The sequence below is a fragment of the Microcoleus sp. S13C4 genome, from assembly GCF_036700865.1.
Taxonomy (GTDB): domain Bacteria; phylum Cyanobacteriota; class Cyanobacteriia; order Cyanobacteriales; family Microcoleaceae; genus Microcoleus.
Genome location: NZ_JAUBPS010000021.1, coordinates 1 through 57,671, shown reverse-complemented (window position 1 = coordinate 57,671; position 57,671 = coordinate 1). Strand labels below are relative to the sequence as shown.

The 57,671-nt window shown below is 46.5% G+C and carries 38 protein-coding genes and 1 tRNA gene (1 of these 39 running past the window's edge); 16 read left to right on the top strand and 23 right to left on the bottom strand.

Features of this window, described 5'->3' with window-relative positions; all coding sequences use genetic code 11:
- Nucleotides 1–223 carry the beginning of a precorrin-8X methylmutase gene (locus QT996_RS11550; protein WP_333046675.1) on the bottom strand. The gene continues 878 nt to the left of window position 1, outside the view, so only the first 223 of its 1,101 coding nucleotides appear in the window; its start codon is at nucleotides 221–223; its stop codon lies beyond the left edge, outside the window.
- Between the two features lie 161 nt (nucleotides 224–384).
- Here QT996_RS11550 and QT996_RS11545 point away from each other — a divergent pair, with 161 nt between their 5' ends.
- From QT996_RS11545 to QT996_RS11535, 3 genes are all read left to right on the top strand, one after another.
- Nucleotides 385–2,298: a heavy metal translocating P-type ATPase gene (locus tag QT996_RS11545; RefSeq protein ID WP_333046672.1), complete on the top strand. Its 1,914-nt coding sequence runs from the start codon at nucleotides 385–387 to the stop codon at nucleotides 2,296–2,298.
- Between the two features lie 298 nt (nucleotides 2,299–2,596).
- Nucleotides 2,597–4,663, top strand: a complete 2,067-nt coding sequence (locus QT996_RS11540) for an elongation factor G (protein WP_333046670.1) — start codon at nucleotides 2,597–2,599, stop codon at nucleotides 4,661–4,663.
- An 82-nt stretch (nucleotides 4,664–4,745) separates the two neighbouring features.
- Nucleotides 4,746–4,943, top strand: a complete 198-nt coding sequence (locus QT996_RS11535; RefSeq protein WP_333046668.1) for a hypothetical protein — start codon at nucleotides 4,746–4,748, stop codon at nucleotides 4,941–4,943.
- Here QT996_RS11535 and QT996_RS11530 read toward each other — a convergent pair.
- Nucleotides 4,940–6,034 carry a Get3/ArsA fold putative tail anchor-mediating ATPase NosAFP gene (locus QT996_RS11530; RefSeq protein ID WP_333046667.1) on the bottom strand — a complete coding sequence of 365 codons (1,095 nt, stop codon included), beginning with the start codon at nucleotides 6,032–6,034 and terminating at the stop codon, nucleotides 4,940–4,942. The genes QT996_RS11535 and QT996_RS11530 overlap by 4 nt on opposite strands.
- A gap of 238 nt (nucleotides 6,035–6,272) precedes the next feature.
- A complete protein-coding gene (gene petP / locus QT996_RS11525) occupies nucleotides 6,273–6,473 on the bottom strand; it encodes a cytochrome b6f subunit PetP (RefSeq protein WP_172186826.1) in 201 nt (66 codons plus the stop codon).
- Nucleotides 6,474–7,142: 669 nt separating this feature from the next.
- Between petP and QT996_RS11520 the strand changes: the two genes are divergently transcribed.
- Together QT996_RS11520 and QT996_RS11515 are read left to right on the top strand one after the other, a co-directional pair.
- Entirely contained in the window at nucleotides 7,143–8,249 is a 1,107-nt protein-coding gene (locus QT996_RS11520; RefSeq protein WP_333046665.1) for a FecR domain-containing protein, read from the top strand.
- Between the two features lie 237 nt (nucleotides 8,250–8,486).
- Nucleotides 8,487–10,298, top strand: a complete 1,812-nt coding sequence (locus tag QT996_RS11515; RefSeq protein WP_333046663.1) for an adenylate/guanylate cyclase domain-containing protein — start codon at nucleotides 8,487–8,489, stop codon at nucleotides 10,296–10,298.
- Nucleotides 10,299–10,467: 169 nt separating this feature from the next.
- On the opposite strand, the gene glsA is transcribed toward QT996_RS11515, so the two are convergent.
- Nucleotides 10,468–11,394: a glutaminase A gene (gene glsA, locus QT996_RS11510; protein WP_333046662.1), complete on the bottom strand. Its 927-nt coding sequence runs from the start codon at nucleotides 11,392–11,394 to the stop codon at nucleotides 10,468–10,470.
- A 449-nt stretch (nucleotides 11,395–11,843) separates the two neighbouring features.
- On the opposite strand from glsA, the gene QT996_RS11505 reads away from it, so the two are divergent.
- Entirely contained in the window at nucleotides 11,844–12,185 is a 342-nt protein-coding gene (locus tag QT996_RS11505) for a hypothetical protein (protein WP_333046661.1), read from the top strand.
- Here the strand turns inward: QT996_RS11505 and QT996_RS11500 are convergent.
- Nucleotides 12,182–13,261: a YdcF family protein gene (locus tag QT996_RS11500; protein ID WP_333046660.1), complete on the bottom strand. Its 1,080-nt coding sequence runs from the start codon at nucleotides 13,259–13,261 to the stop codon at nucleotides 12,182–12,184. The genes QT996_RS11505 and QT996_RS11500 overlap by 4 nt on opposite strands.
- 271 nt (nucleotides 13,262–13,532) lie before the next feature.
- Nucleotides 13,533–15,020 (bottom strand): polyphosphate:AMP phosphotransferase, encoded by a 1,488-nt coding sequence (gene pap / locus QT996_RS11495; protein ID WP_333046658.1) that lies wholly within the window; start codon nucleotides 15,018–15,020, stop codon nucleotides 13,533–13,535.
- A 708-nt stretch (nucleotides 15,021–15,728) separates the two neighbouring features.
- Here pap and QT996_RS11490 point away from each other — a divergent pair.
- A complete protein-coding gene (locus QT996_RS11490) occupies nucleotides 15,729–16,688 on the top strand; it encodes a GNAT family N-acetyltransferase (RefSeq protein WP_333046656.1) in 960 nt (319 codons plus the stop codon).
- A gap of 144 nt (nucleotides 16,689–16,832) precedes the next feature.
- On the opposite strand, the gene QT996_RS11485 is transcribed toward QT996_RS11490, so the two are convergent.
- The 6 genes from QT996_RS11485 to QT996_RS11460 all read right to left on the bottom strand — a co-directional run bounded on the left by QT996_RS11485 (nucleotide 16,833) and on the right by QT996_RS11460 (nucleotide 23,346).
- Nucleotides 16,833–17,732, bottom strand: a complete 900-nt coding sequence (locus QT996_RS11485; RefSeq protein ID WP_333046654.1) for an ABC transporter ATP-binding protein — start codon at nucleotides 17,730–17,732, stop codon at nucleotides 16,833–16,835.
- A gap of 119 nt (nucleotides 17,733–17,851) precedes the next feature.
- Entirely contained in the window at nucleotides 17,852–18,625 is a 774-nt protein-coding gene (locus QT996_RS11480; protein ID WP_333046652.1) for an ABC transporter permease, read from the bottom strand.
- 464 nt (nucleotides 18,626–19,089) lie between these two features.
- Nucleotides 19,090–20,133: a hypothetical protein gene (locus tag QT996_RS11475; protein WP_333046651.1), complete on the bottom strand. Its 1,044-nt coding sequence runs from the start codon at nucleotides 20,131–20,133 to the stop codon at nucleotides 19,090–19,092.
- A 503-nt stretch (nucleotides 20,134–20,636) separates the two neighbouring features.
- On the bottom strand, nucleotides 20,637–21,458 hold the full coding sequence (locus QT996_RS11470) for a hypothetical protein (protein ID WP_333046650.1): 822 nt from the start codon (nucleotides 21,456–21,458) through the stop codon (nucleotides 20,637–20,639).
- A 309-nt stretch (nucleotides 21,459–21,767) separates the two neighbouring features.
- Complete coding sequence (locus QT996_RS11465) at nucleotides 21,768–22,793, bottom strand: ABC transporter permease (RefSeq protein ID WP_333046649.1); 1,026 nt, start codon at nucleotides 22,791–22,793, stop codon at nucleotides 21,768–21,770.
- A gap of 208 nt (nucleotides 22,794–23,001) precedes the next feature.
- Nucleotides 23,002–23,346 (bottom strand): hypothetical protein, encoded by a 345-nt coding sequence (locus QT996_RS11460; RefSeq protein WP_333046648.1) that lies wholly within the window; start codon nucleotides 23,344–23,346, stop codon nucleotides 23,002–23,004.
- Nucleotides 23,347–23,991: 645 nt separating this feature from the next.
- On the opposite strand from QT996_RS11460, the gene QT996_RS11455 reads away from it, so the two are divergent.
- On the top strand, nucleotides 23,992–27,414 hold the full coding sequence (locus QT996_RS11455; protein WP_333046647.1) for a PAS domain S-box protein: 3,423 nt from the start codon (nucleotides 23,992–23,994) through the stop codon (nucleotides 27,412–27,414).
- 152 nt (nucleotides 27,415–27,566) lie between these two features.
- Here the strand turns inward: QT996_RS11455 and QT996_RS11450 are convergent, their stop codons facing one another.
- From QT996_RS11450 to QT996_RS11440, 3 genes are all read right to left on the bottom strand, one after another.
- Nucleotides 27,567–28,634, bottom strand: coding sequence for an ABC transporter permease (locus QT996_RS11450; protein ID WP_333046645.1), 1,068 nt, complete (start codon nucleotides 28,632–28,634; stop codon nucleotides 27,567–27,569).
- Nucleotides 28,635–28,797: 163 nt separating this feature from the next.
- The gene (locus tag QT996_RS11445; protein ID WP_333046644.1) at nucleotides 28,798–29,931 is read right to left on the bottom strand and encodes an AI-2E family transporter; all 1,134 of its coding nucleotides are present in this window, start codon (nucleotides 29,929–29,931) and stop codon (nucleotides 28,798–28,800) included.
- A gap of 759 nt (nucleotides 29,932–30,690) precedes the next feature.
- The gene (locus tag QT996_RS11440; protein ID WP_333046643.1) at nucleotides 30,691–34,425 is read right to left on the bottom strand and encodes a chemotaxis protein CheB; all 3,735 of its coding nucleotides are present in this window, start codon (nucleotides 34,423–34,425) and stop codon (nucleotides 30,691–30,693) included.
- An 808-nt stretch (nucleotides 34,426–35,233) separates the two neighbouring features.
- On the opposite strand from QT996_RS11440, the gene QT996_RS11435 reads away from it, so the two are divergent.
- Nucleotides 35,234–35,455 carry a hypothetical protein gene (locus QT996_RS11435; RefSeq protein WP_333046642.1) on the top strand — a complete coding sequence of 74 codons (222 nt, stop codon included), beginning with the start codon at nucleotides 35,234–35,236 and terminating at the stop codon, nucleotides 35,453–35,455.
- On the opposite strand, the gene QT996_RS11430 is transcribed toward QT996_RS11435, so the two are convergent.
- Complete coding sequence (locus tag QT996_RS11430; protein WP_333046641.1) at nucleotides 35,452–35,625, bottom strand: hypothetical protein; 174 nt, start codon at nucleotides 35,623–35,625, stop codon at nucleotides 35,452–35,454. The two genes, QT996_RS11435 and QT996_RS11430, sit on opposite strands and share 4 nt — an antisense overlap.
- A gap of 108 nt (nucleotides 35,626–35,733) precedes the next feature.
- On the opposite strand from QT996_RS11430, the gene QT996_RS11425 reads away from it, so the two are divergent.
- From QT996_RS11425 to dpdE, 4 genes are all read left to right on the top strand, one after another.
- Nucleotides 35,734–35,805: transfer RNA gene (locus QT996_RS11425), tRNA-Gly, on the top strand.
- Between the two features lie 36 nt (nucleotides 35,806–35,841).
- Entirely contained in the window at nucleotides 35,842–36,807 is a 966-nt protein-coding gene (gene trhO, locus QT996_RS11420) for an oxygen-dependent tRNA uridine(34) hydroxylase TrhO (RefSeq protein ID WP_445304560.1), read from the top strand.
- A gap of 48 nt (nucleotides 36,808–36,855) precedes the next feature.
- The gene (locus QT996_RS11415; protein WP_333046640.1) at nucleotides 36,856–37,584 is read left to right on the top strand and encodes a glutathione S-transferase; all 729 of its coding nucleotides are present in this window, start codon (nucleotides 36,856–36,858) and stop codon (nucleotides 37,582–37,584) included.
- A 195-nt stretch (nucleotides 37,585–37,779) separates the two neighbouring features.
- On the top strand, nucleotides 37,780–41,115 hold the full coding sequence (gene dpdE, locus QT996_RS11410; RefSeq protein WP_333046638.1) for a protein DpdE: 3,336 nt from the start codon (nucleotides 37,780–37,782) through the stop codon (nucleotides 41,113–41,115).
- A 133-nt stretch (nucleotides 41,116–41,248) separates the two neighbouring features.
- Here the strand turns inward: dpdE and QT996_RS11405 are convergent, their stop codons facing one another.
- From QT996_RS11405 to gatB, 7 genes are all read right to left on the bottom strand, one after another.
- On the bottom strand, nucleotides 41,249–41,521 hold the full coding sequence (locus QT996_RS11405; RefSeq protein ID WP_333046637.1) for a type II toxin-antitoxin system RelE/ParE family toxin: 273 nt from the start codon (nucleotides 41,519–41,521) through the stop codon (nucleotides 41,249–41,251).
- Nucleotides 41,518–41,721: a hypothetical protein gene (locus QT996_RS11400; RefSeq protein ID WP_333046636.1), complete on the bottom strand. Its 204-nt coding sequence runs from the start codon at nucleotides 41,719–41,721 to the stop codon at nucleotides 41,518–41,520. The genes QT996_RS11405 and QT996_RS11400 overlap by 4 nt, the downstream gene beginning before the upstream one ends.
- Nucleotides 41,722–41,896: 175 nt before the next feature.
- The gene (locus tag QT996_RS11395; RefSeq protein ID WP_333046634.1) at nucleotides 41,897–43,132 is read right to left on the bottom strand and encodes a pentapeptide repeat-containing protein; all 1,236 of its coding nucleotides are present in this window, start codon (nucleotides 43,130–43,132) and stop codon (nucleotides 41,897–41,899) included.
- A gap of 107 nt (nucleotides 43,133–43,239) precedes the next feature.
- Complete coding sequence (locus QT996_RS11390; protein WP_333046633.1) at nucleotides 43,240–43,878, bottom strand: Uma2 family endonuclease; 639 nt, start codon at nucleotides 43,876–43,878, stop codon at nucleotides 43,240–43,242.
- Nucleotides 43,879–43,984: 106 nt separating this feature from the next.
- On the bottom strand, nucleotides 43,985–44,572 hold the full coding sequence (locus QT996_RS11385; protein WP_333046632.1) for a Uma2 family endonuclease: 588 nt from the start codon (nucleotides 44,570–44,572) through the stop codon (nucleotides 43,985–43,987).
- A 43-nt stretch (nucleotides 44,573–44,615) separates the two neighbouring features.
- Nucleotides 44,616–45,782 (bottom strand): pentapeptide repeat-containing protein, encoded by a 1,167-nt coding sequence (locus tag QT996_RS11380; RefSeq protein WP_333046631.1) that lies wholly within the window; start codon nucleotides 45,780–45,782, stop codon nucleotides 44,616–44,618.
- Between the two features lie 361 nt (nucleotides 45,783–46,143).
- On the bottom strand, nucleotides 46,144–47,646 hold the full coding sequence (gene gatB / locus QT996_RS11375; protein WP_333046630.1) for an Asp-tRNA(Asn)/Glu-tRNA(Gln) amidotransferase subunit GatB: 1,503 nt from the start codon (nucleotides 47,644–47,646) through the stop codon (nucleotides 46,144–46,146).
- Nucleotides 47,647–48,188: 542 nt separating this feature from the next.
- Here gatB and QT996_RS11370 point away from each other — a divergent pair.
- The 3 genes from QT996_RS11370 (at nucleotide 48,189) to QT996_RS11360 (ending at nucleotide 57,178) form a co-directional block, all read left to right on the top strand.
- The gene (locus QT996_RS11370) at nucleotides 48,189–51,461 is read left to right on the top strand and encodes a PAS domain S-box protein (RefSeq protein ID WP_333046629.1); all 3,273 of its coding nucleotides are present in this window, start codon (nucleotides 48,189–48,191) and stop codon (nucleotides 51,459–51,461) included.
- 374 nt (nucleotides 51,462–51,835) lie between these two features.
- Entirely contained in the window at nucleotides 51,836–55,045 is a 3,210-nt protein-coding gene (locus QT996_RS11365; RefSeq protein ID WP_333046628.1) for an EAL domain-containing protein, read from the top strand.
- Between the two features lie 543 nt (nucleotides 55,046–55,588).
- Nucleotides 55,589–57,178 carry a glycoside hydrolase family 57 protein gene (locus QT996_RS11360; RefSeq protein WP_333046626.1) on the top strand — a complete coding sequence of 530 codons (1,590 nt, stop codon included), beginning with the start codon at nucleotides 55,589–55,591 and terminating at the stop codon, nucleotides 57,176–57,178.
- The last annotated feature ends 493 nt before the right edge of the window (nucleotides 57,179–57,671 follow it).

Here is a 57,671-nt window from a genome sequence, read left to right as displayed (position 1 = left end):
TTTCTAAGAGTTTGCGGATGTGAGACAGTTGAAAGCCTTGCTGCTTGAGTGCGACTATTCTTTGCAGCCTTTGCACATCGCTGCGGGTGTACAGTCTGTAGTTAGAGGTCGATCGCACCGCCGGAGATAGCAGCCCCAAAGCGTGATAATGTCGCACCATCCGAGGGGTAATTGTGCCTTTTACCGCTTCTGTAAGTTGTTTGATTGTCAGGTATTCTTGCATTGGATTTTTTAACCGCAGATATGGGCGGATAAACGCGGATGGACGCAGATGGGTATGGAGGGTTATTGAGTTTTGTAATTTTGTTTGGTTTTACTCTTGACATTGACATTAATGTCAATGTTTAGGCTACAGGAGTCTTTCTACCAAATCAAGCTTTACAAATGACTTCTAATTTTTTGTCACTTTCTCGCATCTCCCACGTAGCAGAAGAACATCCAGATGCTGTGACTGCCGCCCTGTGCGGAATTCTAGTAATCTTGGGTTCGCTAGCCCTGCAATTCGGCTGGCTGGGTGTAGCCGTGTTAATATTACCCGCAGCTTATGTTATCGGCGGCTATTCCAGCACCCGCGAAGGCTTAACTACGCTTTTTCAAGAACGCGAATTAGATGTAGATTTGTTAATGATTGTCGCTGCTTTGGGCGCGGCCGGTTTGGGGCTGTGGCGGCAAGAATATCATTTAATTGTTGACGGTGCGGTGCTGATTTTAATCTTTGCAATTAGCGGCGCGCTTGAAGGTTATGCTATGCAGCGGACTGAACGCAGCATCCGCAGTTTGATGAGTTTGACTGCGGATACTGCTAGGGTGGTAATGTACGGCGGGGAACGGTTCGTTGCGATCGACAAATTGGAAATTGGCGATTACATTTTAGTCAAGCCCGGAGAAATCATCCCCACAGATGCGATAATTCTTGAAGGCTACAGTGCGATCGATCAAGCCTCGATTACCGGCGAGTCGATGCCCGTGGAGAAAACCAGGGGCGATGAAGTCTATGCAGGTACAATTAACGGTGTCGGCGCGCTGAAACTCGAAGTTCATAAAACTCCAGAAAGCAGCTTGATTCAGCGAGTGATTCGGCTAGTCCAAGAAGCGCAAACAGCAGCGCCGCCTTCTCAAATGTTTGTAGAAAAATTCGAGCGCGGTTATGCCAAATTAATTGTCGGTTTAGGCTTGCTGCTGGCAACTTTGCCGCCCTTTCTTTTGGGCTGGAATTGGGAAGAGACAATCTATCGGGCGCTGATTTTCTTAGTAGTCGCGTCCCCCTGCGCGCTAATGGCATCGATTATGCCGGCGCTGCTTTCGGGAATTGCTAACGGGGCGAGACAGGGGATTTTGTTTAAAAGTGGCGCGCAATTAGAGATGATTGGTAAAGTCAGGGCGATCGCCTTTGACAAAACCGGAACTCTCACCACGGGAAAACCTGAAGTTATCCAAATTGTACCAGCAGCCGGATATACTGAAACAGAAGTTCTGCAATTTGCAGCAGCCCTAGAAGCTCATTCCGAACACGCGATCGCCTCTTCAATTGTCAGCGCCGCCCAGCAGCAACAGTTACAATTGTCAACCGCTACCGACGTACAAGCAAAAATAGGTCAAGGAATTGTTGGCAAAGTCAACAATCAAATCATTGCCATTGGTAAAGCCGAATTTGTCGAATCAACCTCCGAATTGACTCAAATCAGCCAGCAGTTGCAAGCCGAAGGTAAAACCGTTGTTTGGGTAGCAAAGAACGATCGGCTTTTAGGAATCATTGCAGTAGCAGATACCATCCGCCCCGAAGCAGCAGCAACGGTAAAACGCTTGAAAAAATTAGGCGTAGAACATATAATTATGCTAACCGGCGACAACGAGCAAACAGCTCAACACATCGCCCGTCAATTAGGCATCAAAGAAGTGTACGCCGAACTTTTGCCAGAAAACAAAGTGCAGGCAATTAAACAACTGCAAACCCAGTATCAAACTGTAGCAATGGTGGGAGACGGCATCAACGACGCCCCCGCCCTCGCTCAAGCTTCCGTGGGCATTGCGATGGGAATTTCCGGCAGCGATGTTGCTTTAGAAACTGCTGATATCGTATTAATGGCAGATAAGTTAGAGCAACTAGCTAAAGCAATTAGTTTGGGCCGCCGCGCTCAAAAAGTTGTCAAACAAAACATTGTTTTTGCACTCAGTTGCATTATACTGTTACTGGCTGCCAATTTCCTGGGAAACATCACCATGCCTTTAGGCGTAATCGGTCATGAAGGGTCTACAGTAATAGTCACATTAAGCGGTTTGCGACTGCTCAGAAATTAGACCAATCGAGACAGAGGAAGAGTGATATCAAATCCGCTCTTCATCGGAATTATTAGTCTCTCTCTTCTCTTCCTCTGCGTTCTCTGCGTTCTCTGCGGTTAAAAATTCCCAATATTAAGAAAAACTACAATTTGTGTTTTGTTACTAAAAACACGCTAGGGTCAAAAGTATTAAATCATACCAAAACCTGAAGTTGCTCGAAAATGCAATAAAAATTAACCTAGAAAAAGTCTAGAAAATGGTATAGAACTGATTGCACCAAGAGCAATGGAAAACAAGTTTTCTGTTGGAGGCTATTATGAACGAAAAAGTCATTGGGGCCACGCGGAACGTTGCAATTGTTGGCCCTTATTTAAGCGGTAAAACCGCACTGCTCGAAAGTTTGCTGTCGGTGACAGGGACAATTACCCGCAAAGGAAATGTCAAAGATGGCAACACAATAGGTGATAGTTCCCCGGAAGCGCGCGATCGCCAAATGAGCGTAGAAGTAAACGCCGCCACCGCTGAATATGAAGGCGTCCGCTTCACATTTCTCGACTGTCCGGGCTCGGTAGAATTTGCCCAAGAAACTTACAATGCGCTGATTGGTGTGGATGCGGCGATAATTGTTTGCGAACCCCTTGCCGATCGCACTTTAACCCTCGCACCCCTGTTTAAATTCCTCGATGATTGGGAAATTCCCCACTTAGTTTTCATCAACAAGATCGATCGAGCTTACACAGACGAAACTACTTGCGGCACCAACTTCACCGAGGTGATCGACGCGCTCAAATCCGTTTCCAGTAGACCGATCGTACCTCACCAATATCCGATCGGCAAAAACGAACAAATCATCGGTTTTATCGACTTAGTAACCGAACAAGCTTACCACTACCATCCGGGCGCCGCCGCAGATCCCGTCCCGCTTCCAGAACACCTCAAAGCACAAGAAAGCGCAGCGCGGCAGCAAATGCTCGAAGAATTGGCGAATTTTGACGACCATTTACTCGAAGAATTGCTCGAAGAAATCAATCCCGACGCCGAAGAAATTACCCGCGATTTAAAGATGGAATTAGGCGCAGATTTAATTGTGCCAGTATTCATCGGCATCGCCGAACAAGATTTCGGCGTGCGGCCTCTGCTGGAAGCTTTGCTGAGGGAAGCGCCGACACCGGAAACTACAGCCGATCGCCGCGGCATTATACTAAGTGAAAACAAAGTTCTGGCTCAAATCCTCAAAACCTATTACACGCCACAGGGAGGCAAACTATCGTTAGTGAGAATGTGGCGGGGGACGCTGGCAGACGGAGCAATTTTGAACGGCGTTCGAGTTAACGGTTTGTACCGCTTGACCGGCCAGCAAACGCAAAGTTTGCAGTCTGTCAGCGCGGGGGAAATTGTGGCTGTGGGAAGGCTAGAAGGCTTGAAAACAGGCGATACGCTGGCGCTAGACCGATCGGAAGAATTGCCAAAAGCCGAAATCATCCCGCCTGTCTACGCACTGGCGATCGTCCCAGAAAAGCGCAACGATGAAGTTAAGCTGAGCTCCGCTTTAGCTAAATTGCTAGAAGAAGACCCATCTTTAGTCTGGGAACAGCACGGCGACACTCACGAAATTATACTTTGGGGTCAAGGCGAAATCCACCTGAAAGTAGCCTTAGACAGGTTGCGCCGCAAGTATAACTTGCCGATGGTAACTCACTTACCGCAAGTGCCGTACAAAGAAACCATCCGCAAACCAGCATCTTCCATCCACGGGCGCTACAAACACCAAAGCGGCGGACACGGACAGTTTGGCGACGTGTACCTCGACATTCAACCGCAGCCACGAGGAGAAGGCTTCAATTTCACCGACAAAATAGTCGGCGGCGTCGTCCCAAAACAGTACATTCCCGGCGTGGAAGTGGGAGTGCGCGAATATTTGGATCGCGGCCCGCTGGGTTTCCCGGTGGTAGACGTAGCGGTGACGCTGACTAACGGTTCCTACCATTCTGTGGACAGTTCCGAACAAGCTTTCAAGCAAGCGGCGCGTTTGGCGATGCAGGAGGGAATGGCGAAGTGCGAACCGGCATTGCTGGAGCCGATCGCCAAAGTTGAAATTTGCGCTCCGAACGAGTGTACATCAAAGGTGTTGCAGTTGGTCAGCGGACACCGCGGCCAAATTCTCGGCTACGAAGGTAAAAAAGGCTGGAAGGGATGGGATGCAGTTTCTGCTTATTTGCCGATCGCAGAAATGCAGAATTTGATCGTAGAATTGCGATCGCAGACAATGGGAGTCGGATTTTTTAATTGGGAGTTCGATCGATTGCAAGAAGTGCCGGAACCTTTAGCTAAGCGGGTTTTGCTAACCACTGGCGGCAATGGAAACGGCAACGGTAAAAGTTAAGCTATAGCGGCGGGTTTCACCAACCATCTTGACAATAATGCAAAGGATAAATAAACCCGCCCCCGCCCCACGGCCAATCTGAATGTACATTTCGATTGTTCGTTGGGTGGAGGCGGGTTTTCTAGTTTGTTTTTTTCCGGCGATTATGGTTTGGGAAACCAGTCCCTACGATCGCACAAATTATACGATCGCGAATCAACGAGACATGATATTAGAGAACTCGATAATTCATCCGTGTATCCGTGTCAAATTCCGTGTCGTGCCTTCTTCCTTACCCTAAAAAGAAATAATCAAGTAACCATTCAGGAACTTAGCACCAGTAACAGACTTTCCAGTTAGCGCCGGAGGCAGCAAAATATTGCGCCGCTGATCGCCTGCTTCGATCGTCACTTCCGGCCCCGATTGAATCAATTTAATTTCTTTCTTGTCAAACCCAGGCAAAAACAAACTAACTTGACGCTGTGCAATGTTGATGTTAATAGGTTGAGGAGCTTTTGCCGCCTGAGAAAAATCGGGCAAAGCATCAATTAGCGGCTGCCAATTATTGTCACTGTGCGCCGGAACCGAAACAGCCGTCAAAGGCTCAAAATCGGCAGTAATAGCTTCTGTAACCGATGCTTGATTAACAATGACACCGCCCACAGTCAAACCAACTTGTTGAGAACTTCCCCAAAGATAGCGGGCAGTTGCGATCGCACTTGCATCCCCAGTCGTCACCAAAAAAGCCGCCGTGCGGTTCGGATCTGCCAGCGCTTCCTTACCCTTATCCAAAAGATTATCGACTTGCTTAGTAGATTGAAAAGCATTGTCTCCCGACAAATCCACCGTCAACACCGTACTGACAACCGGTTGAATAAAAGGTGAAAGCGCTTTCCCCAAATCCGAATCTACCAAAGCTTGACGGAACCTGCGGATATACCAACTCAGAATTTCCGGCATTCCCAGCATCCGCAGCGTATCCATGCCACCATTGCCGTCATAAACGATCACATCGTATTGTTTGCTGTCCTCGTATTCCCGAAGTTCGTTCAACGCCAGCGCGCTGTCCATTCCCGGCAACACTCCTAATTCTTGACCGTAAATCTGCTTGAAAAACGGAGTGCGGACATATTGAGCTTCTAGTTGTTTAACTTCGTCCCACCTGCGTTCTAGCAGCGGCGCGCTTTGCACCTGAACTGCTTTGAGGTTGGGGGCGATTTCCTGGGGGTTGAGAGTCAGGGGAGTCCCTAGCAGGATACCCAATGCAGGGCCCGGATCTTGGCCGAGCAGCAGAACTCGCTTGCCTTGAGCCGCGTATTTTTTAGCTGTTGCGATCGCGATCGTGCTGCGGCCAGTGCCGCCTTTGCCCAAAAATGTCAAAATCAAAGCCATTTTCTGTTCTCACTGCCAAAGCTTACTCTTTAACATTTAAGCGCAACCTTCAGCCAGAGTGGGGAGGGGGGAGAGTGGAGGAAGAGGAGAGTCGGTGAGTGGGAGAGTGGGAGAGGGGAAGAATTGGGAAAATTTCTCCTCTTCCTTCTTCCATCGGACTGACATCCGTTACATCCGTTACATCCGTTACATCCGTTACAGAATCCGTTGCCGAACTTCCTTCTTCCTTCTACATCTGTTAAACGGGTTCTAGCTCATCTTCAAAGAACCAAGTCGCAAAACCGTCAAACTTGACAACCACGCCTACTCCGCTACCGTCAACCATTCTGAATCCGTCAACAGTGCCTACTGGATTCTCCTTTATCTTGCCCACGATATTTGCAGGTATCCGATCTCTGAGACGGCGCACCTTAACTCTCTGACCTACTTCTATTGCCACTGAAATTGTTCTCCTGCTCTATATAACCTATATACAACCGTCCATTTTACAGTTTGGCGTCTACTTCGGAACAGTAACACCAGCAGGCGATCGCTCCCTATGATTTTCCATCGAAATTTCTACCAACTTTTCCTAAAAAAAGTTATTCTAGCCGGAGTTGGTTGATCGTCTACCCTGATTCGCTTGGGTTTGCTTCATAAGGTTTCACCGTCGCCAGATCCACTGGCAGAGGCTGTTCACCACTTAGATAATTATTTTTTATTGCTTCGCAAAAAGAAGTTTTTTATTAATTTCCACAACTACAGGATTTCTCCTCAATTAGTCATCCTTCAGGCAGAAGCCAAAAGGCCTTCAAAAGCAGTAATTAATTTTATCTTTGCTATATATAAATCTGCCCTCTCTGACGTTGATAGCGGCGAAATTTCATGCTGCAAAGGACTTTGAGTCTGGTTGGCCAAATTTCCCGAAGGTCAGATTTTAGTAAAGTGCCATGTTGTAACAGTTTACTAAAATCTGACAATAAAAAGAAGGTTTAATGCTAAGCTCCCATGCTGAAAAAGTTAATTTTTGCTGATTTTTTACGGCATAAAAAATGGAACGATTTCCGGATGTATGCCGTCTGATAGAGGAAATGAAGTGGAGGAACTTCAATATGACAAAAGTGAAATTATGAATAAAATTTTTACGTGCGGGCGATCGACCAAAATTCCGCTCCTAAGTTTGTCCTTGGCTATGCTGGCGAGTCTGTCGCCCTTTCGTGGGACGATCGCCAGTCCGCCCTCTCCATCCCCCAAACAGCCGTCGAACGCTACTAAAATTGTCTTGGTCGATAGACTCCCAGCATTGCCTACCGGCTCAAAATCTCCAACAAATCCGGCAACAGTGGCGGCAAATCCATCCCCAGCACACACGATAAACGCCCAGGGAACAGCGGTCGGGCGATCGCTCGAAATAGAAGAAATTCGCGGTACAGTCAGCTTTAAAGGGCGACCAGCGGTCGTGGGCGATCGGCTTCTCGCCCCCGGAGACGAAATCATCACCGGCCCCGATTCCACAGCCCGTTTAGGCATCGACAACAACACCGGCATCGTTGAAGTTGCCGAAAAAACCGCAGTCAGAATATCCACTTTGTCAAACAGTGCAGGCGGCGAAAAAGACACAGCCATTTTTGTCAGCAGGGGACGAGTCAGGTTGTCGATCGGCAAAACTGCTGCGGCAACTCCCGCAGCAAACACCTCAACAATTATCCCGTCGAACCAAATAGTCGCCCTCAATACCTTCAGCGGACTCGGCAAATCCAGTCAAATTGCCCAACAAAAAAAATCTGCCAAAACCGCCCCAGTCCGGGTTGAAACCCCAGAAGGCGTTGCCGGAGTCCGGGGAACCTCCTTTGGCGTCAGCGTCGGTGGCGGTAAAACCGCAGTCGAAACTATTGAAGGTGCAGTCGTAGTATCCGACAGCGCCGACTCCGAAGTAGTTGTCAACAGCGGCAACTCCACGACAATTTTCCCTCAAACCTCGCCCGTGGCGCCCTCAGCGAGCCCTCGCCTAGCTCAACTCAAAGTCCGCAGTTTGTTGAGAGTCAGTGGCAATATCTATCGCCTCAGCGCTCAAATTAACCCGATCGACACAGTTTATGTCAACAACGAAGAGATTAAGAGCGATCGAAATGGCAACTTCAAAATCCAAGGAATTTTACCTCCAAGCCGCCGCCTCCAAATCGTAGTGCGAGGGCCGTCAGTCACAGAACGGCATTACAGCTTCGCAGTTCGCTAAACAACCTATCGTCGCGAGTAATGTACGCGGGAAGTCTCTGAGGACGTGAGTTAGATCATAAGTCCTATCAGGGTTGATTATTTTGTGTAGGTGCGAAGCATTTCGCGGTGACTCTCGGTAGTCAAAATAAAGAAATTTTGCGCCAACCCTTCGCCCTTACGGTATTGTAAAACTTCATGACTCCCACTCCTCTCGAAGTTCGGACTCGAATGTCAATTATTGCGGCAAATTAATTGCATGAAGTTCAAAGAATGGATTGATCATCTCAAACACACTCAACTGATAGGCTTCCGGCAACATATAAGCACAAATCCTCCCTGGATGACAGGGGTAGTAGTAGGTATGATGTCTGTATTTATGCTGCAAGTGGGAATGTGGAAACCCCTGGAATATTTGGGATACAAAACGCTATTTCAAATTAGAGAATCGGGTATATTACCAAATCCCGGATGGGATGAGAGAATTGCGGTAATTGCGATCGAACCGCATTCCTTGCAGGAATACGGCCAATTTCCTTGGCCCCGCAACCGCTATACCGAACTGCTAGAAGCACTGAAAAAATCTCCCCCTACAGCAGTTGGTTTTGACATTCTTTTCCTCGATCCGAGTCCGAAAGATGATATTTTAGCCGCTGCCATCGCCGCCAACGGCAAAGTTGTACTCGCTGGAACCACCAAAGAAGAACCCGTAGCATCTTTAAAAGCAGCCGCAGGTGTCGGCCACATCGGGCAAGAAGCCGATAGCGACGGTATTACCCGCGAGTCAAAAATCTTTCTCAACGGGATTCCTAATTTCGGTTTAGCAATGACTCACAGGTACAATGCTGCTAATCCCCAAGATCCAGTATTGCTTCCACAGTCAAAAAATAAGCAGGAAAAAAAAGTTTGGATTAACTGGCCGGGGAAAACAGAAAATCTACCTACCTATGCTTTTGTTGATGTCGTAGAAGGTAGAATTCCCGCAGATGCTCTGACTAATAAGTTAGTTTTAGTGGGCATAGTTGCTACGGGTTTCGACCCGATATCTTCACCTCTAAACAAGACTACGGCTGGGGTTTATTTATATGCAGCGTTGGTTGACAATTTGCTCAATCAACGCTTGCTGCAGCGGCTGCCGGTACTGGTGGAAATTTTGTTATTGTTGGGGATTGGCCCGCTTACCGCTTTGGTTCTGGGCAAGCGAGGTGTTAAAGAGAGAATTGCGATCGCTCTCGGTTTGCCTGTTGTTTGGATTGCGGCTGCTGCTTTGCTATTTGGCTTCTTTTTTTGGTGGGTTCCGATTGCCGCACCTATCGGCACTCTCATTTTATCTAGCACGGCTTTGCAACTGCGGGAACAGTACGAAAAGCAGCAGTTGATGAGGTTATTTGAAAAGCACGTCGCTCCGGAGACAGCTCAGCTTATTTGGGAACGCAAAGCTGAGATATTTGAACAGGGAGAACTCGAACCTCAAGAACTTACAGCAACGGTGCTGTTTATGGATATTCGTAGTTTTACTTCGATTTCAGAAAAAATGCGGCCGCGGGATTTGCTCACCTGGTTGAACAATTATTTGGAAGCGATGACCAACTGTATTATGGATCACGGCGGCGTTGTAGATAAATACATCGGTGATGCAATTATGGCAGTTTTTGGGGTGCCTTTTTGCCATAGCGAATATCGACAAATTCAACAAGATGCTTTGAATGCAGTTGCCGCTTGTATTGCGATGCACGAACGGCTGCACCAACTTAATCAGCAGCTTAGAATTGAACGCAAACCTTTAATTAAGTTTGGCATCGGTTTGCATACCGGACAGTTAGTTGCTGGCAGCGTGGGCGGTTCCCGGCGTTTGAATTATTCTGTGATCGGCGATGCAGTCAACGTTGCTGCTAGATTGGAGGCGATGAATAAGGAAATTGTTTCTGACAGTCCTTTTAATTTGTTGGTAACGGCGAGGACTTTTGCTTATGTGCGCGATCGCTACGAAGGCCAAAAAGTAGGCTCGATTCAATTGCGAGGCAAAAAAGAACTGACTGTGGTTTATGCTATTTTGGGCGAAAAGCATTAGTTATTAGGCATTGGGTATTGGGCATTGGGCATTGGTTCAGGACTTACGTATCAAAACCCAAAAAACCGGGTTTTTGGCAATTTATGCCAGCATTCACGAAATATTCTGGCAACAAACCCCGGTGGTTGAGCGAAGTCGAAACCCTGACCACCCGTGCGTAATTCCTAATCTAATCAAACACGCTTAGCCGCAGAGTTTTAGCTATTTGTTCTAACAGAAATAAGCCACCGATAGAATTTCCCTCTTTATCCAGGGGCGGACTGTAAAAGCCGATCGCACCTTGACCCGGAATTACCGAAAGCATTGCCCCGCTAACTCCCGACTTAGCCGGCAGTCCCACCCGCAGCGCAAAGCGGGCGGATGCTTCATACAAACCGCAAGTTGCCATCAGTGCTTTGACAGTACGGCAGTTTTCCCCGATTTGTCGATCGCCACTATTTACCAAAACCATACCCAGCTTAGCTAAATCCTCCACATTTCCCGACAAACAGCAAACGCGATTGTAGGTTTCTAAACCAATTTCCGACTTTTGAACATAACCCGATTCTACCATTTTCAAGGCGAGATTCCAATTATTTTGATTCGGATTTGTCTTCACGGAATCGAGCATTAACTCGTCAACAAATAACTGACTGTTTGCCTGTTGATTCAGCCATAAGAGCAAGTTTTGACAGCGCGACACAGCATTTTGACCGGGCATCAAAGACGCTAGGGCGATCGCCCCGCTATTAATCATCGGATTTCTCGGCTTCCCTTGGTCTATTTCGAGTTGAGTTAAGGAATGGAAAGGCAGTTCCGAAGGCTCGCAGCCAACGCAGTCAAATACCGCTTTTTCGCCCAATTCGCACAGCAAATAAAGCAGGACGAAGGGCTTGATTACACTCATCAGCGGGAATGTTTGAGCAATACTACCCCAACTCAAAATTTGACCGTCAATTGCCCGAATTTGCACGGCAAACCTTTGTCGGTCTGCTTGTGCAAGGAGAGGTATGTAGGTAGGAATTTGACCGAATTTACTGCGATTTATTGCCTCTTTTGCCCAAACTTGCAGTTGTTCCGGTTGCAGGCAAGATAGTTTGCTGGTGGATATTTTCACGCTCGATTATTTAGATTATTTAAAGTTTTAGATTGGCATTCCTGGGGCGATGTTGAGCCGGAAACCCGGTTTATTAACCGAATTGCATCACTTGAACCCGCTGCGGGAAGAAACTGGGTTTCTTCGGGGAGATAAACCAAGCTCGAACTTCAGGCTATTGACGTTTCGGCCCGCCGGGAGCAAATAAATTTTTCATAAAAAACCTGTACTTTGCATAAAAATCTCCCCTTCACCCCGATATATAAGTAGCAGCTTCAAGGCAACGCTGCTAGCCCAAACAAACAAGCACTAGCTTGAAATGCCTTCAGGTTCTTATGTTTAAGCCCCAGCAAGGGGCGGGGTGCATATTTAAGTTAATTCTTTCAGAGTTCGCAAAATCCTGTCCGGAAAACCCCCGAACCTTTAAGAATGTACTATCCAACCGGATCTACCAAAACCAGGATAAAAAAATGGCAGATGAAGCGAAAGCAGAAGCACCAAAACCCGCTCCCATGATTTTTAAGGGTGTGTGCAAGGACGGAGTTCTCAAAGGCAAAGAAATTGAAGGCAAACTAGATATCAAAGTTAACGTCGAATCTGTCACAACCCCAGAAGCACCGCCCAAAAAATCCGAGTGGGAGCCAGTTATCTTTTGGGTATTGTTTGCATTCATGGCAAACTTGATTGTCGGCGACCCCGCCGGAATGCGAAAATACAGCTCCCCACAAAGGTCTTCTTCTCATCAGATGTTAAACCAATCTGGGGAGCAGTCGCTGTTGCCTAAGAAAAACACCAGCAACTTGCCACTTTAGGTCCTGGGAGCCTGCCAGCCGCGCAAATAGTAATAGAAAGACCCGAAATATTCATCGAATACTCGCGTCGTAGTTACCAAAGCTTCTGCACTAGGCAAAAAATCTCCCGCGTCTAAGCGGAGTCTACTGGATCTCCCTCCAGAAGTGGGTTGAAAAGTGTAGAAGTCGGTAGCCCTAGGAATCACCTGGATTCCCATATTCGCAAAAGCGAGGCTGGCACGGCGCATCTGAATCGCAGATGTTACCAGGATTACTTTGCGCGCGGCGCCACGGCTGTCGAGTATCTTTCTCACCTCTTCAGCGCTGGTGCGTATGTTGCTGCCGTTATCGTCGAGAACGATACTGCTGCGCGGCACGCCCATGTTGTTTGCCAGCAAAGTCTCGATATCCTTAGCTTCGCCAACATAACCCTCCAACTCGGGTCTGGGGCCAGCGGTAACGATGACCATCGGTGCGAGTTGTTTTCTGTACAAAACGGCAGCATAGGGCAGGCGATTGCCTGTATCTGTCAGTTGAATCGCTACTCGGTTGGGAATGTGAGGTTGAGTGGTTCCCTTGCCCAGGAGGACGATCGCCGCTGCGGTTTCGTCGCAGCAAACTGTACGGACGGCTGCGGCGGCGTCCCGTTCTGCTTGCTCGGCGAACCAGTAAGCGACAACTGGCATACTCGAAAGGATCAAAACTAGCAGCGCTGCCAGGATCATTCTCGGCGCCGGGTTGCGGATGCCCCCGTTCGTGATCAGCGCCGATGCAATCACCAGCAGCGTGATGGAAAAACCCAGCGGCTTAAAGAAGAAGGCTATGAGCCCGAAAATCGCTGCTCCGACCGGGGTGTCTGGTGCAAAAAAAGCTAGGATCAAAAGGCTGATCAGCAGCAAAACGCGCAGCCGATCTAATAATGGATTGTCTTTACCTCCTGATTGATCCCACCACGATTTGATCAGTGAGAACAGGAGGAATAGAAATAGAATGCGAGCTAACAGTTCTGGCATCTTGCAATATTCTGTGTCTTCATAAATTAGTACAGAAGTTTTGGAAACGAGCGCTAATTTAACTGCGGTAGGAAATACGGGCATCGGTGGGTTTTTAACTTTCGCGAATAACGCAGTCCGATCGCATTTATCCTAATGCTCGCTTCCTGTCAGCTATCAACCATTGGGTGCAGGGTGAAACCCGCTACTTCCAGTCACAGATTGCTGACAGTTAATTGGTAATTGATAACTGGTAATGGTTGATTGATAATTGGTAATGAATCGAGGACGCCGCAGGTGAAATTGGCAATTCAACTCTGCTTTCTGCTGCCTGCTTTTTTTCCCCATTACCTGTTACCCATTCACCAATCCCAATTTATCGGCGCTTCAGTTGATTCCGAATTGCCTGCGTTACCGTTTGAATTACTTTAACACGAGCATAATACTTGTTATCGGCCGCAATTAGCGTCCAGGGAGCAGCCGGCGTGCTGGTGCGCTGAATCATTTGATTCACCGCTACTTCATAATAATTCCACTTTTCCCGATTCCGCCAATCTTCGTCGGTGAGTTTGTATTGTTTAAATGAATTGTTTTGCCGCTCTGTAAACCGCTTTAGTTGCTCGTCAGGACTGATGTGCAGCCAGAATTTAACTAAGACACAACCGAAACTGGTGAGTTGCTCCTCAAATTCATTGATTTCCTGATAAGCTCGGCGCCATTCGGGTTCGGTGGCAAATCCTTCGACTCGCTCGACCAGCACTCTACCATACCAACTGCGATCGCAAATGCTGATTTTACCTGCAGTTGGCAGCCGCTGCCAGAACCGCCACAGGTAGTGGTGCGCTTTTTCTTCATTTGTCGGGGCCGCAAAGGCATTAACAGTGTAACTGCGGGGGTCTAATATGTCCGTCAAGCGTTTGATTGCTCCTCCTTTACCGGCGGCGTCCCAACCTTCAAACAGCACTAACACGGGGATTTCCTCTTCGTAGATGCTTTGTTGCAGTTTGCCAAAACGGGTTTGTTCTTCGCGAAGTTGCTGTTTGTATTCGTCGGGCGACAGCGATTGAGTTAAATCTACTTGGGCGAGCAAGTCTGGTTCAGTAGGTTGTAAGTGTTCTTGATGCGGCACTTCCACGGGTGCAGATTGCGTCGGCAGTCTGTCTAAGGCTTCTGTAATTGTCGCTGCCATTTGCGTTAAAACTTTGACTCTCGCCCACCGCTGACAGTCGCCTTCTACTAGCGTCCAAGGTGCGGAGCCCGTGCCGGTTTGGGCTACCATTTCTTCTGCCAAAGTTGTGTATTCTTCGTATTTTTTGGCTTGTTTCCAGTCTTCGGGCCGCACTCGCCAAGCTTGTAAGGCGTCGTCTTCTAGTTTTTTGAGCCGATGCTTGAGTTCTTTTTTGCTGAGGTGAATCCAAAATTTGGCAATTGCGGCGCCGTCATCTACCATCTGCCGCTCGAAGGCGTTGATTTGCCTGATGGCTGTCGGTACTTCTGCGTCGGAGAGTCGATCGAACAACCGATCTTCTAAAACATGAGTGTACCAACTGTGGTAGAAAAAACCAATTTTGCCGCGGGCGGGGAGTTTCTGCCAAAACCGCCATAGGAAAGGATAGCCCATTTCTGCATCTGACGGTGGCCAAATCGGGTGTACCGCAAACCCGCGCGGGTCCATGTACCCCACCATTTTTTTGACCAGCGCGCCTTTGCCGGCGGCGGCCCAACCTTCGAGTACGATGATTACGGGCAGTTTTTTTTCCCAGCAAGCCTGTTGGAGCGATCGCAACTGTTTCATTAAAACTTCTATCTTTGCCTCGTAGGTTTCTTTATCGAGGGAGATATCTAAATCGAGGTTGTCGAGCATATTTACCTCATATAAATCTGAGAAAACTGTTTAACGTTAGTTTAACGTTTGGATAAAATTAAATCCTCAAGTCCGGGAAAAACGTTATAAAAATTACAGTTACGGCTGGTTAAAAGCCGGAGCGCTCCTGCAATCAAATGCCCGCCTCGTTAATACTAGCAAGATTCCCTCAATTTCAAACTTGCCAAAAAAAACGGCTCAGGTTATAGTTGAAATAGGTAACTTTTAAATAAGTTCAACTTCTCCCCTCCCCCGATCGGGCGAGTTAACAGGAGGAGGCAAAAATCCCTGAAAAAGGATTTAGTGTAAAAGAGAGCAAAAGTAAAAATCAACTACCCGATGGGGGTGACAACTTCTTTACTTAGCTGTAGAAACTTTATTCAAACAATAGTTACTTAAGCACCAAGCTTGGTAACGAAAGAGAGCGCGACTCATCGACATCCAGCCATAAACTCACATACAAAACTCGCCCAAAAGGGCAAACCAATTTTTATGATTGCGCTATAAGATAAAACCTGAAAGCCTGGGTGATATAAACAGGTTTCTGAGTTTTATCGACACCACAATAAATCTGCATTACATCCGCGTTTATCCGCGTTCATCTGCGGTTAATCATCAAAAACTCGGATTTTTGTTAGAAATTTACTGTACTTGTTTGCCAATACCAATTAAGAGGAACAGTCCGAAGTTACGGATTGCAAGTTTTCTATGAATATCTTAACAACACGCTCGTACAAGGGCGAAACTGACTGGTGCGCGATCGCAAATTTGATCGATGCTTGCGAAGCAGTGGATAGACTCGGCGAAGAAGTCTCCGCAACTGAACTCAAACTAATACTTGATGCTCCCAAACTCGACCAAGCCCGCGACGTGCAGTTGTGGGAAGATGGTAATTACAAAGTAATCGGTTTGTCACTCCTAGATATGCCAGATTCGCCAGAGGAAATAGACGCTTGTCTGTGGTTTTACGTGCATCCAAATGTCCGTAGCGAAGGTTTAGAAAAAGACATAATTAAGTGGGGAGAAAAGCGGCTGCGCGAAGTGGGGAAAGAACGGAATTTGCCCGCGAAATTGCGTACCTACAGCCGGGAGGATAAAACAGATGAAATCCTGCTGTTAGAAAAACAGGGCTTTGAGGTCGATCGCTATTTTCTCACAATGGCCCGATCCCTCGCCGAACCCATACCAACACCGGAATTTCCGGCAGATTTTGCGCTGACCCACGTATCAGGAGAACAAGACATCCAACCTTGGGTAGAGATGTTCAACCAGTCATTTATCGATCACTGGAATCACCACGATTTAACTGCGGAAACCGTGCGCTACTGGATGCAAGACGCCAATTATCAGCCGGAATTAGACTTGATTGCTGTTTCGGGCGATCGCAAATTTGCTGCTTTCTGCGACTGTCAAATCAAACCCCAAAAAAACGCCCGCAGCGGCACAAAAGACGGCTGGATTGAATTGTTGGGTACGCGGCGCGACTTTCGGAAAATGGGTTTAGGCAAAGCGATGCTGCTGGCGGGTTTGCATAAGTTGAAAGCAGCGGGTGCAAATACTGCTAAACTCAGCGTTGATGCTGACAGTTTGACGGGGGCGACAAAGCTTTACAAATCAGTGGGTTTCCGCCCGATGGAAACTTGGATCGAGTGGGCAAAAGCCGTGTAATATCAAATCTGGTTAGATATCACATCTTGCACCATTAGCAATAAGTTTTTCAAGAATAGGCAAAATGCCTGTTCCACAATAAACTTAATGTTTTGTGGAACAGGCATCTTGCCTGTTCGCAAGAAGCGAGACCGTCGCACTGTGTCATTGTTCGCTTTGTTTGGTTACTTCGACATAAATATGTTCTAATCGCACCGGATACCGAGCGATTGAGTCAATAGAAATCCCGTCGAACAGCAAAATAATCTCTTTTAATTCTAAACGTTCCGGCAGCCAAAAAGCTAAATCGCTACCGTAGCGGCGGGGGATAAAACTGTATTGTTTAGCGCGGGCGATAACTTCAGCTTCTTCGTCGGTTTTTACCACGATAATTTCTTGAGCCGGAATCAGTTTTTGCAACTCCTCCAAGCTGCCCTCAGCGACAATACGGCCATTTTTCAGAATCCCGATTTTCTGACAAAGACGCTCAGCTTCATCCAACAAGTGAGTTGTCAGCAGAATTGTAATTCCTTCCGATTGCAAGCGCTGAATTAACTCCCAAATTTCATAGCGGGCCTCAATATCTAAACCCGTTGTCGGTTCGTCTAAAATTACTAATTTAGGTTGGTGTACCAATGCTACAGCAATATTCAATCGGCGCTGCATTCCTCCGCTTAAAGTTTCTACGGGACTTTTGGCTCTATCTGTCAAATTGACTGCTTTTAAACATTGCTCTACTTGATAGCGTCTCTGCTTCCGCTCTAAGCCGTAAATTTGAGCAAAAAAATTGAGGTTTTCTTCGCAAGTCAAGCTTTTATAAAGCAAATTTTCTTGGGGCGCTACCCCTATTAACAATTTAGTAGCTTCGGAAACAGGTTCGCCATTAATAGAAACTTTGCCGCTGTCGGCATTTAGCAAATTACATAAAATATTGATAGTTGTAGTTTTGCCAGCCCCATTTGGTCCCAGCAAACCGTAAATTTCTCCCGAGTGAATGTGCAGTGTTAAATCTCGAAGCACTGAACGTTCGCCGTAAGACTTATTTAGCTTTTCTATTTGCAGCACTGCTTTAATTCTCCGTATAATTTTATATATTTACGGTTGTTTCTGAACTATTAAACCGCAGAGAGCGCGGAGTCTCCAGAAGAGAGAAATATGAATAATTACGACATAATGAGATAGTTTTAAAGTCTTCTTTCTACTCTCAACATCCGCCGATAAGACAGCCATCCGGCTACTATCATTAAAACAGCAAAGATGCACAAAAATCCGAAGTGTTCTGCAATATCAGCCAAATCTTTGCCGTCAGCCCACACGCCCATCAGCGCTTCGTTCATGTGATAAATTGGATTGTACTGGGCGAGATCCAGCAGACTTTTGGGAAACAGCGAAGTCGGCAAAAATGCGCCTCCTAAAATCAACAAAGGAACGCCGAAAGCAGCTACTAGGGAGTTGACATCTTCAGTGCGCCTCGCAAACTGGGTGCCGAGAATAAAGCCTACACCTACATAAGATACAATACTGAGTAAAATAATCGCACATCCTAACAGGATTGAGCCTTGAAATTGTGCTCCTAAACAAGAGGCGATCGTGTATACTAAAATTACCTGACCGATGCCGATGCAACTGTGGGCCAGGAAAATCCCTAAAAAGTAGGAGGTGCCGCTCAGCGGGGAAATAAACAACCGTTTGAGGGTATGCTGTTCTCGCTCTGCTACTACTGTTGCTACGCTGCCGCCGAGACAGCTAAAAAATAAAGCCGCTCCTACTAAGCTTGCAGGGGCGGCAGTTTCAAAAGCTTTTGCTGTTGTCAGTTGCGCGCGTTCTGCTAAAATTAAGGCGTTAATAATCAAGATAGAAATCGGAAATATCGCCCAAAAAATTAAACTGCGTCTTCGTCTTCCCAATTCTATTAAAATTCGCTGCGCTACAGCGAGGGTTTCGTACCAGTATTTCATCTTAAGTTTGTTAGCATTGTTGTTGTCTGGAATCAAAAATTAAAGTTAATAGTTTATGATACAGTCATGAAATAAGCTTGTCAAATAACTGTTTACAATGTACACCCTTGAATTAACTTTAACAAAGGGGTGAAAAACCAAATAAGGCAACGGAGGAAACGGGTAAAATCAACCGGATTGGATGATGAAATTACCCTCGCCAGCAACCGAGGACATGGCGCCGTGCCCATGGGTGACAACTTAACGTCAAAGCCAATCACAGACTGCTGTTTGAGTATTCAAGGTTAGATCCCCCCTAGCCCCCCTTAAGAAGGGGGGGACAAGAGTCTTGTCAAAGTCCCCCTTCTTAAGGGGGATTTAGGGGGATCTAGACTTAGCTACAAGCGAGACTTATCAATGGTTTAAGTCTTAAGTTGTCACCAATGGGCAATACCGTTTCCCTACCCCAAAATAATCAATAATTCTTACTTAATCGTAAAGTTCTTACCTCTGTAGCATCCTTGAAAAGAAGTTAAACTGGTGCGGTTTATCTGTTCCAATTTAGTCACGAGGGAAGAAGTATTGCTACTTTCAGGGGTAGCACTCCACTTGTAGATAAAGTCGCCGAGATAGTCTCCGGTTTCTTCGTAGCTATGCTCTTCAATTGGAATTCCCGAAACTCCTGAAACAGTTTGGTTTTGGTATCCGTTAACGATGATTTTTTCGATAACTGCGCCCGGTTCTACAGTGACATTCCAGTTAACCGGTTCGTAGGCTGAAAGTGCGAGAATTATTGGCTTGTTTCGGCGTTCTACTTTGACTTCGATCGCACTTTTAGATAAATCTCGGTTCTTGTGATCCGCATTGGCTTCATAAACGCCTATTACGTGAAGTTCTTTATTTCCGCTTGAAGAACCGACATGAGCTGAAAAATCATCGGAACCGCCAAACCCGCAGTTAGCGGCAGAACTAATTGGGGAAATAAAAGTGGTTTTTTCGGCTAGTTTCTGCTGCACCGCCGGCACTACCCAGACTCCAGTTCCAATTCCCAAAGCACCTATCAAAGCGGCCGCGACACCGAAAGGAATGGCATTGGTTAAATGGCGAAAAGGGGGCTTTGCTGTTAGTTGAGATAGCGTTTGCTGCCAAGCTTCGCCCGTTTGTCGATCGGCATTGCCACCATCGAGACACGCCAATAAACCTAAACTTTCCGGTTGTTCGAGCAGACTTTGAACAGTTTTCCCTTCCCCGACGTAGAGATTTCTCGTTTCAGTGTCTAAAAGCAGCCAGTAGCGATCGCCCTCGCCGAGGTTGTACTCTTGTAGCGCAGGATCGACTAAATCGTGCTGCAAAAACACCAGCCAAGCCATATTATTGCCAGTGCCGACTGTTTTGCCGTCGCTGGAAATAAGTTGGTCGATGTCTGGCTCCCAGCGCCAAGCTACCCAGCGACTATCTCCTCGATAGCCCAGGGATTTTTCTAGTTGTGGATGAGCGGTTATTTCTAAGCGTTGAACTAAGTTTGACACTAGATGTCCTCCTCAAGTGCGATCGGGTCTAGAGCAATTTTGTTTAAATTTAAAACAAATATTTTGCTCATGAAGAGCCTCCGAATAATCGGGTTAATTTTGTCTCGCTAATGTTATCAGTCGGTACTTTCTCAACCACACTGGCTTAACAAAAATATGCCTGTTTAATGGTTTAGCTTGAGAACTTGGAGCTTGCGAGCACCCGTCTGGTAATAACTTTAACCTTTGCTGATAACTAATCCTGTTACGGATTAAAGCTAGCTATCTATCACTGCTTCTACCTGGTTGTCCAGTTGTGAAACAATGATTGGCTCCTAGCCTCTACAAGTTCTTAGCTTAACTTTTATTTCGCTACTCTGCTACAAAATATGCCGATCGTACCTGACATCAATATTACCCAGGCAAATAAATATCCCGGCTTTCTCGTGGGTGAACTATCCCTGAAAAAGAGAAGGTTTGAGAGAAACCCGGTTTCTGTGATGAAATTTCTGACACTTCGCCTATTACTGGCGGGGGCCATCAATCGCATCTCTAGTCGGTGCAACACCTCCAGGGCCAAAGGAACTCGGCGGCACTCTCGGAAGATTGAGATTGGGATTGGGAACTAAATCGCCGTTGCTGTCGCCAGCAGTTCCACCCGTGGGAGACGCACTATTATTGGGAGTGGTATAAGGCGCACTTCCCGGATTGAGATTATTCTGATTGGTATTCGGCGAAGTTCCCGGATTGGCATTATTGGGAGTAATATAGGGCGAACTTCCCGGATTGAGATTATTGGGGTTGGTACTCGGTGAACTTCCCGGATTCTGATTATTCTGATTGGTATTGGGCGAAGTTCCGGGATTCTGATTATTCTGATTGGTATTGGGCGAAGTTCCGGGATTCTGATTGGTATTGGGCGAAGTTCCGGGATTCTGATTATTCTGATTGGTATTGGGCGAAGTTCCCGGATTCTGATTATTCTGATTGTTGGGATTTGCCGTGCCTGTTGGAGTAGTTATCGGCGTGCCGGAAGCATCTCTGGTGATGGCGTTGGGGTTCGGGGGAGCAGGCGGAGCACCTCCATTGGTGTTATTTCCAGGAGCATTGGCGGGGTTGCCCGCAACCGGAGCAGTGTTTTTGGGAGCAGCATTGCTGCCACACAAGCTGACTAAATCAAAAGTTGTGCCGCCTCGAGTTTCGATGAAGCAAACCGGCACATTTACTTCGGGGTTGGAGGCTCTGGGAAAATCGGCTGTTCCCGGCATGGGACGGCTAAAGGCAGCTTCCGCCATCAGTGGGGTCAAGGCCGCCGATAGAGCGGCGATTGTTCGCAATAATCTCATCAGCGTTTCCTCAAAGGTTGAAGTTCATTTTCTCCAGTATTGCCTATAAATTGGCAAGTGTCCTCACTCTAAAAGCCGATCGATCTTTTTGACAACTGCTTCTACAGGGCCACCGCTGGCTAAAACATCTCACGCAGACAGAAAGGACAGGTAGAAAAAGCCGATAAGCTAATCCGCCTTTAAATTGCATGGTCAAATAAATTTTCACTTTTGTGAGGTGGGCATCCTGCCAGCCCTCAAAATACAATTTAAATGCAGAACAGCTTAGTGATACATTCGCACCTCCTTTTCCCTTCTTCCTTAATATTTTTAGTACCGAATTCGCGGGTCAATGTAAGCGTTCAAAATATCAATTACAATGCTGGCAATTACGACTATTCCTGCAAAAAATACCACAATACCTTGAACAGTTGGATAATCCCGCAAGCTAATCGCTTCGTAAAGGCGATTTGCCAACCCCGGCCAAGAAAAAGTAACCTCTGTTAAAATAGCACCGCCCAACAGTGCAGCAAAAGTCAATCCTAATACAGTAATTACTGGAATCAGCGCATTTTTCAGAGCGTGAGCCCATAAAATCTGGAATTCGGGAATGCCTCTAGCTCTAGCTGCTTCGACATAATCGGCTTGCAAAGTTTGCTTGAGATTCACTCTGACAATGCGCTCGAAAATGCCGCTCAAAAGAATCCCCAACGTCAAACTCGGAAGTGCCAAATAATGCAAAGATGTGAGAAACTGACCAGGGTTAGCGCTCAGGAGACTGTCAATCGTGTATAGTCCTGTGTAGCCTTGGGGGGCGGGAAATGTGACGGGAAAGCGAGTTCCCAAAGGAAACCATCCCAACTGCACTGCGAAAATCAACTGCAAAACCATGCCGGCCCAAAAAGCGGGCAGCGAGTAAGTGATAATGCCAAACAAACGGCCTGCAGCATCGAAAATAGTGTTGGGGCGAGATGCTGCCAGGGAACCGATACTGATGCCGACAATTAAAGCTATGGCCATGCTACAAACTGCTAATTCCACTGTAGCGGGGAAATAATCTCCGATAATTTGCCACACGGTTTGTCCGCGAGTGGTGATGGAGGTTCCCAAGTCGAAGCTCAACAAGTCTTTCATGTATTTGAGATATTGCTGCCACAAGGGTGCGTCGAGGCCGAGTTGAGTTCGCATTGCTTCTTTGGCGGCTGCGGGAGCTCGTGAGCCGAGAATGGCATCTATGGGGTCGCCCGGAGTGGCCCGCAACAATAAAAATACTGCTGTGGTGATTGTCCACAACATTAGCGGTGCGAGGAGTAAGCGGAGAAAAATATAAGATTGCAGGGCTTTGGAACGAGACATAATATTTGGGAATTGCCAATTGCGAAGTCATTAGTCATTAATCCGATGTTGAAGGCATCAGGCAGATGGAAGGTAGAAGCTAGAAGAAACAGATATTTTATATCTGCGACTTCCGTGCCGCGAATCAGGGGAATTGGGAATTGCAAATAGACAGTTGAGTTGATTGTTGCGAAAAAGTCGATCGACTTTTTCGCAATTGGCGATTTTCCTATTCGCCCAGCAGCGATTCAAATGCAGCTTGCAAAGACTTGATATCGCCTACTCTGGCTACTAACAAGTTTTCGCTGCCGGCATCCTCCAGCCTGTGCTTCCAATACAGGATGCTATCGGAGTTGTTCATCCAGAAACTAATCACGGTGTCTACAACTCGATCGACATCCCAGCCGCGGTTAGGAGAAACTGTCTCCACGGATGCCACAAACGCATCAAGAGTACACTTCCAGTTTCCCAAGTATTCTACACCCGACGGCTCCTGTTGTTTCAGCAATTCCTGCTGCTGGTTAAAAAATGTTAAAGTTGGAGATACGCCCAGGATTTCAAATGTATAGTTCATGTCATCCTCCAGAAGTATTATTTTGCCAAAAGATCCATCGTCCAAAAAAGCCAAAAACGCTTTACTTTGCTGGCGTTGATGAAATGCAGGTGCTTCAATTATCCTCTTTGTAGTCGATGGCTTACGCCCCGCTACGCTACGGGAGTTTGGCGGCTTATCTTATTAATAGCAAATTTTTCAACAAGGGATTGTCACCTAATTTACATTTGTCCTGGCACTGTAGAAAAAATCAAAATCAAATTTTTATTAAGCAGGTGTAAGGGGGGCTATCCGCACCGGGAGAAAGTGAGCCCATTTTAGATTAAAAATTTTAGATTAAAGAATTGAATAATTGGGAATGACTGATCACAACCAGGGTGGGGAACACGAGCCTAAAGTTGATTTTTTTTTACCGATGTGACTTTTTGACTGCGAGTGTCCGATCGCGCTCGCCACATTCAGGCAAGTAGTGACATGATTAATATTACAAGTTTTTACAGTATCGGTGGAAACCTCAGCTCAGTTTTGAGTGGCCGATCACCGCACTTCACTCTTGCTGGGCGACTTGGTAACTTATATCTAGGGCATCTTTTAAACGACAAACGATAGGCAAACCCGGTAGGTGTCACAATATTGATGTTATTGAAAAGTCTGAGTAGTTGTGTGATGAAAAGCTCGCCCAAGATGTCACTGAGCCTAGTTTTGTTGATACCGCTGGTGGTGCAAATCTCCGTAGCAGTCGGCGTGACTGGATGGCTGTCGTTTCGCAACGGCCAGAAAGCCGTCAATGACCTTGCTACGAGGTTAAGCTTGGAAGTTGCAGCGAGAACTAAAGAAAATTTCCGCAGTTTTGGGGATGTGTCTCATTTATTCCTGCAAATGAATACTGCTGCGATCGCCTCTGGAAACTTAGACCCGGAAGACTTCCCCAACTTAGAGCGCTATTTTTGGAACCAGACCAAGCTGAGCGATCGAAATACAACCATCTACTACGGCGACGAACAGGGCAGATTCCTGTTGCTCAAGCGAGAAGCAGAACACTTAGTATACATCAGAGATGAATCAACCGCTCCAAACCGCCAAATTTATCGCCTAGATAGCCAAGGAAATCGCACTGAGCTAATCAAAACCGTCCCCTATGACCCCCGTACTAGACCTTGGTACAAAGCTGCCAAACAGTCAGGCAAAGCCACTTGGTCTCCCATCTACCCCTTCGCAGCCTCGCCAGTTCTGGGGATTACGCCGGTGATGCCTATTTACAATGAAACAGGAAACCTGCGGGGGGTATTGGCAATTGACCTGACTCTTTCTCAAATCAGCGATTTTCTTAAAAGCATCAAAATTAGCCCGTCAGGACAAGTTTTTGCGATCGAACGCAGCGGGGAAATAGTCGCCAGTTCCACAGACGAATTGCCCTTTGTCACCGACAAAGACGGACAAAAACGGCTGTTGGCGACACAAAGCAAAAATTTGCTAATTCGATCGGCCTCCACATACTTGCAAAAACGATTTGGTAGTTTTGAAAAAATTAACAGCAAAGGACAGTTTACCTTCGAGATAGACGGCAAACGTCAATTTATTACTGTTGCTCCCCTGCAAGACGGCCGTGGCCTCGATTGGCTGATTGTAGTCGCAATCCCGGAAGCAGACTTTATGGAGCAAATTAACGCCAACACTCGCACAACTATCTTATTGTGCTTTTTTGCCTTCGTACTGGCGATCGCACTCGGAATTTTCACCTCTCGCTGGGTTGTCAAACCGATTACCCGATTGTTGCAAGCTTCCAAAGCTTTAACAAAAATGTCCGAATCATCCGACTTCACCTCCGCAGAAATAGACGGCGAAGTTGAAGTTCAAGGAGTCAAAGAACTCGGTCTCCTAGCTCAGTCTTTCAACCACATGGCAAAACAATTGCGATCGTCTTTTGTTGCCCTAGAACAAACCAACTCTAGTTTAGAACAGCGAGTAGCAGAGCGGACTGCCGAACTCGAAGCCGCAGAAGCAGAATTGCGGGCTTTGTTTGCAGCCATGAACGAATTAATTATAGTTGTGGACTCCACTGGTCGCTATTTAAAAATCGCGCCCACAAATCTTTCTCTACTCTACAAACCAGCCGAAGAATTAGTGGGCAAAACACTCGGAGAGGTGTTTCCTCAAGCTACAGCCGACAATTTTCTCAACCACATCCGAGCAGCTTTAGATACTCAGCAAACTGTCAGCATCGAGTACGATTTAACCATTGACGACCGCCAAGTTTGTTTTGCCGCCAGCATTTCACCGCTTTCAGAAGAATCTGTCATTGTAGTAGCCCGCGACATTACTGAACAGAAGCGAGCCGAATCGGTGCGACGCCAAAGGCAAAAACAATTGCTCAAACAAAATACGGTTTTGGTAGAATTAGCAAGAAATAAAGCACTTTATCGAGGCGATTTAAAAGTAGCTTTGAGGCAAATCACCGAAGCAGCCACTCATACCCTACAGACAGAAAAAGCTGGCGTGTGGCTGTATGATGAGAGTCGATCGAAACTGCAATGTCTCGACCAATTTAGCCGCAGCAACCACCAGCATTCCCAAGGTAAGGAAGTCGCAGCAGCAGACTATCCAGCTTATTTTCAAGCTTTGGAAGAACACCGGACGATCGCAGCCGAGGACGCTCTCTCAGATATTAGAACTAGAGAATTTGCCGCAACTTACTTTGCACAAATGGGTACTACATCAACCTTAGATGCGCCGGTGCGGCTGGGAGGACAAACAGTCGGAGTTATCTGTATCGAACAAGTGGGAACTACTCGCAACTGGACATTAGAAGAACAAAATTTTGCTGCTTCCCTGGCAGATTTGGTATCATTGGCGATCGAAGCCAGCGAGCGCGATCGTACACAAATCGCTTTGCGTCAAGCAGAACAAAAATATCGCAGCATCTTTGAAAATGCCGTCGAAGGGATTTTTCAAAGAACCCCCGAAGGCCACTTCTTGAGCGTAAATCCAGCTTTAGCCCGCATCTACGGCTACGCCACTCCCGAAGAATTGACATCAAATCTCACAAACATCAGACAGCAAGCTTACGTCAATCCTCAGCAGGGCGACAAGTTTATGCGAGTGATGGAAGAATTCGGAGAAATTTCGGGGTTTGAGTCAGAAGTTTACCGCGTTGACGGCAAGGTAATTTGGATTTCCGAAAGCGCGCGTGCAGTCTGCGACGCCGACGGCAAGGTACTCTACTATGAAGGCAGTGTCGAGGATATTAGCGATCGCAAAGTCTTTGAATCCGCCTTGCAGCTCGCCCTAGAAGCAGCCGAAGCCGCTTCCACCGCAAAAAGCGCATTTTTAGCAAACATGAGCCACGAACTGCGAACACCTCTGAATGCGATCATCGGCTACAGCGAAATGCTCCAAGAAGAAACCACAGAATTGGGTTACGATGAACTCACCCCAGATTTAGACAAAATTCGCACTTCCGGCAGACACTTGCTATCGCTAATTAACGACATTCTCGACATTTCTAAAATCGAAGCCGGCCGCATGGATCTTTACTTAGAAACCTTCGACATCGCCGCCTTGATTGAAGAAGTAGCATCTACCGCCGTGCCACTAATAGAGAAAAATGGCAACACTCTCAACTTGCACCAAATTAGCAATATCGGCACTATGCACGGTGACATTACGAAAGTGCAGCAGATTTTATTAAATTTGCTGAGCAATGCCGCCAAATTCACTCAAAACGGTACAATTACCCTCACAGCCAGCCGAGAAAAAATTGCGGGCGACAGCAGCGAATCAAAACAAGAAAACTCTTCTGAACCGACAGCGGATTCTCAATCTTCAATGGGTAGCAAAGAATTTTTAGTTGTTAATTGTACAGATACAGGAATTGGGATGACTCCCGACCAGTTGCAGCACATTTTCCAACCCTTTACCCAAGCAGACGCTTCCACCACGCGCAAGTACGGCGGCACCGGTTTGGGACTAGCAATCAGCCAGCGTTTTTGCCTCATGATGGGTGGCAATATTTCAGTAAAAAGTCAGGAGGGTGTTGGTTCTACTTTTACCATCCGCTTACCTGTTAATCCGCCAAATTACGGTGCATAACGGTTACACTGGCTCGGACTGGGAACTAGAAATTACTAACTCCCAATTATATCAAATCCGTTAGCATCGGAATAGTAAATTCGAGTTCACTGTCAACTGTCAACAGTCAACCGTCAACAGTCAACATCATTCCGGTGTAACCGGAAATGAGATTACCTTTGAATACTTCTGGGATCGAGAGCATCCCGCAACCCATCCCCCAATAAATTAAACGCCAAAACAGTCAAAATAATCAGTATCGCCGGAGGCCAAACCAACCAAGGCTGCAACACTAAAATTGAAGCATTAGTAGACAGGGATAGTAAATTTCCCCAAGAAGGATCGGGTTGTTGAATTCCCAAGCCAATTAAACTCAAAACCGACTCCGCCACAATAAAACCCGGAACCGCCAAAGTAGCAGAAATAATTACATAAGTTGCAGTTTGTGGCAAAACGTGGCGGACAATAATATAAATTGGATTGCCACCCATTGCCCGCGCCGCTTGCACAAATTCTCGTTGTTTAATTGAGAGAACTTGGCCGCGAATCACCCGGGCTAAACTCGCCCAACTGATAAATGAAGTAATCAGCACAATCAATATAAATCGCTGAGCACTTGTCAATCCAGGGGGCAATACTGCTGCTAGCGCTACTAATAAATAAAGACCGGGAATTGTCATTAATACTTCGGCGAAACGCATTAAAATACTATCAATCCAACTGCCGAAATAACCAGATATGCCTCCGATTAACAATCCCAAGGGAAAAGAAATGGCTATTCCTACTAAACCGATGCTGAGGCTAATTCTGCTGCCTTGTACTAAACGACTGAATTGATCGCGAGCTTGTTCATCCGTGCCTAAAAGATTAATTTTGCCTTCTCCTGTAGTGCCAAACAGATGCCTGTCGAAAGGCAAAAATCCTAAAAATTTATAGGGGGAACCTTTGACAAACAAACCGAGAACAGAGGGTTTTTGCCAGTCCACAATTACCTCGCGAGCGCCCGTATTAGCATCCACTGGGCCCTGAGTAGTTGGATAAACGTGGGGCCCGATAAATCGCCCGTCTTGGGTGGCTAAATAAATCTGAGTCGGTGGCAGCAATGAACCGTTTAATTGAGAGTCATAGGGGTCATAAGGTGCCACAAATTCGGCAAAAAGTGCGACTGTATAAAAAATTAACAGTAGCATGGCTCCCAACCGAGCTAGAGGATTTTTTCTAAGATTTTGCCACCAGTTCATAAGTTTTTAGGTTTGAGATTTTAAGTGGGTTAGTAATACAGACTAAAGTTCTTAAAGTTCTTTGTAGAGACTTTAGTCTGTTCTTAATGGACTCAGCAGGCAAAAGTTAATTCCTAACTTATAAAAGTTTTCATAATTGAATTACTTAGCTACAAAAATTAGACTACTTTTGCTCATCGGCGACCAAGATTATTCTACTTTCCTCTTCTGGTATTTTCCCCAATTCCTCGCCGCTAAAAGGATTGTAGAAAAACGAGCCTGTTTGGGGTGGCAATTTGGGATTTAGTACAACTTCTACTATACTTTTTACAACCCCAGTGAGCGGAATTGCTAGGATAACTCCCAACAATCCTCCCACTCTACCTCCTAAAAGCAAAGCTGTGAAAATAATTACCGGGCTCAATCCGGTGAGATTGCCCATAATTCGGGGAGCTACTAAATTATCCTTGATTTGCTGGAGACCGATCGCCACTACCAACACTTGCAGCGCCAGCCACCAATCAATAAAGGCTACAATTATACTAACAGTGCCAATTCCCAAAGTTGCTCCAATAAACGGAATTATTTCCGTCAATCCTATAAACACGGCAAACAACAGAAAAAACGGAACTTGCAGCCACCAAAAAGCCAGAGTTAGCGAGGTGGCCATAAATAGTCCCAGCAATAACTGTCCCGATACAAATCGCTGGAGGTTTCGCTGCAAAGTCTCTGTTAAAACATAGCGAATGTCTGGGGAAAAAATGCTGGTCAAACCCTGCCACACTCTTTGCCCGTCTAGGAGCATATAAAAGGAAATCACCACAATAAAAATCAAGTCCAAAAACCAGTTGACAGTACCGACAACTAAGCCTAAACTCGTACCTGCGATCGCCTGCACTTGCTCCTGTACTTTCGCTGATAACTGCTGCTCCAATATTTGTACGTTAAACGGCAAATTGCGCTCCGCACTCCATGCTTGAAATTCAGCTAGCTGCAGTCGCCCCGACTCCAGCAAATCCGGGAACCTCACCCCCAACTGTCTCGCTTGGCTGAACACGGGTGGCACAATAGTTAAACCGATTACTACTACTACCACACCTGCTGTTAAATAAACCAGCCCCGCGGCTACTCCCCGAGGCAAAAATACTTGGAGTCTAATTACTGCATAGTTTAATAAAAATGCAATGAGTCCCGCTGTTACTAAAATGCTGACCAGTTCCCCAACATAACTGACAGCAGTCAGGGTAAACCATCCCGTCACTAGCATTAGTAGCCAAGTAATTAGAAACTGTTGGACGGGAGAAAAGATGCTATTCATTGTGATTTTTTTTAAATAAAGTGGCACAATTTTCTCAGCAGATGTGCCGTATTATACAATAAACACATGAGAGTATAGGTTAGGAATAATCAGTTCAAGATTAGACTGACTTTTCTCAGCATTGATAGATAGGTGACGGCCAAGCCAGTTGGGGAGAGACAATGCTAGCCCGATCGCCCCCACGATCGCAAATCACCCTAATATTCAGTATGCCCCAGAGGCCGATCAAATTAAAAGTCGATCGTACAAACTCGGATCAATTCGCCATTGTAAGGTGAAAGGGCACCACACTCACCCAAAAGCGGCACGCGGGACTGCTGAGGCCATCCGCTAAAATGAATCAAATATAAAAACTGCAATCTTTCTTTACAATAAAAAAAACCAAAGGCTAATAGCGGGGAGAGGAACTACCCTGACTAATCAAGTTTTTTCAGAAGCAGAAGAAAAGCAACCCGTTCCCCCCGTGCAGAGCGGGCGCGACAGGAACTTAGCAGTGGATGTAACTGAAAGTGAAGTCTCACAAAACTCTCGCTGGCAATTCTCCGCTGAGGAAGATGAACGAGAAGTTGCGCTGTAAGTTCCAGAAATGGAGGGGGAACAAGTTTGGGAACCAGAAGCAACTGAAGTTGGGCCCGGCAAACAAATCAGGTGGCTGGCCTTGTTGGCGGGCGCAATATTCATTTTTTTGACTCACAGTCAACAGTCAACAGTCAACAGTCAACAGTCAACAGTCAACAGTCAACAGTCAACAGTCAACAATCATGGGATATCTGTTCGTAGCGACAACCTCACGGTAAACGTTGCTCCTTGTCCCTCACCCGAACTTGTTGCACTAACCGTACCGCCGTGGAGTTCTACTAAATGACGGACGATCGAGAGTCCTAGCCCCAATCCACCGTCTCTGCGAGTGTAGCTACTATCCGCCTGACGGAAGCGATCGAACACATAGGGCAGAAAATCAGGGTGAATGCCTTTACCAGTATCGCTAATTTGGATTTGAGCCATGCCATCAATGCAGTCTAATGCGATGTCAATTTTGCCTCCGGCTGGGGTGAATTTAATCGCGTTTGAAAGTAGATTCCACACTACCTGTTGTAAACGGTTTGGATCGCCCAATACGTTTAGTGTTAAAGGAGTTAGCCTGGATTCCACTTGAATATTTTTGGCTTCTGCTGCCAAACTAACCACCTCGATCGCATTTTTAACCAGTGGATTCAGCTCAATTTCAGAAGCATTGAGCCGAAACTGACCTGTAGTAATCCGCGAAACGTCTAATATGTCATCGATGAGCTGGTTTTGTGCTTTGGCGGCGCGCTCGATCGTTTTTAGCGCTTCCTGTGTTTTAGCCTCGTCAAATTTTTTCAGGCGCAGCAACTGTGCCCAGCCAATCATCGCATTGAGCGGCGTCCGCAGTTCGTGAGAGAGGACGGACAAAAACTCATCTTTGATGCGGTTGGCGTCCTCAGCAGCCGCACGAGCCAATTGTTCTTGAATCCGAAGGCTGCGTTCTGTCTCAAACTGTTTTTGCTCGGTGATATCTTCGATCGCCACCAGAATCATCTGTGTATCGCCCATCGGAGGCATTTTGCGGGCATTGAGCCGCATTATTTTATGCCCGATATGCTCAAAGTCATGCTCGACCTCAAAATCTTTAAACTCGGTTTTTCCTGCCAGAATTTCTTCTAGGAGCGATCGCAACTTGGGAATATTCCACTGTCTGTTACCGATATCGAAGATCGAGTGTTGCTCAGTGTGGATCGGCATCACCTGAAACGTCTCGTAGAAAGAACGGTTGGCGGTGATCGCCCGTAGGTTTAGATCCAGCACTAGCAAAGGTTCCCGCACGGTTTCTACGATCGTTTCGGCGTAGTTTTTCGCTTCCGTCAACTGCTGGGCGCTGACTTTGAGCTCGTGGATATCCACCAACATCACCACAGCCCCATCAATCTTGTGGTCGATCGTCCGATACGGTCGAATATGCAGATCATACCAATGACCATCTCGATCTTCAACCTCCTGAACTTTCACATTGAGTGTGCGGATCACCTCTAAAATCATTGGCTCTAACTCCGGCACTATCAACTTGTGAGTGATGTCGCTCAAACAGCGCCCGACATCGCTAGAAATCAAGTTGAAGATGCTTTCGATTGCGGGAGTAAATCGGCGGATTCGCAAGTCGCCTCCCACCATCAGAATCGGAATATTGATGGTGCCGAGCAGATTCTGTAAATCGTTACTCACCTGAGTTGATTCAACATTTCGCCGCTGCAATTCGTCATTAATCGTGTTCAGTTCTTCATTGGTTGCCTGAATCTCTTCTTTTGCGGTTTCGAGTTCCTCATTTGTACTTTGCAACTCTTCGTTGTTCGACAAAATCTCCTCGTTGGCGGCTCTCAAATCTTGGTTAGCGGCTTGATGTTCTTGGACGATCGATTGCAGGTGGTCTTTTGTGATTTTGAGTTCTTCTTGCAGCCTCGCAATTTCCAAACTTTCACCCTCTAAAGTATCGGAGTTGACTTTACCATTGTTTGCAGCAGGCATTGCAGGGAGCGGTGGCTCGTCTTGAAACAAAACTAAAAAATAGTTTTTTGTCACAGCGCCTGTTGGGAATGGAATCACATTAATTTTGACCTGGCGGATGATCTCGTTTTCTCTAATTTGCAAGCCTTCGCGCACGCTCGGCAACTGCTGCTGGGAGGCCTGTTCAATTGCAGTGCGGAGTTCGACGCGCAATCCTTCTTTTGCCATTCTCAGCAAATTCAAGCTAGCCCTACCGGGAGACGGTTCTAGGTAGGCATTCGTCTGTCCTCGAAATTGCAGAATCTCCCTGGCTGTGTTAATCACGACACCGACAGGCGCATAGTGATTCAAAACAATGCGATCGGCCTGTTTCTCGATGTCGATTTCGTTTAAGGTTTCCGTCACCAGCGGTAGAGGATTGAGGATTGTCGCAGGATAGTTGCTAGCAGTTAAATCCATGCTGAGCCAATGCGACAGCAGTTTTTTAGTATAAATTTTGTTCTTTTTGTCTAATAGCGTAAACAATTCTGAAAAGTCACCAACCGTTTCCGAAGTGCCTAGCAGCAAAAAGCCCGCGGGCCGAAGCCCATAGTGGAAAATGGGCAGCAGCTTTTTCTGCAAAGGCGGGCCCAGATAGATCAGCACGTTCCGACAGGTGATCAAATCCATCCGGGAAAACGGCGGATCGCTGATCAGGTTTTGTCTAGCAAAGACGCAGAGTTCGCGCACCGACTGAGTGATTTGGTATCCGCCCTCGACTTGCACAAAGAACCGATGCAGGCGTTGGGGTGAAATATCCGCGACTTGGGCTGGCGTATAAAAGCCACGGCGGGCATAGGCGATCGCATTTTCGCTGATGTCTGTGGCATAAATCTGAATCGGCAGATCAGTAGCTCGATCTGCTAAAAACTCTAACAAGCAGATGGCGATCGAGTAAGCTTCTTCACCCGTTGAACAGCCGGCCCCCCAAATTCGGATCGGTATTTTCGACGATTTATCTTTAACGATTTCGGGAAAAACCTTGCTGCTTAAAGCCTCAAAGCTTTCGGGATCGCGGAAAAAGCTGGTGACATGAATGAAGACATCGTGATAAAGCGCCGTTACTTCTGTCGGGGTGTTTTTGAGATATTCGGCATAATCCTCGAACCGTTCCAGCTTGTACAGCAACATCCGTCGCTCCATCCGCCGCTTCAAGGTGGTTTGTTTGTAGTGAGTAAAATCAACTCCTGTAGCGGCGCGCAGCAAAGAGTATATTCTGGCGATCGCATCTTTAATGTCGATCGCATCTTCGCTGGTAGTCGATTCTGTCGCAGGTCGATCGGCAATGTAGGGATGACGGCCGATCTCTGCTATTTTCTCGGCAATTTTTTCCGGTGTCAAGATAAAGTCTACCTGACCCGTAGCCACCGCAGTGTTCGGCATACTGCTGACTTGTGCCGATCGTTCACATTGGGCAAAAGTAATACCGCCTGCAGCCTTAATCGCTTTTAACCCTTGGGCACCATCCCCGTCGCCCCCGGACAAAACGACGCCGATGGCTTGGTTCCCGCGTTCTGCAGCGAGGGAAACCAGAAAAGTATCGACGGACATAAACACCCCGTGTGTGCTACCGCGAGGCGTTAGCTTCAGCACCCCTTGATCGATGGTCATGCTGACATTCGGGGGGATCACGTAGACCTGATTTGGTGCTATTTGCATCCCAGATGCCACCTCATCCACGGGCATCTGGGTCGATCGACCCAAAATCTCACTCAACACACTGTCCTGAGTCGGCAACATATGCTGAATTATTACAAACGCCATGCCGGTATCGATCGGCAAATGCCTGAGTAATTGGTTAAAGGCTTCCAATCCACCTGCAGAGGCTCCTATTCCGACGACTGGAAATAACTCGTTTTGATTGTTCTGCTGCTTTCCTTCAGCTTTGATATCAGCTTTAGGTTGAGATTTCTGGTAATTCTTTTTATTAGTCATTTTTTATACCCCTATCTTGCGGTTTGAATTAATATTATGATGATAAATTTTTATTTTTATTATATATCTAATAAATATAATAAAGTCAAGGCTCAGGCATCTACCTGGGGATATATTGATTAGGCGCAATATGCGCGAGCAATTTTCAAATTATTATTATTATTATTATTATTATTATTGAGAGCTATGTTGCGTTGATAAAGAGGGAGAATTGTGAGGGTTGAAGTTCGTCAGAAATTCTACTAATTGTACTGTTGAAAGTAGAGCTATAGTAAATTTACCACATTCTGCGATCGTCGTCGTAGCACTTCTCTGAATGTTGACCGCCACAGAGTCCAGTTCTCCTAAATCCGCCCACTCATCAAGGAACTTCAAACCCGAATCTTTGCCGCCCTTCTCCAGCAGTGGGACTATGGAGAAGCTGCGGGGAAAGAAAACAGTACAATTAAGTAGATAAAGTCAAAAAAACAGCACACTCTACAAAACGGCAATTAATCTCATTTTGAGGAAGGTTGCTGCCAGCGCAAATGGGCTAGCGCCCCGTCAATGTAAACTATCTCTGGATGATTTTCTCAGTGTTTCATCACTGCTTGTTGGGCCATTTTTACCTTTTTAACCATTTTCAAGATATCGTCGTTCGGCTCTTGCCAATATTGCTCGAACTCAGCAATTACTTCCTAAACTTCTTCTGGTGTTGAAGCTTGAGGCTGTTAATTGGCAAACAAAATCTAATAACTGAATTTTTTTTAATCTTCCCAAAATCCGGCATTCCTTGCTAAAATTTTAAATAAAAGTAACCAAAATATATTTGAATTGGCTTAGGGAACTTAGGGAAATCCCAGCAGCGCTGCCAAGTTCGGATTCTCAAGACAGGCTGCGGGGGGTAACGGTTCAGAGAAAGTGCGATTCTGCGGTGGCGCTAGCGATGTTGGTGAGTAAAGTGAACGATGCGGAGTTGATGGTGCGCGATCGTTGGTGGCGATGGGATGGGGGCATAGTCAAACTGCGGACTCCATGGCTGCGCTGTTAAAAATGATGCAGTTCGATCGCGCGATCCGAAGCCGCTAAATCTTTGTCAATGTTCGGAACCGAGGCGATTGCTGATTTAGTGGCAGGTTTTGACCGCGATGACAATTGGCTCGTCCCCACAGTATCCTGGCTCCGTTGTGCGATCGGCGATCGCCCAAAATTGATTGTCAAAATGGTATACTCAAAATCAGAAAATAGTTGTACAATGTTTTTCTAGTCGTTTTTTACCGCTCGGCCTCCAAAGTCAAAGAAGGTGAAAACAAGTAAAAAACCCTAAGCGCGGGCGTAATTCAGTGGTAGAATGTCAGCTTCCCATGCTGAACGTCGTGGGTTCGAGTCCCACCGTCCGCTTTGACTGAATTTTCATAGAAGTATGAAAATTAATTAGTGCTATCTATTCAATCTATGGCTTCTTTCTTAACCGCTGCTTTATATAAGTTCGTTGAACTACCTGATTTTGCTGAGCTGAAAGCACCGCTACTCGATTGTTGCAACAACAACAACGTCAAAGGCACTATCTTGCTGGCCCAAGAAGGCATCAATGGCACCATTGCCGGCCCGTCCGAGGGCGTACACGCAGTGCTGGCATTCTTGCGTAGTGACCCGCGTTTTGCGGATATGGTACATAAGGAATCTTTCTCGGAAAAAGCACCTTTTTACCGCTTGAAAATACGCTTGAAGCGCGAAATCGTCACGATGGGGATACCCGAGATTAATCCCCCCCTGATGGCTGGCAAATATGTTAAGCCTGATGAGTGGAATAAACTGCTTGACGATCCTGATGTTGTCGTGGTTGATGTGCGTAACGACTTCGAGGTATCTATGGGTACTTTTGAAGGCGCTATTAATCCCAAAACAAAAAGCTTTTCTGAGTTACCTGAATGGGTGCTGCGGGAAACTGCTTTACGCAATAAACCCAAGGTGGCAATGTTTTGCACGGGTGGTATTCGCTGCGAGAAATCTACAGCTTTTTTGCGTACTCAAGGTTTTGAGGAAGTCTATCATCTCGAAGGCGGAATTTTAAAATATTTGGAAACGGTGCCGGAAGCAGAAAGTCGTTGGGAAGGTGAATGTTTTGTCTTTGATGAACGGGTTTCTGTTGGTCAGGGGTTAAAGCCTGGAAACTATGAACTTTGTCGCGGTTGTCGTCACCCGATTAGTCAGGAAGATAAGGCTTCTGAATTATTTGTACTTGGTGTGAGTTGTCCTCATTGTCATGACTCCAAAACTGAAACAAAAAAACAAGCCTTATCTGAACGTCAACGTCAGATTGAGCTTGCTAAGCGTCGCAACCAAGTACATATAGGCGCGCGCTACGATGGGAAGGAAAAAGTAGATGGTGCGATCGACTAATATTATTCACTAAGTTTAAAGCAACCCCGTTTCTACGAAAAATCTTGTTTGGCGACGAGAAATCTACGAAGAAACGGGGTTTCTGACCCGAAAAACCCGATCGTGCGATCGACTAATTATATGTCAGCAATATACCCGATTTTGTATTCCTTTCGCCGCTGTCCCTATGCTATGCGCGCGCGCTTGGCCCTGATGGTTAGCAATCGGATTTGTGAGTTACGGGAAGTTGTTTTGCGAGACAAACCACCAGAGATGTTAGAGGTATCTGCCAAAGGTACAGTACCAATATTGATTGATGTTGACGGGCGCGTACTGGATCAAAGTATCGATATCATGTTGTGGGCATTGAGACAACACGATCCTGAAAAATGGTTGATGCCCCAGCAAGGTTCTGTTACAGAAATGCTGGAACTAATCGCTCTATTTGATGATAAGTTTAAATATCATCTTGACCGTTATAAGTACCCGGATCGTTATCCCGGTGTTGATGCCCAAGTACATCGTTATGAGGGTTCTTTGTTCCTGGAAAAACTCAACTCACAGTTAAGCGCTACTAAATATTTATTTGGTAACAATGTAGCATTGGCTGATATGGCGATCGCACCTTTTGTTCGTCAATTCGCTCATACCGATAAAGCTTGGTTCAACGAACAGCCTTGGCCTCCGCTACAAGCTTGGTTAGCAGGGTTTACAGACTCAGAAATTTACGCTAGTGTTATGCAGAAATACGCGAAATGGGAATCAGGGAATGCAGGCGTTGTTTTTGGGCGATCGTAATTGTCCGCAATCAAGAGACAAGATTGCTTTCATGGGCTCTCACTTCTTAAAATTATCTGCGTTTATCTGTGTTAATCTGCCTGAAATCTGCGGTTGACGTATCAATCAAAGATTTATGTAAGAAGTCTAAGATGCAATGTTATTCTAGTCGCTCAGGCGTTACTGTAATCTAGTAAGTATTGTCAGGTTGTAATTATGATTGATGTTGGTTCGTTAGTGCGATCGCCCCGAAACGATTTGGGAGTCGGAAAAGTTGTCGAGGTATCGCGTACCGATGCCCTAATTGAATATTTTTGCTCAGTTAAAAACCGCATCCGCAAAACCATGCCCTTAAGTCTACTGCAAGAAGCTAGACTTCAGCGCCAAACCCGCTGCTACCTCTGGAGTAAAACTCAGGAAAGATGGATAATCGGCCGAGTTTATGACTGGGATGAAGATAAATTAGAGTACGAAATTGACCTCCCCGACAGCCAAAGTTTGCAAGCTGTCGAAAGCGAACTTTACGTTCGCTGCAATATCCCGATCGCCGATCCGATCGACATTTTAGCAGTCAAAGGCCAAGAAACGCCGTATTTTCACGATCGCCGATTGGCATTTGTTCAATCTGCGATCGAACAGCGGGCCGTCAGCCGCGGCATGACGGGTTTAATTTCTGCTAACATAGACCTCTATCCGCACCAAGTTGAAGTCGTCCGGCGCGTCCTAGAAGACCCAATCGTGCGCTATTTATTAGCCGACGAACCAGGACTGGGAAAAACAGTCGAAGCCGGGACAATTCTCCGCCAATTTCTACTCGATGAACCCAACGGACGTGCTGTGGTACTGGTTCCCAAATACCTGCTCGAACAGTGGCGCCAAGAGTTAGAAAATAAATTCTATTTGTCTCATTTTGCTGACAGAGTGCAGCTTGTTTCTGTTAGCGAAATCAATCAAATTAGCCGCAATGCCAACCTGGATTTTCTGATTGTGGATGAAGCGCATGATGTGGCGGCCATGGCCAATTCGAGCGATCGTACTCAGCAGCAGTCCTTTGAACTTTGTCAGAAACTAGCTCAGAAAAGCAAAAATGTATTGTTATTATCTGCAACGCCCGTTCTCGGCCACGAGCAAGATTTTCTAACGATGCTGCACTTGCTCGATCCCACAACTTACCGTCTGGATGACCTGGAAAGCTTCAAAGAACAGGTGCAAAATCGTCAAGAAATCGGCCGTGCTTTGCTAGATTTCCGAGAAAATGCCAAGCCTGCTGTTTTGCCAACAAAACTCGCTCAACTTCGCACTATTTTTGCCAAAGATGATTATTTAATCGGATTAGCAACAGAGTTAGAAAGTTGTTTGAAAACTAAAGAAACCGCAGAACAGGCTCGGCTTGTCCGAACTATTCGCACTCACGTTAGCGATACCTACCGCCTGCATCGTCGCATCCTTCGCAACCGCCGCGATGCGGTGGAAGATGTGATTTTCGATCGAGATGCTGTACCCAAAACTGAGTACGATCTGAATGATGAACAGTGGTCGCAAATTCAAACCGTATTCGATAAATGGCGCACAGTCGCTCCCAAGTCAAGCGAATATCAGAGAATTTTTCTGCTATTTTTCCGCGCTTCTGGTACTTGGCTGAATGTTTTAGAACGGGTTGTCAAAGCTCGTTTGCAGAAAAAATCGACTCCAGAACTCGATCGCGAATTTGGACAAAATGACACGGCAATTTTGACCAAAACGGAGCTGTTTCCCGAAGAAAGGGAAATGCTGGAAACCTTGCTCAACACCCTGGAAAAGCCCCAGGAAGGACTCGATCGACTGAGTTTGTTACGAATTGCCATTCTGCGATTTCTGGCAGTGGCTTTGAAGGTTCCGCGCGAGTATCACAGCAATCCTCGCGATTTGCTGTCGAGAATTCAACAGCAAATTAAACGGCCGATTCCGGGCGAACGTTTCCCGAAAATTGTGATTTTTACCAGTTTTACGGCAACTTGTAAAGAGATTGCGGAAAATTTAGCTAAAATCTTTGGTAAAAAGGCGATCGCTAGTCATGAAACAGGAAAATCTGCTGATGATGTTGAGGCTAGTCTCAACCGATTTAAGACTGAACCCCATTGTTTTATCTTAGTGTGCGATCGATCGGCGGAAGTAGGGGTAAATCTGCAATTGACAGATTGGTTAATTCACTTCGATTTGCCGTGGTTTCCCAACCAGTTAGAACAAAGACTCGGCAGAGTCGATCGCATTGGCAGCAAAATGGGAGTGCAATTTTGTTTGTTTGCAGGCCCAGATTTGGCAGAGAGTCCCCACGAAGCTTGGTTTCAAGTTTTAAAAGATGGGTTTGATATCTTCAACAAATCTATTGCCAGCCTTCAGTTTTATGCTGAGGAAAAAGTTGTTAAACTTGAAGAAAAGTTGTTTGCTGAGGGAGGCAAGGGCTTATCCAGCGAAATTGAAGCGATAAAAACTGAAATGGAACAAGAGAAAATCAAAATAGACGAACAGTACGTTCTCGATGAAATTGATACTCTTGATGACAGTGCATCTCAGTATTTTGAATCTCTCGACAACTGCGATGCTAAGCATAAAGAAATGCAGCGGGCTACTGAAGGTTGGTTGTGTCAAGCTCTCCACTTCAAACAAATTGAACATCCGAGTATATCGGGGTTGATGCGCTATAAACCTACTCAAAAAACGTTAATTCCCTCGAACGATTTGATGACCCGATTGGTTCCTTATTGTCAGCAATATGGCAGTTACAATCGCCGCATTGCTTATCAGAATGCGGACGTAGCTCTTTACCGAATTGGTGAGGGATTGATCGATGCACTTGGCTCTTATATTCGCTGGGACGATCGCGGTCAAGCTTTTGCCATGTGGCGGCATGATGAAAGTTGGGATGCTGGGGAAGGGATGGAGTGGTTCGGCTTTCAGTTTAATTATTCAATCCAGACTGATGTGCAGCCTGCTGACAAAGTTTTGCAGGCACAAAACATCGAAAATTACAATTTGAAAGCTTTGCAGCGACGCGCTGATGCTCTGTTTCTGCCAACTTTTGAAACTGTGTTTGTAGATGCTCGCAGTGAAGAAATGTCACTGGTGGAAGATGCGGAACTTCTGGCGATTTTACAGCGGGCTTATAAGGGGAAAGGCGGGCCGAATCGGGATTACAATTTGTCGAAAAATCGTACGTCGCTGATTGACAGTTTTGTCGATCCCCTAGAATGGGATGATTTTTGTCAAAAGGGGCGGGTGATATCGGAGGAATTGCTGCGCGGGCGATCGGCTTTTGTGGAAATGTGCGATCGATCTGCTGTCAGTGCAGCAATCCAACTCGAAAACCGGGTGAATCAATTGCAGTTGCGCTTGAATCGACTTTCTAAATCGGAACAAGCTTTAGCATCGGTTTTAGCGGATGAAATCAGTACAGAAAGTATGTTGAGTGAAGCGGTTTTAGCGGGAATTCGCCGCCCGCACATGACTCTTGAGTCTGTGGGATTCATTGTGATCTCTGGGCGTCCTCCTGTAAAGTCGGAGGATGAAGGATAATTGGTTTGGGAGGGCGATCGCTCTTTTTGACCCGATTCGGAAGCACAGGCGAGACGCCCGTGCCACGATGGACGGTTATGGATAAAAGGGCGATCGCTTTTTATTGAATCTAACTGTAAGAGTGAAAACAGCTTTAGGGTGGAAAGTAGCGATAAATATCTTTCCGGTGAAGAACTCTTGCAAAAGTAACTGTTTCGCCATCAAAATAAAAACCTATTCGATAGTCGCCAACCCGAAACCGATACGCATTATCATCGCCTTTCAATTTTTTTAAGTTAACTATTGTCTGTAAATCATTAATATTGGGAATTTCGCCAAAAGCAAATTCCTTGATTTGCTGAAAAACAGGCGTACTTTTAAGAGCTTTTAAATCCTTCACAAAACTGGGCAGATATTCTACTTTCATTCTGTTTCCAGTTCTGCAAGTGCTTGCCGTAAATTTAACGGCTTTTCATTTTTTACTTCGCCCATAGCCAACAGAAGTCCTCTATCTTCGATAGCTTCTAGGAAATACTGATAGTCGGTATAATCTAGAATGACTTGACTAATGTTGCCTTCGGCATCGAAGATCAATTCTTTGGCAAGCGGATAATCTTCTATCTTCATATACTTTTTTGTTGAGATGAGTTGGGAGGGAAGGATGGTTCTATTTTAACAGCGATTTTTTTTACAAGGTTTGATGATGGTCGAGCGGGATTTATTTGAACCGAATCCATCGCACAGGCGTGACGCCCGTGCCACAATGGAGGCGGATGGATGAAACGGAACTCGCACTTACGGGCTAAACCTCCTCAAAAATTGCGCCTCGCTGCTGTAGATTCACCTGCATCTCCTCATCCATTCCTGAATTGTTCCCGAATCGGGCTGACTCGACATTCGCACCGCTGAAATTAGTATTTGTTAAGTTCACTTCCAGCAGGTTTGCGCCATTCAAATTGGCACCGCTGAGATTAGCTAAAGCTAGACTTGCTTTATGCAAATCTGCACCGCTTAAATCAGCATTTCCTAAGAAAGCGCCGCTCAAATCTGCACCGCCGAATTTGGCATTTTGCAGGTTGGCGTCGCTGAAATCGGCATCGTTTAAGGTTGCACCCCGGAAATTTACCCGATCGAGATTTGCGCTGCTAAAATCCACTGCACTTAAAGTCGTTCCGCGCAAGGTGCTACCCGCGAAATCTAGTGCGGGATTGAGATTGGCGATTTTTGCCAACTCTACAAAGTTGTCGGTTTCAGCAGAGATAATGCGATCGACCATTTCCTGCAAGTGGGCTTCAGCTTCCGGGACAATTTCCACTTCGCGCGGTTCAACGGGAGGTAAATTGTAGGACAATAGCGCCCAACTGAGAGCAGGTTGGAGTTTATGTGTTTGCAGGTATATAGTCAGGATTCTTTCTAAAACCGAATGTTGATTTGGCGTGATTTCGTGCGGCCACAAACCCTCAGCATCTGTGAGATTAATATCTTCTTTAGAAACTTCAAAAGCCGCTGCTATCCGAAATTCTTTGGCAGCTAATTCTCCCAGCTTAACACTTTTTAGCAAACCTTTTAATACTGATTTGCCTTGTTCTACTGCAAAAATCCAAGCGGGGGTTGTATCATCGCTGATTGTGGAAACGTGACAAAATATGCTCTCTGTTTCCTTAATTTTTTCCGTATTCTCGCCGCCCTGAACTCCGCGCTGACTTTCGCTCACTAAAACTTTTGCACTGTTTTGAATGGGCAGGCTTTCTTCTATTGGCAAAAGCTGGAAAGAACCGACTAACTGACGCGATGCTACGGGTATTTCGCAGTTTTCTAGATAGAGTTTGAGCGTCCCGCCTTGCAGACCAAATTTGACGCGACCGCCGAGCAGGGGTTCCCAATGCTCGTTAAAATTCAGGCTCAAGTGAATGTCGAGCTGCTGGGTTTGGGGTGCAACCGATGATGGAACTGGAATTGCTTCTAATTGCATCCACAAGCAATCTGGGTATTTGTTGTGAGACTCTAGCGATCGCATATCGGGTAGAATTGCTGGCACTACCAGCCGGTAATTGATATTTAAATTAGTTTATCCTCTCTATTTTATCACAATACAGCTTTTTTGGGTGGGTAAAATTGTAAATTTTGTTTAATTTGATCCGCCAGTCATTGATTTTGCTGAATTTGGCTTTTTACCCAATTCCGAAATGCTTTCACTAATTCCAAATAGTCCATTGTTTCTGCTTGTTCCAAAAATCTAACAATCTCTAATATCGGTAAGCTGGGAAAGGCTAAGCTGATCTCGCCCTCAACGTATTCTCCATTTTCTAATCTGTTGATTCCGAGTCGCAGTCCATTATAAATCCAAACTTCCGGCACTCCCAGATCCGCATAAACCTGCAAGGTATTTTCCGAACGGCTGGTAATATCAATTTCCACCACTAAATCCGGCGGCGGATCTTGAGTCAGGTCGATTCTTTTTTTGCCTTTAACTGCACTAATATTCTGGATGTAAAAACATTCATCCGGTTCTGCACCGCTAAGTTCAGGACGCTTGAAAGTTGTGGAACCAAGGGGTTCAATTCTCACATCTAATTCTTCCGCTAAGGTTTCAACAAATCGACCCATTATTGTTTTGAAGCGTTCGTGTTCTGGAGAAGGTACCATAATTTCAAGATTGCCGCGATTATATGTCAGTCGAATTTGCCGATCGCCGATTTCGGCAAGCAAAGTTTCGTAGGTTTGCCAACTGATACCCGATAGCTGGACAATTTGTTCGGGCGGGGCGAGAGTTTGAGCAGACATAGGGCTACTTTGGTGAAGAGTTCGAGCGCACTTTTACATTATATCGGAAAAAGCTCGATCGCTCTTTAATTACTGAGTTAAAATATGTGCTATCGAGCCAGATTTTTTACTCACCAATCTGCGCGGGAAATACCGAAGACAAATCCAGAGACAACTCGGAAAAACCCGGAATTACTACCGTCTGATTTGGCAAAACAACTCGTTGCAATTGATAACTATAACTCCCGTTTTGTTTCTGATAAGGTTCGCTGTGCATTTCCAGTTGATTATCAACCAAATTAAATATCCAATAATTAGAAATCCCAGTCTCAGCATAGAGAGACAACTTGGTTGTGCGATCGTACTTCAACGTAGAATCGGAAACCTCAATTACCAACAAAAGATCAGCAGGCTGCGGGTGAGAAGATAAATAATTGTCCGAACGATGGCGAGCAATCACAACATCAGGCTCTGGTTCGCTATCATCCTTCAAAATAATGGGTTCTTGACCGCGCACGATCGCTCTTTTTCGCAGCAGCGGGTACAATTCTCCTAACAGTAGCGAATTACAAACAGAGTGAAACGTACTTTTAGTAGCCTTGAGGAGAATTTCTCCGCGAATCAATTCAACTTGGTCATCGGGGGCGAAAAATCCCAGTTCTCCCAAACGGTGATATTCGGCGATCGAGAATCGTTTTGCAGTTACGGCAGTCATAGCTTTTCTTACCCTCTACAATTACCAACATTTCCAATTAATTTTACTCAAAAATCCCGCCCCGTGCCATCAATTCAACCTTCAGGGCTTCCGAAATTCCCAGACAACAAAAAAACTTCGCATTGTCAACCACCGTATTTGTCAAATCAGCGCGGCTCAAATCAGCACCATTTAAATTCGCACCACTCAAATTAACACCGCTCAAATCAGCATTTTTAAAATCAGTATTTGTCAAATTTGCATTTACTAAAATAGCATTCGGTAAATAAGCACTGCTCAAATTTGCGCCAGTTAAATTTGCACCGCTCAAATTCGCCCGGGGCAGCTTTGTCCGCAAATCAGCACCGCTTAAATTGGCGCTGCTGAGTTCAGCATCCCGCAAATTAGCATTGCACAAATTAGCATCAATTAAAATAGCAGCGCTCAGCAAAGCACCGCTGAGATCGGCCAAAGTCAAATCTGCGCCTCGGAGGTTGGTTTCGCGCAAATCCGCACCGTTAAAATCAGTGTAGTGCAAGTCAAAACCGCTTAAGTTAGCCCCAGCAAAATCCTCAACTAGATTCAAACCCACTGTTTCTGTAAGTTGTAGAAAACTCTTATTTTTATCAGTTAAAAACAGTTGCCGGACGATCGCCAATTGCTCCTGTCGGTACTGGTTAGCCTTCTCGTAATCGGCTAAATACTTGTAAGCAAGCTTCAAATTCTTGAGAGCATTGCGCTCAATGCGATCGTCCTTGCTCGCGCGCGCGATCGACAACTGCTCGTGATAGCATTCGATCGCACCAGGCAAATCTCCCTTAGCATCGTAAGCTAGCGCCAAATTGCCCAAAGTTTCCAACTCAGAGCGCCCGTCGCCAGTGTCTCGCGCGATCGCCAAACGCTGCTGCTGGTAATCAATAGCACCAGAAAAATCCTCCAGAGCACAACAAGCATTGCCCAGATTTCCCAAAGCATTTGCCTCGCCGCGACGATCGCCAATTTCCCGCGCTAACACCAAATGCTGCTGGTAGCACTCGATCGCCTGAGCATAATTTCCCAGCGCTTCGTAAGCTACGCCCATATTACCCAGCGCCGCACCCGATCGCCGCTGATCGTCCATTGAGCGATACAGCGCCAGCGCTTCCTGCCAAGAACCCAGCGCCGCCTCAAATTGGCGCGCCTGATATTGCGAAATCCCCTGCTTGATTAGCTCGCTAGCTTGTTCGCTCATAATGTCAAAATTAGTTAATAACTAAAGCTGATATTAATCGACTCAAAGCGGTAATTGCTAATCGCTAATCAGTAATCGGGAATCAGTATCGCCAATTCCCCTCTCCCATCCGTATTTTCACGTCCGTGCAAAAAAAAAGACAAAAAAAAGAGAGAGCTACCTAAGTAACTCTCTCTGCCATCAGGGTGCATCTACATAACACAATATAACACGTTTGGGATGAGGGGTGTCACCCCCAAACGTGAAGATGTTGTAAAGAAATGTAGATTAATTATAAAGTTACGATCCTGCGAGAAGGGCGAGCTCGGGAAAAACCGATCGCCCGCCGTTGTATCCGCTACACGACCCCCTTAACGATTGCTTAGCCTGGGCCGTTAAGCTTCGTCGCCAGCAGCTCATTGGTCAATTTGGGATCGGCTCGGCCGCCCGTTTCCTTCATCACCTTGCCGACAAAAAAGCCCAGCAGCTTAGTTTTACCGCCTCGGTACTGTTCGAGCTCCTTGGGATTGGCTGCCAACACGGCATCGATCGCTTGATCGATCGCCCCAGTATCCGAAATTTGAATCAAACCCTTGCTCTCAACGAACTTCTGAGGCGAACCACCGTTTGCCAACAACTCCGGCAAAATATCCTTAGCGATTTTGCCACTGATCGTGCCGCCATCAATTAGCCCCAGCAGTTCGGCTAAATCCTGCGGTTGGAAAGGAATTTCTGCGATCGCCAGTTTTTCATTTTTCAGATAAGCAGTAATATCGCCCATCACCCAATTCGCAGCTTGTTTAGCCACAGCACCAGCGGCGATCGATTTTTCAAAATACTCCGCCACCGCTTTGTCGTCAGTCAGCACCCGCGCGTCATAGGGAGAAAGACCGAGCTCAGTTTCGTAGCGATTGCGCTTTTGCGCTGGCAATTCCGGCAGTTGAGCTTGCCAATCCTGCAATTGCTCGGCCGAAACTTTGATCGGAGGCAAATCCGGTTCCGGGAAATATCGATAATCGCTTGCACCTTCCTTAACCCGCATACTGAAAGTACACTGCTTGTTTTCATCCCAAAGCCGCGTTTCTTGGATGATGGTTTCGCCATTTTCCACAGCTTGAATTTGCCGCTCGATCTCATAATCGATCGCCCGTTCGATCGCATTAAAAGAGTTCATATTTTTAATTTCCACCTTCGTGCCGAACTCTTCTCTGCCAACGGGGCGCACCGAAATATTCACGTCGCACCGGAGCGAACCTTCCTGCATATTCCCGTCGCCAACACCGATGTAGCGCACGATCCGGCGCAATTCTTGACCGTATTCAGCAGCTTCCGCGCCCGATCGCAAATCCGGTTCCGAAACAATTTCGATTAGAGGCACACCGGCACGGTTGTAATCCACCATTGAATAAGTAGAACCGCTGAGCCGATCGCTACCGCCGTGAACCAATTTTCCGGCATCTTCCTCCATGTGCAAGCGAGTGATCCCGATTTTTTTTCTAGTAGAATTTCCCGTCTCATCCACCAGTTCAATTTCTAGCCAACCGTTAGTAGCTATCGGCAAATCGAACTGAGAAATTTGATAATTTTTCGGCAAATCGGGATAGAAATATTGCTTACGGTCAAACTTACTGTAAGGTGCGATTTCGCAGTTGAGAGCCAGCCCTGCTTTCACCGCATACTCCAGCACTTTTTGATTTAATACTGGCAATACTCCAGGCATTCCCATACAAATTGGGTCAATATTAGTATTTGGGGCATTGCCAAATTCTGTAGAAGAACTGGAGAAAATTTTAGTATTCGTACTCAATTGACAATGAGTTTCGAGACCAATAATGGCTTCGTACTGAGTTTGGTTTTTTATCGAAGAGGGTACAGCAGCAGTCATAAGCAATTTAAAAGACTGAATAACTTTAGATTTTATTTTAGCTTTTTATTGACCAAACTGATTGGAGATTATTTGTAGCTAGCGGCGGTTTGATTGGTGTCAGCAAGCCCCTCAAACCCGCAGTCGGGCAGGTTTAAACCCCTGCCGGACTTTGAGAAAGCGTGTTTAGTTGAGACAAATGGGGATCTCCATACGCAACACCCTGCTACAGATTGGCGATCGACCCAAGCCCGCAGCCACGCAGATCTCCTTGCGATCGCCCCCAAACAACAACTCTGTGCAAAAATATACTGAGCGCCTGCTCCTGCCCACACCCTTCCCTTACCCAGGAGAGTTTTAGATCGAGCCACCACAATTGCCGATCGATCTGCACCCCAAATCCTTTGACTGGCAGTATTTAATAACGCCCGCCGCGTCGAACGATCGGCTCCGCGCACAAACTAAAAATTAAAAATGTATAATTTAACAGGAAATTACATATTTTTAATTTATAAGCTTTTCTTTTGAATGCTAAAAGTAACACTTGCCTCAGTGTCAAAACTATGCCTGAAATTCCAGTTGAAAATGCCACACTGTTTCAGAACAGCATCACTGAGCTAGAGCAGGCGGAATTAGCCCTCGAACTCGCTTGGAACGAACTCGAAAAACAAACGGCAGAAACCATTGCTCACATTGCTAACCTCGGCTCAGCAAACACACAGGAAATTAGCGATCGCTTGGCCGGGGCGAAGCAACTTCGCCAGCAACTTCAAACTAAAATAAAACAAACCCACTCGCGCCTGGAATTTCACCTAAAAAACTCGCCAATGGCAGTTATAGAGTGGGACAGCGAATTTCGGGTAGTGCGGTGGTCGCCCATGGCAGAACAAATATTTGGCTGGACTGCAGCAGAAGTAATCGGCAAATACTGGCACCAATTGTCAATAGTTTATCAAGAAGACTTCGAGCAAGTGTGCGCCCTCACAAATGAACTGTTACACAGCAGAGAACCGCGCCACGTTTCTCGCAACCGCAACTATACCAAAGATGGCTCGGTAATTTACTGCGAATGGTACAATTCTGCACTAATCGACGAATCAGGAAAAGTAGTTTCAATTCTCTCTTTTGGCAGAGACTTAACCGATTGCCACCGCACTCAAGAAGCACTGCAACTACGCGAACAAGCTTTCAGCACTCTAGCCGAAAATGCCACCGATATCATCGCCAGGTTTGATCGAGAATTCCGCCACCTTTACATCAACCACGCAGTAGAATCAGCAACCGGAAAACCCCCCGCAGAATTGATTGGCAAGAGCAACAGAGAATCAGGAATGCCACCACATTTGTGCAACCTGTGGGACGAGACTTTTCTGAAAGTTTTTGACACAGGCAAACAAGAAACCATAGAATTTGAATTTCCAACTTCCGAGGGCATAAAACATTACCACTGTCGAGTCATTCCCGAATTTGCTGAAGACAATTCAGTAGAAACAGTTTTATCCATCGCCCGCGACATTACAGAACTAAAACAAGTCGAATTTCAGTTGCGACAAAGCGAATTTAAATTTAGAGCAATTGTTGATTCTAGCATGATTGGCCTAATTTTTTGGGACATTAACGGCCCCATTATAGATGCCAACGCGGCTTTTTTAAACACGGTCAACTATACGCGGGAAGATCTGCTTTCAGGCAGAATTAACTGGCAAGAAATGACACCGCCCGAATACGTGCCTTTAGACATAGAAAAAGTTGCCGAACTGAGGGCTAGAAATACGGTTGTTCCCTTTGAAAAAGAATTTATCCGCTCCGATGGGAGCCGTGTTCCGGTGCTGCTGGGCAGCACATTTTTAGAACGAACGCAGCAGTTAGGCGTCAGTTTTGTGCTTGACTTAAGCGAACGGAAACAGGCTGAATGGGAACTGCAAAAACATCAGCAACTTTTAGAGAGCATTGTTACAACAATACCCAATTTTCTCTACATTTACGATGCAGTACAAAACCAAAATATTTATGCAAATCAATCTGTCACAGCCATACTCGGCTACACTGCCAAAGAATGGCAAGATTTGGGTATAGATGCTGTAGCTAACTTCGTTCATCCCGAGGATAGGCTAAAGCTAATTACAGGTATGGAGCGGTTAAAACACAGCAGAAATCCCTCTGAAACCGATGAGAGAGACTACAGAATCCAACACAAAAATGGGGAGTGGCGCTGGGTGCACGAGCGCTCTACCATCTTCAAAAGAACCCCAGACGGACAAATTTTACAATTTATCGGTTCCGTACTCGACATCAGCGATCGCAAACAAGCCGAAGAATCATTAAAACAGCAAAAAGAACTGCTGCAAACTATCTTCGACAACGTGCCGATTATGCTCGCATTCTTCGACCAAAACGGTCAAATAAACTGGGTAAACCGCCACTGGGAACAAGTGCTAGGCTGGAGTTTGGCAGAAATCAAAGACCGCGATATTTTGGCGGAAGTTTATCCGCAGCCAGAATATCGTCAATACGTTTTGGATGAAATCCAAGCAGCAACTCAGAACTGGAGCGATTTCAAAACAAAAGTTAGACAGGGGCGAATTATCGACACTTCTTGGGCAAATGTTCACCTTTCCGACGGCAGTTGTATCGGTATTGGTCAAGATATCACCGAACGCAAACGAGTAGAAGCTGAACTCAAAGAACTCAACGAAACTTTAGAAGCTCAAGTCGCCCAGCGTACCGCAGAGTTAGAGACTTTTTTTGATGCTTTGCCGGACTACATTTATGTGGTAGAACGGGACAAGATGCGCCTGTCTTTTGTCAACCAATCTGTTGCCAAAACTGCTGGCTTAAATAGCAAAAAAGAGATGCAGGGCAAAACAATTTTTGAATGTTTTTCCCCCGAAATAGCCGAACAATTTGGCAGGGAAAATTGGCAGGTATTTGAAACAGGCGAAACTCTGCACTTGCAGGATAAATTTGTGAAATCTGGCGACACTATTTACTACGATACTTTTAAAATTCCCCTGAGAAATCTCGACGGCGAGGTTTATGCTTTAATTGGCACTTCTCGCGATATCACTGAGTTGGTAGAGACAAAACAAGCTTTGTCAGAACGCACAGAGCAATTAGAAGCTGCAAATCAAGAATTAGAATCTTTTTCTTACTCAGTTTCCCACGACTTGCGCGCACCTTTGCGACACATTTCAGGTTTCGTAGAAGCGTTGAAGCAGCGGCTAGAATTAACTGAGGCTTTGAGCGATCGCAAAATAGTTCACTATATGGAAATAATTGAAGACAGCAGCCAAAAAATGAGCCTGTTGATTGACGGTTTGCTCGCCCTGTCGCGGGTGAGTCGCACCGAGTTGAGGCAAATTCCGATTGATCTGAGCCGTTTGGTACAAAATGCGATTAAATTGACTAAACCCCCAAGCGTCGCAGATGCGGCCCAAACTCCCCACAGCGTTGAATTTGCCGTCGGAGATTTGCCGACAATAATGGGAGATCCAACCTTGCTGCAACAGGTGTTCAGCAACTTGATTAGCAACGCTGTCAAGTTCAGCCGCGGACGCACTCCGGCTACAATAGTTATTGAGGGTTTACCTGATGGGACGATTTTTGTCAAGGATAACGGGGTGGGTTTTCCGATGGAATATGCCGATCGCCTGTTTGGAGCCTTTCAGAGGCTGCACTCCCAGAGAGAATTTGAAGGTACGGGGATCGGTTTGGCGATCGTCCAGCGGATTATTCACCGCCACGGCGGCACGGTTTGGGCCGAAAGCCTACCTAGTCAAGGAGCCACCTTTTACTTTAAACTAGGACAAACAATCTCAAACGGTAATATAGATTAGTAAGTTAAGTGTATAAGAGTTTTAAATTCAGAATTTAAAACTCTTATACACTTAAATAAGTCACAATCGGTGAGAGCATGAGAATTTTGGTTTGACCGGAGTGTTACCTGTGAGGGATGGAAGCGACAGATCTAGGCTGGGCTGTGAAAGATGCTCGTACTCCTAAAAAACGCTCTTTTAAAAATTGGGATGAGCCCCAATCGGTTCGGTCAGCCATCGACTGCCCCTGCTAAATAAAGGTCTTGTGAGTAGACTATATAATTGATTTGGGTAAAAATAAATAAAAATATCCACATAAAATTAACAACCAAATTCCGTCTAAAAAATTACTAGCACAAACACGAATAACCAATTAAAAACCTCCCCAATACCTTATGTTAGATATAAATCAGACCAACTATCTACTAAAAATGGTAGCGGAATCAACATTAAAATTGTTGATTATCGAAGACATGGCAGAAGATATGGAATTAATAGTGCTCGCCTTAGAAGCGGGGGGAGTAAAATTTAATTACGACACTGCCGAAACAGCAACAGAGTGCAGAAAAATGCTCGAAAATTGCCAGTACGATGCTGTACTCTCAGATTACCGCCTCCCCGGCTTCAACGGTTTAGAAGTGTTGAAATTAATGCAGGAATTGGGCCACGACATACCATTGATTTTAATAACCGGAAGTTTGGGAGAAGAAGCGGCAGTTGAGTGCATCAAAGCCGGAATGACTGATTACGTATTAAAAGGGCGGCTGTTTAGGTTGCCAACAGTCTTAGAACGATCGCTCCAAGAATACAAAATGCGGCGCCAGCAAGAAGAAGCCATCGCTCAAATTCAGCGGCAAGCTCAGCGAGAAGCGATCGTCAACCGCATCGTCCAAGCCATGCGCTTCACCCTTGTACTCGACGAAGTGCTGCAAACCACCGCAGATCAACTGCACGAAGCTCTTGAAATCAGCGCCTGCGCCATCTTGCAACCAGACACTGAAGGCGGCATCAGAATTCGCTACATCAGCAAAGCATCCGGCAGAGAACGGTTCGTCGGGCTAAATTGCAAAGTGGCCGAGCACTACCGATCCGGGCTCGTGGCTGGGGAAACCCTGATCATCGACGAGTTATCGATACTGTGCCCGTCGCTGCAAGAATCAGCAGGGTTGGTAGGGTTTCGCTCCGTCGCGATCGCCCCACTGCTCTACCAGCAGTCATTTTTGGGAGGAATTAGCCTCTATCAGTGCGATCGGGCGCGCTCTTGGAGCGTCGAAGAACTGTCGCTACTCAAAGCCATAGCCGATCAGTGCGCGATCGCGATCCACCAAGCCGAACTCTACCAACAAGCCCAAACCGAACTTGCAGAACGCAAGCGCGCCGAAGCAGCAGTCTGCGGCATCCAGCAACAGCTAGCCACAATGGCAGCCAACATTCCCGGCTCAGTCTACCGCACTGTGCTGCATCCAGATGGCACAATGTCCATGCCCTACATCAGTCCGGGCGTGCGCGAAGTTACTGGGTTCGGGGCCGAAGAAGTGATTTCGCACCCGGAACTCTTGACCGAAATCATCCATCCAGAGGACAAAAGCTCGTGTGACAGCAGGGTAGCAGCATCGAGAGCGAGTCTTTTGCCGTGCGATCGCCAGTACCGCATCGTTCTGAGATCTGGGGAGGTCAAGTGGGTGCAAGACAGCGCTAAATTTTCCAAAAACGAAAACGGCGACGTAATTATAGACGGAGTAGCCCTGGACATCAGTGATCGCAAACAAGCAGAATCAGCCCTGCGCCAAAGCGAACAGCGATTTCGCTCGCTGATTGAAAACGCCACAGACATCACCATCATTCTCGACGCCGCAGGAATCTTCCGCTACATCAGCCCTTCCGTCAAGCGAATTTTAGGATACGCGCCCCACCAGGCGATCGGCCGCAGCGCCTTAGAAATAATTCACCCCGACGACTGCGCCACGATCACCGAAACCCTCCACAAAGCCATTGAAAACCCCAAAAGAAGCCAGTGCCCAGTTGAGTACCGAGTCCGCCACCGCAACGGTTCCTGGTGTTATGTAGAAGCTGTAGCCACCAACTTGCTGTACGATCCCGCAGTCGAGGGAATCGTGATTAACTGTCACGACATCACTCAGCGCAAACTCGCCGAAGAACAACTGCTGCACGATGCTTTTCACGACGCCCTCACCGGATTGCCCAACCGATCGCTATTTACCGATCGGCTCGAACACGCTCTGAGGATGGCCAAACGGCGCAAAGACTACTTGTTTGCCGTGCTGTTTCTCGATTTAGATAGATTTAAAGTAGTCAACGATTCCCTCGGCCACGCCATCGGCGATCAATTGCTAGTATCGATCGCGCGGCGTCTGGAAGCTTGTCTGAGGGTTGGAGATACAGTGGCCCGCCTTGGAGGAGACGAGTTTGTGCTGTTGTTAGAAGACATCGAAGGCATCAATGAAGCTACCACCATTGTCAACCGCCTGCAAAAGAAAATCACCTCCCCTATCCTTCTAGACGGACACGAAGTATTTATCACCGCCAGCATCGGCATAGCTTTGAGTTCTGGCGAATACCTGGAACCGACAACCCTGCTGCGCGACGCCGACACAGCAATGTACCGCGCCAAAGAACTCGGCAGAGCCCGACACGAAGTTTTCAACAGTTCCATGCACGCCCACGCTTTGCGGCTGTTGCAGCTAGAAAACGACCTGCGGCGGGCGATCGAATCAATTAGAGAGCCGGCCAGAGAAGAAGACTTTCCCTCATCCCCCGCATCAACCTTACCTCCTTTATCCGCAGCGCCCCAGTTTATTATTCACTACCAGCCGATCGTGTCGATCGCCAATAACACAATTACCAGTTTTGAGGCTCTAGTGCGCTGGCAGCATCCCGAACGCGGCTTAGTTTCCCCCGGCGAATTCATCACCATCGCCGAAGAAACCGGCTTGATCGTACTCCTGGGCCGCTGGGTACTTCGCACAGCTTGCCACCAAATCCGCCAGTGGCAGCAGCTATTTCCCAGCAACCCCCCATTGAGCGTTAGCGTCAACATTTCTGTCAAACAGTTTTCTCAACCAGATTTAATCGAATACATCGACCAAGTTCTCGCAGAAACTCACCTCGACGGCAGCAGTTTAAAATTAGAAATTACCGAAAGCGTACTCATAGAAAATTCCGAATCAGTAACAGCAATGCTAGTGCAGCTCAGAACCCGAAACATACATTTGTGCATTGACGACTTCGGCACCGGCTATTCATCGCTTTCCTACCTGCACCGCTTCCCCACCAATACCTTAAAAATAGACCGCTCTTTTGTTAGCAGGATGGGAGGTGAGTTCGATTTCAGTAAAGGAGGCATTGACCCGACCGAAATTGTGCGGTCGATCGTTACTTTGTCCCACAATTTAGGCATGGATGTAGTAGCCGAAGGAGTCGAAGAATCCTCCCAACTATCTATACTCAAAGGGTTAAAATGTGAGTACGCCCAGGGATTCTTTTTCTCAAAGCCAGTAGACTCTCAAACAGCAGCAACCCTAATCCGACAGCAAGCAGAAAATCAGAATTTGCTGACATTTAGTTTGTTAGAGAAAGGCCATTAAAAAAACACGGCATTTTGTGAGTCCCGTTTCAGCATAAAATCTTAAAATATTTTAAAGCTGTGCCTAACTGGCGTCAGTTAATAACTACGGCATCCAAATCACTGTCAACGACCCAGGTCTCAAGACACGCTTGCTTCGGGCCTAAGACTTAAACCCGAGTTGACCAGAGGCGTACCTGCGTACTACGTTAACGGTAAGAGTTAAAGGCCTACCAGGGAAGGCTCTCGCTAGTTCCTTGCCAAGCGAAATTTAGGATTAAACAGACTTATTGGGTTAAATCAGTTTCCTAGATATAGTACCGGCCCTTAACGAAGGCGCAAGCTAACATTACCCCTCTCATAGAGGCTCATAAAAAAGCGAACATTATGCGATCGCCGATTGCAAGGTTGGATGTGGTAATTGTCCCACTGAAAGTACATTACAAAAGTACACTCCCATCTAGCAATGCCCGTGTAATGGAAAGATTCACGGCGGTTGAAACCGCCTAGCCGTTTCCCTCTCAGGTCTAAAGACACGCTCGTTTCCCACTTACCGAATTTTTTTATGACTATTGGCTACCTCGCACTCGTTCTCCACGCCCACTTGCCTTTTGTCCGCCACCCCGAAAGCGACTACGTTTTAGAAGAAGAATGGCTGTTTGAGGCGATCGCGGAAACCTACATTCCCCTGCTGCAAGTTTTTGAAGGGCTCAAGCGCGACGGCATCGACTTTAAAATTACCATGAGCATGACGCCGCCCTTGGTTGCCATGCTGCGCGACCCCTTGCTGCAAGACCGCTTCGACGACCACTTGGCTAAACTCGAAGAACTAGCGGATCTCGAAATCGAACACAACAGCGGCAACGGTCACCTCCGCTATTTAGCAGAACATTACGCCGCCCACTTCTCTCAAGTTCGCAACTTTTGGGAAAAGTACGATCGAGATTTAGTCAAAGCTTTCAAAGAACATCAAGATACCAACAACCTCGAAATCATCACCTGCGGCGCCACCCACGGCTACCTACCGCTGATGAAAATGTACCCCGAAGCAGTTTGGGCACAAATTCAAGTAGCTTGCGACAACTACGAAGCAAACTTCGGCCGCCGACCAAAAGGCATTTGGCTGCCCGAATGCGCCTACTATGAAGGGTTAGAGCGGATGTTAGCCGACGCCGGCCTCCGCTACTTTCTCACAGACGGTCACGGCATCCTCTACGCCCGCCCGCGTCCCCGCTACGGCAGCTACGCCCCGATTTTCACCGAATGCGGAGTCGCAGCCTTCGGCCGGGATCACGAATCCTCGCAGCAGGTTTGGTCTTCCGAAGTCGGCTATCCAGGCGCGGCCGAATACCGGGAATTCTACAAAGATTTGGGCTGGGAAGCTGACTACGATTACATTAAGCCCTACATCATGCCCAACGGCCAGCGGAAAAATACCGGGATTAAATATCACAAAATCACCGGTCGCGGATTGGGTTTAGGCGATAAACAGTTGTACGATCCTTACTGGGCAAGGGAAAAAGCAGCCGAACACGCCAGCAACTTTGCTTTCAACCGGGAACGCCAAGTCGAACACCTCAACGGCATTATGCAGCGTCCGCCGATTATTGTTTCACCTTACGACGCCGAACTTTTCGGTCACTGGTGGTACGAAGGGCCTTGGTTCTTAGATTACCTGTTCCGCAAGAGTTGGTACGACCAAAATACCTACGAGATGACGCACTTAGCCGATTATTTGCGGGGAAATCCGAATCAGCAAGTTTGCCGTCCTTCTCAGTCTAGCTGGGGTTTCCGGGGTTTCCACGAGTATTGGCTCAACGATACCAATGCTTGGATTTACCCGCACTTGCACAAAGCAGCGGAACGGATGATTGAGTTGGGAAGCATGGAACCTGCGGATGAGTTGCAGTGGCGCGCTTTGAACCAGGCGGCGCGGGAAGTGCTGCTAGCTCAATCTTCTGACTGGGCATTTATCATGCGTACAGGAACGATGGTGCCCTATGCAGTGCGGCGGACTCGATCGCACTTAATGCGGTTTCACAAGCTTTACGATGAAGTGAAAGAAGGGAAAGTTGATTCGGGTTGGTTGGAGAAGGTTGAGGAGATTGATAATATTTTCCCTGAAATCAACTATCGGGTTTATCGATCGCTTTAAGTCTCGTTTCCCCTTTCATCCTGTCCCCCCAGCCCTGCTTAAGGGAGGGACAGGATGTTAATTAAAATTAGGCGTTGCTGAATCAAGATATGATAAACTTATAATGCGATCGCGGACGCAGAGAATGATTGCTTTGATTTTGATACGGAATTTGAACATCTACAAATTTTAGATAGTGAATTAGTAATTGAATTGAATATCTTAGAAAGTTGCTGTCTAATTTACAATAACAAGACTTTTTCGTTTTATACGCGCTATCCGGGTGCCTTAATTTTATATTTTTACCCTCAACTGTTATCCTATAGCAATCCTTGCAGGAGTTATAAATTTTAGGATTGCTATATTTGTCAAATGTTTATAATATTAAGACCTGTAACCTATTAGTATTTCCAATCAATCAAGCGATTGTTGGGGTCCATTGGTGACAAGTTAAGGAAGAAAGAGGTTTGTCAAGGGGGAACTATCCTTGAGGGAAAAAATGTGTGAAACTCAG

Bases quoted from the DNA above. Each gene is read 5' to 3' on its own strand.
- dpdE (WP_333046638.1), top strand. From the start codon at position 37,780: ATGATTGATGTTGGTTCGTTAGTGCGATCGCCCCGAAACGATTTGGGA.
- QT996_RS11370 (WP_333046629.1), top strand. From the start codon at position 48,189: ATGCCTGAAATTCCAGTTGAAAATGCCACACTGTTTCAGAACAGCATC.
- gatB (WP_333046630.1), bottom strand. From the start codon at position 47,646: ATGACTGCTGCTGTACCCTCTTCGATAAAAAACCAAACTCAGTACGAA.
- QT996_RS11515 (WP_333046663.1), top strand. From the start codon at position 8,487: ATGAAGTTCAAAGAATGGATTGATCATCTCAAACACACTCAACTGATA.
- pap (WP_333046658.1), bottom strand. From the start codon at position 15,020: ATGCTCGACAACCTCGATTTAGATATCTCCCTCGATAAAGAAACCTAC.
- QT996_RS11460 (WP_333046648.1), bottom strand. From the start codon at position 23,346: ATGAACTATACATTTGAAATCCTGGGCGTATCTCCAACTTTAACATTT.
- QT996_RS11365 (WP_333046628.1), top strand. From the start codon at position 51,836: ATGTTAGATATAAATCAGACCAACTATCTACTAAAAATGGTAGCGGAA.
- QT996_RS11500 (WP_333046660.1), bottom strand. From the start codon at position 13,261: ATGCCCGTATTTCCTACCGCAGTTAAATTAGCGCTCGTTTCCAAAACT.
- QT996_RS11455 (WP_333046647.1), top strand. From the start codon at position 23,992: ATGAAAAGCTCGCCCAAGATGTCACTGAGCCTAGTTTTGTTGATACCG.
- QT996_RS11545 (WP_333046672.1), top strand. From the start codon at position 385: ATGACTTCTAATTTTTTGTCACTTTCTCGCATCTCCCACGTAGCAGAA.
- QT996_RS11445 (WP_333046644.1), bottom strand. From the start codon at position 29,931: ATGAATAGCATCTTTTCTCCCGTCCAACAGTTTCTAATTACTTGGCTA.
- QT996_RS11535 (WP_333046668.1), top strand. From the start codon at position 4,746: ATGTACATTTCGATTGTTCGTTGGGTGGAGGCGGGTTTTCTAGTTTGT.
- QT996_RS11470 (WP_333046650.1), bottom strand. From the start codon at position 21,458: ATGAGATTATTGCGAACAATCGCCGCTCTATCGGCGGCCTTGACCCCA.
- QT996_RS11490 (WP_333046656.1), top strand. From the start codon at position 15,729: ATGAATATCTTAACAACACGCTCGTACAAGGGCGAAACTGACTGGTGC.
- QT996_RS11450 (WP_333046645.1), bottom strand. From the start codon at position 28,634: ATGAACTGGTGGCAAAATCTTAGAAAAAATCCTCTAGCTCGGTTGGGA.
- QT996_RS11400 (WP_333046636.1), bottom strand. From the start codon at position 41,721: ATGAAGATAGAAGATTATCCGCTTGCCAAAGAATTGATCTTCGATGCC.
- QT996_RS11520 (WP_333046665.1), top strand. From the start codon at position 7,143: ATGAATAAAATTTTTACGTGCGGGCGATCGACCAAAATTCCGCTCCTA.
- QT996_RS11530 (WP_333046667.1), bottom strand. From the start codon at position 6,034: ATGGCTTTGATTTTGACATTTTTGGGCAAAGGCGGCACTGGCCGCAGC.
- QT996_RS11465 (WP_333046649.1), bottom strand. From the start codon at position 22,793: ATGTCTCGTTCCAAAGCCCTGCAATCTTATATTTTTCTCCGCTTACTC.
- QT996_RS11440 (WP_333046643.1), bottom strand. From the start codon at position 34,425: ATGACTAATAAAAAGAATTACCAGAAATCTCAACCTAAAGCTGATATC.
- QT996_RS11480 (WP_333046652.1), bottom strand. From the start codon at position 18,625: ATGAAATACTGGTACGAAACCCTCGCTGTAGCGCAGCGAATTTTAATA.
- QT996_RS11405 (WP_333046637.1), bottom strand. From the start codon at position 41,521: ATGAAAGTAGAATATCTGCCCAGTTTTGTGAAGGATTTAAAAGCTCTT.
- QT996_RS11390 (WP_333046633.1), bottom strand. From the start codon at position 43,878: ATGTCTGCTCAAACTCTCGCCCCGCCCGAACAAATTGTCCAGCTATCG.
- QT996_RS11540 (WP_333046670.1), top strand. From the start codon at position 2,597: ATGAACGAAAAAGTCATTGGGGCCACGCGGAACGTTGCAATTGTTGGC.
- QT996_RS11385 (WP_333046632.1), bottom strand. From the start codon at position 44,572: ATGACTGCCGTAACTGCAAAACGATTCTCGATCGCCGAATATCACCGT.
- QT996_RS11380 (WP_333046631.1), bottom strand. From the start codon at position 45,782: ATGAGCGAACAAGCTAGCGAGCTAATCAAGCAGGGGATTTCGCAATAT.
- QT996_RS11505 (WP_333046661.1), top strand. From the start codon at position 11,844: ATGGCAGATGAAGCGAAAGCAGAAGCACCAAAACCCGCTCCCATGATT.
- QT996_RS11360 (WP_333046626.1), top strand. From the start codon at position 55,589: ATGACTATTGGCTACCTCGCACTCGTTCTCCACGCCCACTTGCCTTTT.